This window comes from Arthrobacter sp. P1_B9 (genome assembly GCF_056406495.1).
The window spans coordinates 1-55434 of the sequence record NZ_JBFUAA010000017.1; the positions used below are offsets into that span (position 1 = coordinate 1).

Below are 55434 nucleotides of genomic sequence, written 5' to 3' on the forward strand. Positions count from 1 at the left end.
ATACGGGATCACGTTGTAGAGCCGGCCGGAGAAGTTGATCCGCATGCCGTGCGTCAGGTGCCCGCCGTGCGCCAGATTCAGGCCCATGATGGTGTCGCCCGGCCGGATCAGGGCGTGCATCACCGAGGCGTTGGCCTGCGCACCGGAATGCGGCTGCACGTTCGCGAACCCCGCGCCGAACAGGGCCTTGACCCGGTCGATCGCGAGCTGTTCGATCACATCAACGTGCTCGCAGCCACCGTAATAGCGCTTGCCCGGGTAGCCCTCGGCATACTTGTTAGTCAACACCGAACCCTGCGCCTGCATCACAGCCCAGGCGGTGTGGTTCTCCGAGGCGATCATCTCCAAACCGTCACGCTGCCGGGACAGCTCGGCGTCGATCTTCGCGGCGATCTCCGGATCCAGCACGGACAGGTCCGCGTCCAGGCTCGGCGAAACGACCTGCTCGAACGCCAACGTCTGGGTGCCCGCGGCCGCCGTTGCGCCGCTCACAGTTCGCCACCGTTCTTGGACGCGTACTCCTGGGCCGAGAGCAGCGGGCCGTCCGATTCGGCGGCCACCTTGAAGAGCCAGCCGGCCCCGTACGGATCGCTGTTGATCAGCGCCGGATCGGAAACGACGGCGTCATTGATCTCCACCACCTCGCCGGTGACCGGCGCGTAGAGGTCCGAGACCGACTTGGTCGACTCAACCTCACCACAGGTCTCCCCCGCAGTCACCGCGGAACCGACCTCGGGCAGGTCCACGTAGACGATGTCGCCCAGGGCATCCGTGGCGACGGCGGAGATGCCGATGGAAACAACGTTTCCGGCCTCGCGGGCAACCCACTCGTGCTCGTCGGAGTACTGCAGTTCAGGGGCAACTTTTGCCATGTGTTTTTCCTTTACGTTTGAAAAGTCGTGGGCCACAACAATTGTGGTGGGTTGGGTGGCGGATGAGGCAATTCCTCCGCGTGCTCGCTCGTCCCTCGCTTAGACGCACGCTTCCGGAATCCCCTCACCCGGCGCTATTCAGTTCAGTTTTTGGGGCCAGCCGTTTCCCCGGAAGAAACAGTGGCTTTTCGATATCTTCCAGAGCCGGGGTGCTCCGAGGCTTCAAGGGTGTCATCAAGCTCAACCCCCACTGATCGAGCCTGGGACAACCCAGAGCCGCGGTAGGCGCTACATCCCCCAGCACTTTTGGCTTTCGAAGGCGCCCCAAATGAGGCTTGGAACTCGAGGTGAGTTGAACCCGAGGTGAGCTGCAGGGCCCCTTCGGGCCCGACATCCGGGAGCATGCGTCTAAGGGAGCGTTACGTCCGCTCAGCGGGCGTCTTCGCGACCGAGCATGCAGAGGATGCCGGGTCCGACGGGCTGACGCAACCACAATCACGCAGCCCCCGGGACAGCTTCGGCTACTTTTGGCGCTTGTAGAAAGGCAGTGCGACCACTTCGAAGGGTTCGGCCTTGCCGCGGAGGTCGATGTCCAGTGCGGTGCCGGGCTCGGTGAATTCGACGTCGACGTAGGCCATCGCGACCGGGTAGCCCAGGCTCGGGCTGGGCTGACCGGAGGTGACTTCGCCGACGACGTTGCCGTCCTTGAGGACCGGGTAGTGGCCGCGGCCGGCCCGGCGCCCGAGGCCCTTGAGCCCGACGAGCTTGCGGCCCGTCGTGGCGCCGGCGCCGGTTTCCTTCTTGGCGGCCAAGGCGGCCTTGCCGATGAAGTCGCCTTCCTTGGACAGGGCGACGACGGGGCCCAGGCCGGCGGCGAACGGATCGCCCTCCAGGGAGAGCTCGTTGCCGTAAAGCGGCATGCCGGCCTCGAGACGGAGCGAATCGCGGGACGCGAGCCCGGCGGGGGTCAGCTCGCCGTCCTCTGCGATGGCGACGAGCGCCTGCCAGAGGGCGGCGGCGTCGTCGTTCGCGACGAAGATCTCGAAGCCGTCTTCACCGGTGTAGCCGGTGCGGGCCAGCAGGAGGTCCTGGCTGGCTCCAGCGAACATGAACGGGACGTCCACTGCGGCGTAGTACTTCAGGCCGGTGACGAGCTCGTGCTGCGCGGCGGGGACCAGGCGCAGCAGGATCTCCTGGGCCTTGGGTCCCTGCACGGCGATCAGCGAGATCTCGGCGGACGCGTCACGGACGGTGACGTCGAATCCGCCGTCCTTTCCGGAACCGGCGCGCTCGGCCAGGGCCGCGGCGACGACCTTCGCGTTGCCGGCGTTGGGGACCACAAGGAATTTCTGGTCGCCGCGGCGGTAGGTGATGAGGTCATCGATGATGCCGCCGTCCTCGTTGCAGATCAGCGAGTACTTGGCCTTGCCGATGGCCATCGCCGAGATCTTGCCGACCAGGGCGTAGTCCAGGAAGGCTGCGGCGTCGGGGCCGGTGACCCAGACTTCGCCCATGTGGGAGAGGTCGAACAGGCCCGCGGACTTGCGGACGGCGTGGTGCTCGGCTAGTTCCGAGCTGTACTTCAGCGGCATCTGCCAACCGCCGAAGTCCGTGAAGGAGGCGCCGAGCTTCTTGTGCTCTTCGTAAAGTGCCGTGTAATTCTCATTCATCGGTGGCTGTCCCTAGCTGTCAGAGTCGGAGTTGGCGGAGTCGTCGGAGTGGATTGCTGTGTCTTCTTCGAAGGCCTCGAGGGGAGGGCACGAGCAGATCAGGTTGCGGTCCCCGGCTGCGCCGTCGATGCGGCCGACGGGCGGGAAGTACTTGTCCTGCTTGAGCGTGTGGACCGGGAAGACGGCCTGCTCACGCGGGTACTCGCGGGTCCAGTCGGTGCTGATCACGGCAGCGGCGGTGTGCGGGGCGTTGCGCAGCGGGCTGTGCCCCACGGTGAAATCGCCGTTGGCCACCTGGTCGATCTCGGCGCGGATGGCGACCATGGCCGTGATGAAGCGGTCGATCTCGCCCAGGTCCTCGGATTCGGTGGGCTCCACCATCAGGGTGCCGGCCACCGGGAACGCCAGGGTGGGGGCGTGGAAGCCGTAGTCGATCAGGCGCTTGGCCACGTCCTCGGCGGTCACGCCGGTCTTGGCCGTGAGTTCGCGCAGGTCCAGGATGCACTCGTGGGCCACCAGGCCGCCTTCGCCGGTGTAGAGCACCGGGAAGGAGTCGTTGAGGCGGGCCGCGATGTAGTTCGCCGCGAGCAGCGCGGACTTGGTCGCCTCGGTGAGGCCGCGGCCGCCCATCAGCTTCACGTAGGCCCAGGAGATCGGCAGCACGCCGGCCGAGCCGTAGCGGGAGGCGGAGATCGGGGTTCCGTCGGCGCCGTTGGCGGGATCAGCAGCGTTGCCCGGCATGAACGGGGCCAGGTGCGCCTTGGCCGCGACCGGGCCGACGCCCGGTCCGCCGCCGCCGTGCGGGATGCAGAAAGTCTTGTGCAGGTTCAGGTGCGAGACGTCGCCGCCGAACATGCCGGGCTGGGCCAGCCCGACCAGGGCGTTGAGGTTGGCGCCGTCGATGTAGACCTGGCCGCCGGCGGCGTGGACCGCGTCGCATACCTCGCGGACATCGGCGTCGTACACCCCGTGCGTGGACGGGTAGGTGATCATGATGCAGGACAGCGCGTCCTTGTGCAGCTCGATCTTGGCGGTCAGGTCCGCGTGGTCGATCGTGCCGTCCGAAGCCGTGGCCACGACCACGACCTTCATGCCGGCCAACACGGCCGAGGCCGCGTTCGTGCCGTGCGCGGAGGCCGGGATCAGGCAGATATTGCGCTGGGCATCGCCGCGGGAGAGGTGGTAGCCGCGGATCGCCAGCAGCCCGGCGAGCTCGCCCTGGGAACCGGCGTTGGGCTGGATCGAGACCTGGTCGTAGCCGGTGATCTCGGTCAGCTGGCCTTCGAGGTCCTCGATCAGTTCACGCCAGCCGGCGGTCTGGGATTCCGGGGCGAACGGGTGGATGGAGGCGAATTCCGGCCAGGAGATGGCCTCCATCTCGGCGGTGGCGTTCAGCTTCATGGTGCAGGAGCCCAGCGGGATCATGGTCCGGTCCAGGGCAAGGTCGCGGTCCGAGAGGCGACGGATGTAGCGCAGCAACTGGGTCTCGGAACGGTGCGTGTTGAACACCGGGTGCTGCAGGTAGTCGGAGGTGCGCTCGACGGCGGGGTCCAGGCCGAACGCAGTGTCCGTGCCTGCAGCCGCGGCAGTCACGGACGCGCCGAACGCGGCTATGACGTCGGCGACGACGGCAACCGTCGTGGCCTCGTCGGCGGAGATGCCGACGGTGTCGGCGTCGATGGCGCGCAGGTTGACGCCCTTGGCGTCGGCTGCCGCGATGATCTCAGCTGCCCGGCCCGGCACGGAGACGGTGATGGTGTCGAAGAAGGAGGTGTGCAGCACATCCAGGCCGGCGGCCTTCAGGGAGGCGGCGATGGTCTTCGCGTGGACGTGGACCGACTGGGCGATTGCCTTCAGCCCGTCCGGGCCGTGGTAGACGGCGTAGAAGGAAGCCACGATGGCCAGCAGGGCCTGGGCGGTGCAGATGTTGGAGGTGGCTTTCTCGCGGCGGATATGCTGCTCGCGGGTCTGCAGGGCCAGGCGGTAGGCGGGAACGCCGGCGTTGTCCTTGGAGACACCCACGAGGCGGCCGGGCATGGAGCGCTCGAGCCCCTTCTGGACGGCCATGTAGGCAGCGTGCGGTCCGCCGAAGAACAGCGGCACGCCGAAGCGCTGGGCGGATCCGACGGCGATGTCAGCGCCCTGCTCGCCCGGGGACGTGATCAGGGTCAGGGAGAGGAGATCTGCCGCGACGGTGACGAGGGCGCCGCGTTCCTTGGCGTCGGCGATCACGGCGGTGTGGTCGAACACGCGGCCGGAGACGCCCGGCTGCTGCAGGACGACGCCGTTGATGACGCCGTCGGGCAGGCCCTTGGAGAGGTCGGCGACCTCGACCTCGAAGCCGAGGGCCTCGGCGCGGCCCTTGACGATCGCGATGGTCTGGGGCAGGCAGTCGGCGTCGAGGACGGTCTTGCCGTCGTGCGCCGTCTTGTTCTTATTCGCGCGGCGCATCATCAGCACGGCCTCGGCCACGGCGGTGGCTTCATCCAGCAGGGAGGCGTTGGCGATCGGCAGGCCGACCAGGTCCTGGACCATGGTCTGGAAGTTCAGCAGCGCCTCCAGCCGGCCCTGGGAGATCTCCGGCTGGTAGGGCGTGTACGCGGTGTACCAGGCCGGGGCTTCGAGGATGTTGCGGCGGATCACCGGCGGGGTGAGCGTGTCGTAGTAGCCCTGCCCGATCATCTGCACGGCGGTCTTGTTCTTCGACGCCAGCTTGCGCAGCTCGGCGAGGACTTCGACCTCGCTCAGGGCCGCGGCGAGCGCGAGGTCGGCGTCCTGGCGGATGTCCTTCGGAACGGCGGTGTCCACCAGGGCGTCGACGGTGTCGTAGCCGACAGCCTTCAGCATGGCGTCGACGTCGGCCTGGCGGCGCGCGCCGATATGCCGGTCAACGAAGGACGTGGAGGCTGGGGTAACAGTCACAAGGAACTCCATAACTCAGGCGGCGCAGGGTACGCCACATTGATTCGGGTTCCTCCCCGCTCTGTATTGGACCTGAGAGTTTCCGCGCAGCCCGCGTTTCAGGGCTCCGCTTGCACCGTCGGTGAGCACAGCATGTCCGGGACACGCCTGCTACTTTCCAGAGATGCCTTGCCGCGGCGGTACATGGGCCTGAGAGATTCCTGGGGAGGGTTTGCTCCTACGGCGCCTGCTTGTACCTACTTGCAGGACTCTCCCGCCGCAGATCAAAGGCGTATTTAATTGGGTGTTCAATCGGGGGTGACAACAGTCACAGCTCTCATTGTCCTATGCCGGGCGCGCGTCCGCAAACTCCCTCCCGGCGGCGGACCCAGGTTACGGGCCACGAGCCACCCGGCGGCGAATCCGGCGGCGCGAATTCGCCGGAAACGCCCGGAGTCGCCGTAACTTTCCGGCGTACTCGAACGCTTCCGGCGAATTCGGCGGGGAGTAAGGGGGGTCGGCGGGGAGTAGGGGGTCGGCGGGGAGTAGGGGTGGGTGTGGGTGTGGGCTTCAGCCGCGCAGGCGCTCGACGGCGGCCAGGAGGCTCTGGACGTCCGCCTCGACTTCCGGCGGCGGCCCGCCGGGACCCCGCGCCAGCATGGCGTTGAAGTACAGCCCGTCCCCCATGCACAAGACGGCCTTCGCCATGGCGGGCCCGACGTCGGCCGCCAGCAGTTCCAGCCAGCTCGCCTGGCCGGCGGCGAAGCGGCGGAGGGTTTCCCCGTGCGCCACCTCGGCGAGCCGCGTGGCCGCCACGAAGACCCGGTCCATGGGCGTGTCCGCCCACACCGAGGACTTGATGAAGTACGCCGCCGCCCCTTCCGGGGCTGCCGCCATGGCCGCAACATCGGCAGCCAGGAGCCGGTCCAGCCGTTCCAGCAGGACCGCGATCATGGCCTCTTTGGTCGGAAAATGGTAGAGCAGGCCGCCCTTGGAGACGCCGGCCCGGCGCGCGACGGCGTCCAGCGTCGCGGCGCGTTCACCGACTTCGATGAGCAGGGATTCGAAGGCATCGAGGACGGCCTCGCGGGCGACGGGTTTCCTGGGCATGCCTCCCATCATGCCTGTCCGCGCGCGCATTTCTTAACTGTACCGTCCAGACGGTACAGTTATCCTTATGAGCATTTCATCGATCACCGTAGCCACCAGCACTCCTGCGGCCACCGGACCCCGGGCACCGTGGCGTGACTGGGTGGCGCTGGCCCTGCTGATGTTCCCCGTCCTGCTCGTGGCCGTGGACAACACCGCGCTCACGTTCGCCCTGCCGGCCATCGCCAGCAGCCTGACCGCCTCCGGCGTCGAACTGCTCTGGATCGTCGATGCCTATCCCCTGGTCCTGGCCGGACTCCTGGTCGCGATGGGTTCCCTGGGCGACAGGATCGGCCGGCGCCGGCTGCTGTTCGTGGGCAGCGCGGGCTTTGCCGCGGTGTCGGCCGTGACGGCGTTCGCGCCGAGTGCGGAATGGCTGATCGCCGGCCGCGCCGGGCTTGGCCTTTTCGGCGCCATGCTGATGCCGTCCACGCTGTCGCTGATCCGGAACATCTTTCCGCAGCCCAACCGGCGCAGGCTGGCGGTGGCGATCTGGGCCGCCGGCTTCTCCRGCGGCGCCGCCCTCGGCCCGATTGTCGGCGGCTGGCTGGTGGAACACTTCTGGTGGGGCGCCGTCCTGCTGGTCGCGGTGCCGATCATCCTGCCGCTGCTGCTGCTCGGGCCGGCCCTGATCCCGGAATCCCGCGATCCGAAGCCGGGCCGGGTGGACGTGCCCAGCATTGCCCTGTCCCTGCTGGTCATGGTGCCGGTGGTCTACGGGATCAAAGCCCTTGCCACCCACGGGCCGGCTCCCGAGGCCTTCGCGAGCATCGGAACCGGCCTGCTCATGGGCTATGTGTTCATCCGGCGGCAACGCGCGCTTGCCCGTATCCACAGGACAGACCACAGCACCGCGCCGATGCTCGACGTCAGCCTGTTTGGCAACCGGATCTTCAGTACGGCCATTGTGGCCAACGTCCTGGCACTGTTCTCCTTCAACGGCTTCATCCTCTTCCTGGCCCAGCACCTGCAGCTGCTGGAGGGCCAGTCCCCCTCGGCCTCCGGCGTCGCCATGGTCCCGGCCCTCATCGCCACGGTTGTAGCGGGGCTGCTCGTGGTCCCGCTGGTGCGCAAGGTGCGGCCCGGCTTTGTGGTGGCCGGCGGCCTGCTGCTGAGCGCGGCGGGCTATTTCGTGGTGGCATTCGGCGACCACAGCCAGGGCCCGTCGCTGCTCCTTGCCGCCCTGCTGGTGCTCTGCCTGGGGGTGGGCGCCGCGGAGACGATCTCCAATGACCTGATCCTGGGTGCGGCGCCCGCCGACAAGGCAGGGGCAGCCGCCGCTATCTCCGAGACGGGCTACGAAGTGGGGTCCCTGCTGGGTACGGCGATTCTCGGCTCAATCCTGACGGCCTCCTACCAGGGCAACCTCCGGCTTCCCGCGGGCGTGTCCGAACTCGCCCCGGCGGCGGCCACCAGCCAGGCCGGTGAAACCCTGGCCGGCGCTGTGGATCTGGCCCGGATGCTTCCGGCGCCCCTGGCCGAGGCGGTGACGGCGGCCGCGCGCACCGCCTTCGACTCGGGCGTGCACGTCACAGCGTCCATTGCACTGGTTCTGATGTCCGGGGCCTGCGTCCTGGCCGCCGTCGTCCTGCGGTCGGTGCCGAAGGCCCAATAGGGCTCAGCGGCCGCCGTCAGCGTCACGCCGTCGTCAGCGTCACGCCGTCGTCAGCACCAAGGGGTTCCAGCCCTTAAACAGCAGCGTCCGGCGCCGGGTATCCTCCCGGCGCCGGACGCTGCTGTTTTTTGGGGGGCTGGTGGGAGCCGGTCCCTACTTGCTGTCCGGGGTGGTCACGCTGGCGGTGGCCCGCATGGTCTCGGCATTCACCATCCAGGCGTACTGCTCAAACTTGGCGATGAACTCGTGCAGCAGATCCGCGGTGGTGGGATCTTCCTCGTCCACTTCGTCATGGACCTTGCGCATGGTGCCGACGGCCGCCTCAAGCGCGGCGACAATCCGCTCGATGGCGTCCTTCGTGTTGATCAGGCCCTTCGGGAACTCGGCCAGTGCGGTGGACTTGGAAACCGTGGAGCTTCGGCCGTCCGGGAGGGCGTGGAGGGCACGCATGCGCTCGGCAAGGTCATCCGCGAATCCCCGGGCGGCGTCGATGATTTCATCCAGCTGGAGGTGAAGGTCCCTGAAGTTGGTCCCGACGATGTTCCAGTGTGCCTGCTTGCCCTGAACGTGGAGTTCGATCAGGTCCACCAGTACTGCCTGCAGGTTGGTCGTCAATGTTGGTGATGCTTTCATGAATCCTCCTCGATAGAACCGGTGCCGTGCGGGCCGCGCATGCCATTGCTGGCACCCCGGCCGATGCTTCCGACGCTACCGCAGCGCGGCGCCGGGCCGCGATGCTTCTGGGAGGAATTTCTCGGTCAGCTTACTAAGTCGGCTTACTAACCGTTTTGGGGGCGGTTTAGACGGCCTCGTTGAGGATGGGCCCACGCGGGAACACGGCCCGTGTGATGCCGCCGGAGGTGGATTCGGACAGCTGGGTGAGGTAGTCGTTGCGCCGCCTCGGGGTAATCCTGGACTGGGGCTGGAACGGCTGCTCGGGGTCGTCGGCGTAGTGGGCGCTCAGGCCGTCGCGCATGAGCCGGATGGCTTCCGAACGCTGCTGGGACACCGCTGCGTGCGTGGATCCGAGTTCCGCGGCCAGGTCTTTGACCGTGCGGTCTCCGAAATAGATCTCCTCCACCACGTAGCGCATCCGTTCCGGAAGGGATTTCACGGCGGCCCGAAGGTACTGGAGCCGTTCGTCCGCGAGCACGGAGTGTTCCGGGGTGAGGGTTTCGGCGGCCAGGGTGTCCACCACGGCCTCGTCGAGGGGCGTCAATGTGCGCGAGGCATCCGCGAGCGCGGCCTCCACAACGCTCTGCTGGACGCCCAGGGCAGAGGCGATCTCGTCCACTGTGGGGGTGCGGCCCAGGGCGGACGCCAGGGTTTCCTGCACGGACATGGTTTCCTTGATCCGGCGGCGGGCGGATCGGGTGGCCCAGTCGCTGGCCCGCATCTCGTCTGCGAAGGCGCCAAGGATACGCCGGCGCGCGAAAGCGCCGAACGGCACCCCGAGGCCTGGATCGAACGAATCGGCCGAGGTAATCAAGGCAATAGCGCCGGCTGACGCCAAGTCATCGCGAGAAAGGTGTGACGCCTTCGAGCACAAATCTGAGACGAGATACCCCACCAGCGGAAGGTGCTGCGTGACCATCTCGTTGCGTTCCACGCGATTCAATACTGTGTCCCCCCATGAGACCGGATCCGAAGGGTCCTCGACCCTTAAAACGCCGAGAGCCGCACCCAAAACCGACCGGTGCTCCCCCCATTGGAGTCAGCGTTCGCAAGTAGGGCGCAGCACCCATGGAGGAAACCTATCACCTGTTCCAAGATCTGCGTGTACCCTCAGGGAAAAGCTGTGCGAAAAATGCGGTGACCGCCCCGAAGCTGTGATTCACGGGGCGGAAAGAGAATGGGGCACATGAGCGCAAGTGATCTCTCCGCGGCACTGTGGCAGGAGCGGCGGCAGCTGGAGCTACTCCTCTTCAGGCTGGAAACGCAGCGCCTGCACGTCGTGGCCGGGAATCTGGAATGGCTGAGCTTCATGGCCTCCGAGATTGAAACCGTGCTGGACCGCCTGCGCTTCGAAGCCCTGGCCCGGAGCGTCGAGTCTGCTGCCGTGGCGGCCCAATGGGGCCTGCCGGCACAGACCACGCTCGTCGAACTGATTGCGGCCGCGCCCGCCGGGCCATGGCCCGAGATCCTGCGCGAGCATCTGGACGCCCTGCACGCACTCCTGGCCCGGCTGGGCGAGGCTTCCAGCGTGAATGAGGACGCGCTGCGGAGCCTCCCGATGCCGGGACGCGCCGGCCCGGCGGGCACGGCCGGGCTTCTGGACCAGCTGACCATGGGAGGAAACCTGGAGCGGTCCCTCGCCGTGCTCCGGCGTTCAGCCCAGCCGCTCCTGGCCCAGTATCTCGGCGGGGACCATGTCTGATCCGCTGCGGGTCCTCAGCCGTCGGCGGGAGTGGCGCGCGGCGGCATGAGGCCGCGCAGCGCTTCCTCGGCGTCCGGGCCCGCTTCCGCCGCCGCGAGGTTCGCGGCCGCGATGGCTTCGATGACTTCCCGGCGCTGGATCGGCACACCGCGGGGCGCCTCAATGCCTATCCGAACACCGTCGCCGCGGCCTTCCAGAACAGTGATGACGATGCCGTCGCCGATCATGATCTGTTCGCCCGGCTTGCGTGTAAGTACCAGCATCCTCTCAATCTACCCTTCAGTCCGGGGAGCATCGTACGATTCCCGCCGGTTCTGCCATGTCGGTTCGGGCCCGGCGGGGCGCCCCTCGATCCAGCCCACGGGCAGTCCCAGGCCATTGACGCTTTCAGGCGACCCGGTCTCCGAGGCGCCGACCACCGCCACCGCGGTCACGTTGAGCTGGGCGGACAGCACGCCGACCCAGCGCGCCGTGTCCTCGTGCTTGCGTCCGGCATCGACCACAACCCAGACCTGGTCGGCGGAGAGCGCCGCCACGGACGGCACCCGGGCCAGGGCGTTGCGGGCTTTGCCCAGTCCGAACGCCACCAGGACGGTGCGCTCCGTCACCACGGCATGGGCGCGCGCGGCCGTGGCACTTTGGCGTCCGTCGACGTGCAGGTGGCCATAGGCGGAGAGCTCACCGGCGGTGCGCACATCGGCACCTCCGGAGGCCATGGACATGGCCAGGGCGGTATCCATCGCGTCCTCCCCCAGCCCGATCAGGAGCACGAGATCGCCGACGCCGGTCAGCGGAGCCGGAGCCGGGGCACCCGCAGCGTTGCCCGGCGCGGCGGCGGCGGGCGGGTGCGCGGGGCTCCCGACGGCGGCGGCGGGCGCTGCGGCGGGCGGATCTGTGGGGGTCCGGAGCCCGGTACCGAGCTGTTCCAGCAGCTCAGCGAAGTCCCGCGATTCGGTGGACACACCGGCAGGAGCGGGCCGGTGCAGGCTCAGCTCGGCGGCGTCCGCTTCCTCCAGGAGTGCGGCGATGGCGGCGCCCTGCAGGTGATGGGTCGGGGCGGCGGGCCGTGCCGGCCCTCCGGCCGGGCCCGCCTGCGCTGCGGTCCGGGCCGCCGGCGGGGCCGGTGCTGCCGCCGCGGCTCCGGCGTCGTACTTCCCGGCGGGGGTCCCGGCGCCCGGAACGGTGCCCGGAACAGTGCCCGCGGAAGCCGCCCCGGCGGCGGTCTCCCCGGCGGGACCACCAGTCGCCGGGCCGGAATCGGCCCCGGCCAGGATGTCGGCGTCAGGCACCACCTCGCCGGTGACGACCTCGTGTTTGGACTGGAGCTCGATCATGGCCTCGTAGCGGTCCTGGGCGAAGAGGCCGGCGATTCCGGGGCTGCTGACGCGTTCGGCGGAAACGATCCGGGCCGCCGGACCGTACAGCTGTTCTGCCTTGCGGCGGATTTCCTCGAGCGAGGCTCCCTTAAGCCGATAGCGGTTCGGCATGGCGCACCACTCCTACTGTTTCGATCCGGACGTTGGCGGAGGTCACCTCGCGGTAGGACAACACGGGCACGGATCCCGGCTGCGCCCCGACGAGGCGGTAGATGGCGGGCCGGAGCGCGGGTGCACAGACAAGCACGGCCTGGCGGTTGGCGGCGGCCGCGGCGTCGACGGCGGACCGCACCGAGCGCAGCACGGCGTCGAGGCGTTCCTGCCCCATGACGATCTGACTGCCGCCCTCCGCGGGCCGCATGTCCTCGAGCATGTGTTGTTCCAGGACGGGGTCGATCATGATGACGTTGAGCACCTCGCCGTCCATGAACTTGGCCGTGAGGGCGGGGCCCAAGGCCTGCCGGGCGGCTTCCACTAGCGATTCGGGATCCGTGGAAATCTTGGCGCGGAGCGTGAGGGCCTCATAGATCCGGGCGAGGTCGTTGATGGGCACCTGCTCATCCAGCAGGCCCTGGAGGACGCGCTGCAGCTCGGCGAGGGAGAGCAGGGCCGGGGTCAGTTCGTCGACGGCGGAGGGGCTCTGCTTGCGCACGCCCTCGGTCAGCACGCGCACGTCCTCGCGGGACAGCAGCCGGGCAGCGTTCGCCGCGACGATCGAGGACAGGTGGGTGACCAGAACGGAGACCCGGTCGATCACTGTGGCACCTGTCATTTCGGCGTTGTGGCGCATCTCCCCCGGAATCCATTTCCCGGCGAGCCCAAACACGGGTTCGATCATCGCCGGGCCCGGGAGCGAGTCCAGGTTCTCGCCCAGGGCGAGCATCTGGCCGCTGGGGGCCGTGCCGCGGCCGGCTTCCACGCCGGCAATCCGGATGGCGTAGGTCGCCGGCGGCAGGTCCACACTGTCCCGGGTGCGCACCGGCGGGATGACCAGGCCCAGTTCCATGGCGATCTTGTGCCGCAGGGACCGGACCCGGGCCAGGAGGTCATCGGAGGCGCCGGAGACCATATCCACGAGGTCAGGTGCGAGCAGGATCTCCACGGGGTGGATGCGCATGTCTTCCAGCAGCTTCTCGTTCGGATCCTGTTCCGGGAAGTTCAGCGCGGTCGACTCGGCCTCCCGGGCCGTTTCCGCCAGCTGTTGGCTTGCCGCGGTCCGGCGGGAGGCGATGAACAGGCCGGCGCCTACGACGACGAACGGAATCGGGGGCATGCCGGGGATCAGTGCCATGGCGACGGCGGCGACGCCGGCGATCATGAGGGCGTTCGGTGACTGCAGCAGCTGGGTGGAGGCCGTCCGCCCCATGTCGGACTCGGCGTTGGACCGGGTCACGATCATGCCGGTGGAGACGGCCATGAGCAGTGCCGGGATCTGGGTGACGAGCCCGTCGCCCATGGTCAGCAGGCCGTAGGTGTTCAGGGCGTCGCCGATTTCCAGGCCGCGCTGGACCATGCCGATGGCGATGCCGCCGACGAAGTTGATGATGATAATGATGATGCCCGCGATGGCGTCGCCCTTGACGAACTTCGAGGCGCCGTCCATGGCACCGTAGAAGTCGGCCTCGGCAGAGACTTCGGCCCGCCGCTCCCGGGCCTGGGTGTCGGTGAGGAGGCCGGCGTTGAGGTCGGCGTCGATCGCCATCTGCTTGCCGGGCATGGCGTCGAGGGTGAAGCGCGCGCCCACCTCGGCCACGCGCTCGGCGCCCTTGGTGACCACGACGAACTGGATCACCACGAGGATGAGGAACACGACGGCGCCGATGATCATGGAGCCGCCGACCGTCACCTTGCCGAAGGCTTCAATGACCTGCCCGGCGTATCCGTTGCCCAGGACCAGGCGGGTTGAGGCGACGTTGAGGCCGAGCCGGAACAGCGTGGCCACCAGCAGCAGGGACGGGAAGACCGAGAAATCCAGCGGTTTTTTGACGAACATGCTGGTCAGCAGGACCAGCAGTGCCAGCAGGATGTTGCAGACGATGAGGAAGTCGAGCAGCGGCGCGGGAACGGGAACCACCAGCAGGAGCACGATCCCCACGATGCCGATGGGCACCACCAGCCGGTTCAGCCTGTTGTTCATGGTGCTGTCCTTTCACAGACGCTGATTCCCGAAGATTTCGTGCCGTGTTGCACGCTGTGGAGCCTGCCGTGTTTCATACGGTGGCCACCGTGGTGGTCATGCGGTGCATCCCGGCGGCGGCGCCCCGGGCCTTGAGTGCCATGACGAACGCGAGGACGCCGGCCACCGCCCGGTAGAAGTCCACCGGGATCTCGTCCCCCAGCTCACAGGCCCCGTGGAGAGCCCTGGCCAGCGGGATGTCCTGGACCATGGGCACGTTCTTTTCCTCGGCTTCTTCCCTGATCCTCGCAGCCACGTGGCCGGCGCCCTTGGCAACGACGCGGGGTGCGGATTTTCCGGGCTCGTATTTCAGGGCCACCGCCACGTGCGTGGGGTTGACCAGGACGACGTCGGCGTCCCCGATCGCCGCGATCATGCGGTTGCGGCTCATGGCCATCTGGCGCGCCCGGCGTTGGGACCGGATCAGCGGATCGCCCTCGCTGTTCTTGTTTTCGTCCTGGATTTCCTTCTTGGACATCCGCGTCTTCTTGCGGTTGCGCCGCATCACGACGAAGAAGTCGGCCGCGGCCAGAACGATGCCGGCGGCCACCGCGAACTGGACCAGGGCGGCTATCCCGCCGGCGGCGGCCTGCACTACCCCGGCGACGGGCAGTCCGCCGGCGGTCAGCAGCACCGGAACCAGTCCCTGCACGACGGTGTAGAGCACCAGCCCCACGACGCTTGCCTTGAGCAGCGCCTTGAGGCCGCCCCACACGGCCTGCGCGCCGAACAGCCGCTTGATCCCGGCGAGCAGGTTGAAGTGTTCGAATTCGAGCCTGAATTTCTTCAGGTGGACACCGCCCTGGAGGGCCGAGCCGGCGAGGACGGCCAGGAACACGACGACCAGCAGGGGGCCGACGATCCCGGCGATGGACGCGAAGCCGGCTTCCAGCGCCCGGACGGCTTTGCCGGGGTCCGGGGCGGACACGATCCCGCGGATGCTGAAGAGCTGGTCCGTGGCGGCGTTGGCGGCCCGGTCCACCGTGCTGGGCAGCATCAGCGCGGCGGCGCCGACGCCGAGCCAGGCGGTGAGGTCCTGGGAACGGGACAGCTGGCCCTTGGAGCGGACCTCCCGCATGCGTTTCTCGGTGGCTTGCTCGGTCTTTTCCTGTGAATCCGCCATCAGCCCACCCCCAGTACGGCTTTGGCCGCCTGCCCGGCGAGGCTGGAAACGAGTCGGGGCAGGGCCAGGAACATGAATCCGGCCAGCGTCAGGGTGAGCAGGATTTTCAGCGGGAAGCCGAGGGAGAAGGCATTCAGCGCCGGGGCCACGCGGGTCAGCAGGCCGAGCCCGACGTCGGCAAGGAACAGGACCACCAGGAGGGGGCCGGCGATCTGCACGGCGGCAAGGAACATGCCGGACACCGCCGCGATCATGGCCTGCACCGGCTGGGCCAGGTCGATCCCCCCGGCCAGCGGCAGGGCGGCAAAGCTGCCGGTGAGGCCGGTGATGACGAGCTGGTAGCCGTCGGAGGCGAAGAGCAGGGCCAGCGCCGCCATTTGCAGGAGACGGGTGAACTGTGCGCCGTTGACCATCATTTGGGGGTCGTAGGCCTGGGCCATCTGGAACCCGCTGAAAAGGTCGATCAGGCTGCCGGCGGACTGGATGGCGGAAAAGATGACGAGGACCAGGAAGCCCAGGACCAGCCCGGTGACGAGCTCCAGGACCACACCGGTGACGAACCCGGCGGTGTCCCGGGGCATGTAGCCGCCGGCCAGGCGCTGCGTCACCGCCAGGCCCAGGCCCAGCCCCAGCATGGCTTTGACGCGCCCCGGAATGGCGTGGTGCGAGAAGGGCGGTGCCACGACCAGGAAGGCGGTCATCCGGACCGTGGCCAGCAGCAGGACTTCAAGCCAGGCCGGGTCGATGGGGATGCCCACCTCACAGGCCTCCGAGCAGGGACGGAATCTTCGCGAAGAGGTCGTTGGTGAAGCCCACCATCTCCGAGATCATCCAGTGTCCGCAGACAATCAGGGCCACGGCCACCGCGGCAGCCTTCGGCACGAAGGACAGGGTGGCTTCCTGCAGTTGCGTGATGGACTGCAGCAGGGAGATGGCCAGGCCCACCACCAGCGCCGTGACCAGCACGGGCGCGGAGAGCTTGGCGGCCACGATCATGGCCTGGAGGCAGATGTCCAGGACCGCGTTGGCGTTCATCCTGAACCCGCATAGCTCTGGACGAGCGCGGTGATGATCAGGCCCCAGCCGTCCACGAGCACGAAGAGCAGGATCTTGAAGGGCAGCGAGATCATGACGGGCGGGAGCATCATCATGCCCATGGACATCAGGGCCGCGGACACCACGAGGTCGATCACGAGGAACGGGATGAAGATGACGAAGCCGATGATGAACGCGGCACGGAGTTCGGAGATCATGAACGCCGGGATGAGGGTCTGCAGCGGCACAGCCTCAGGCGTGGCCGGGTTCTCGGCTCCGGCGGCACGGGACATCAGGGCGATGTCCTCCTCGCGCGTGTGGGCGAGCATGAAGTGCTGCAGCGGACCCGACGCGGCGCTGACGGCACCGTTGAAGTCCAGTGTGCCGTTGAGGTAGGGCTGGACGCCGAGGGTGTTCATCTCGTTGATGACGGGCCACATCACAAAGATCGAGAGGAACAGAGCCAGCCCGGCCAGGACCTGGTTCGGCGGGATGGAGGGCAGGGACAGCGCGTTGCGGGTCATTGCCAGGACCACAAAGATCTTGGTGAAGGACGTCATCATCAGCAACAGCGAGGGCGCAACGGCCAGGAGGGTGATGCTGATCAGGGTCAGGACAGCGGAGGAAGGTTTCCCGTCCATCCCGTTGATCTGGATGTTGATGTTCCCGCCGTCGGGATTGGCAGGGTCGGCCGGGGGCACCGGCGCAACAGGGTCGATCGGTGCGGCGTGGCCTGCCGAGGCATTGAGCCACAGCAGGAGGACGGCAAAGAGCGCGGCGGCGAGCCCCAGGGCCAGGAGCCTGAGGGGTCTTGCGCCAGCTGGTCGCGGGCGGGTGGTGCTGGTGGGGAGCGGGAAGATCAATTGCGGCGTCCGCTCCTGAGCGCGGCGGCAGCCTGCTTCCAGGTGGAGCCGGCCAGGATGGAGCCGTGCAGCGGCGGATGGGCCGACCCGCCGGCGCTGCCGCGGCCGGCGTGGCCGCGGGCCGCGGAGCCCCGGTGAAGGGAGCTGCGGCGGGACGGCGGCAACTCCCGGACACCGTTCTGACCGTCGGCGAAATCGTCGGCGTCGACACCGTCCGCAAAATCGTCGCCGTCAGCGGCGGCATCACCTGCCGGCATGGCCGGCTGGCTGCTGAAGTGGTTGCCGGCGAGCGGGCTGGCGTCAGCGAGCATCCGGGCGAAATCGCCCAGGCCGCGGCTGGTGCCGGGGACCGCGACTTCTTCGGGTTCGGGCGGGATGTCCCCGGTGTGCAGGACGTTGACGGCGTGCTCGGTCACGCCCAGGAGGAAGCGCTGCCCGGCGGCGTCGACCACCACCACGGAGGCTTTTTGTCCGAGGCTCTGCCGGCTGACGATGGTCAAGGCGCGGTCAGCCCGGCGCCGTCCGGTGCCCTTGCCCAGCCGGTGCTGCAGGAACCACATGAGGCCAAGCACCGCGCCCAGGGCCACGACTACCCGCAGCCCGAGGATCAGTGCGTCCATTCAGCTGAGCCCCTCGGCCACGTCGAGGATCCGGGTGATCCGCACCGCGTAGTCCTGGTCGAGGACCACGACTTCGCCGTGCGCGATCAGGCGGCCGTTGAGCAGGACGTCGGCCGGGGCGCCGGCGGAGCGGTCCAGTTCGATGATCTTGCCCGGTTCCAGCGACAGCACGTCCCGGACCGACATCCGGGTGCGTCCGATCTCCACGGTCAGGGCCATTTCAATGTTGTTGATCCGGCCGAGCCGGCCGGCCACGGTGTCCCCGCCGGCGAACAGGTCCCCGCCGCGTTCCTGGCTGTTGCTGTGTTCGCGGAGCCGGACGGCGAACCAGGCCGCAGCGTTGCTGCCGTCGGAGAGTTCAAAGACGGCCGTGTCGGGATCCGAGAGGAGCCCTGAGACGTCAGATTCACGCAGGTCGGACAGGACACCGGCCCCGAAGACTGAGCTGGCGCTTTCCATCGCGGGGCGCAGCACGTCGGTCACGGAGACGTGGCCCAGCTGGGACCCCGCGCCGGCGGCCTCGTCAAGGAAGGTGCGGTCGCTGAGCATGAGGGCGAGGTCGGCGGTCACCGCGCCGACGAAGGTCGCCGTGACCGCCTGCCGGGCGTAGGCCGCCGCGGACCGGGCAGGCACCAGCGCGACAACCTTCAGGGCCACCGGGCTCGGGAGCTCCTCGACGAGCCGTTCCGCCGACATTTCGTGCTTGGTCAGGGTGATGCTCATCGTTGGTTCTCCTCGATTGTGACAATTACTGCGGCCGCGCGGGAGCCGTTGCGGGCCGGGGCGGCAGTGGCCAGCCGGGTTCCGTCCAGGGTGAGGTCAAAGGGCCGGTTCTCCAGGTGCGGCAGTGTCAGGACGTCACCGACGGCGAGACCCAGGACCTGGCTCGGGGTAACGAACGACGTCGAGAGCCGTACGGACAGTTCCACCGGGACCTGCTCCAGTTGGGCGCTGACGCGGGCGGCCGCGTCTTCGCGGGAGTCGGTCGGGTTGACCTTCTTGAGCCGTCCCAGCAGGATTCCGGCCGGAACGGCCAGGGTGGCGGGCGCGTTGACGTCGCCGACGCTCATGGTGAAGGAGGCAACGATCATCAGTTCGCTGGGTGCGGCGGCCTGGGCGAACTGGGAGTTGTATTGGATGGTGTCCACCCGGACGGCCTCGCTGAGCAGCGGGCCCAGGGAATAGCCGAGGTCTTCGAGGGCCTCGTCCATCAGGCCCTTGATCAGCGCCTGCTCGATCTGGGTGAACTTGCGGTCCGGCATGGGCGAATCGTTGGTGGCGCCGAGCATGCGGTTGACCCAGCCGAGGGCGGCCGGGCCGGGGAACTGCACCACGAGCTTGGAATCGTGGGCCTCCACGGTGCACAGGACCATGGCGGTGACGGCGGGCAGCGAGGCGGCGTACTCGTCGTAGCTGAGCATGCTGACGTCTTCCAGGCGCACCACGGACTTGACGCGGACCTTGGCGGTGAGCTGGGTGCCCCACTGGCGGGCGAAGGTTTCGAAGGCGAGCTCCAGCACCCGGCTGTGTTCGCGCGCGAGCGTCGCAGGACGGCGGAAGTCATAGACGCTGACGGTCCGCTCCCGTGCCACTTCCCGCTCATCCAGAACACTCACGGTTGCCACTATCGGCAAGGGAACTCGTGGCGTAAGCAGAACGCCTTAGGCAAAACACAGAGGCAAAAATGCAGGCAAAACACAGCCAAGGAAAACAGGAACGGAACGCGGACAGTCCGCCGTAGCCCCGAACGGCTACTTCTCGCTGAGTTTCAAGGCCTCCGGAATCAGTGCCCGGACGACGTCGGGCTTGTCGGAAATGACCACGATGTCCACCCGGCGGTTTCGCTCCATGAGCGCCGGCGTGGAGTCGTCGTTGACCTGGCGGGCAGAACCGAACGCGACGGCACCGATCGTGCCGGGGGCTATGCCGCCTCGGTCCACCATGTACCGCAGGACATTGACGGCGCGCGCCGAGGACAGTTCCCACGTCGAGGGGTAGGCCGTGATGCCGTTCGCGGCGTGGCCCTCGACCATGATTTCCATGCCGGCCGGTTTGAGGACCGGTGAGATGACCTGCAGCACCCGGGAGGCCCGGGAGGTGAGCTCGGGCCGGTCAGGTTCGAAGAAAGCCTGCGATCCGACGAGTTTGACCGTCAGGCCGCGCTGGTCGATCTGGAACTCGACGTTCTCGCTCAGCCCGGCTGCCGCCAGGCCGGCCTGCATTTTCTGCTGCAGCGCCTTGAGTTTGTCCACTTCCTTGATCGCTTCAGCCATATTCTCGGGGGATGCGGTGGCCGCGCCCTTGACGGCGGCGAACGCCTCGAGGTCCTCTTTCACGAGTTCCGGCGGCACCACTGTGCCCGACGCCGTATCCACCGTTTCCGTCGCGACTGCGCCGAATCCCGTGGCTAGGGAGTTGCGGAGCTTTTCAAACTTGTTGGCGTCCACCGTGGACATCGCGAAGAGGACGATGAACATGCACATCAGCACGGTGACCATGTCCATGTAGGACGCCATCCAGCGTTCGTCGACGTGGTGTTCTTCCGGCTTCTTCCGCCCGCGCCGCCTGGGGCTCACGCTGCCTCGTCCATCCTGTCGGACTTGTCAGCGCCGGCCTTCTTGCCGGAGCTCTTGAGCTGGTGCTCGGGGACCATGGCGCGGAGCCGTTCGGCCAGCAGAAGCGGCTGGGCACCGGACTGGACCGACAGCATGCCTTCCATGAGCAGCGTCATCCGTTCAATGTCCAGTTCCGAGAGCCGGGCCATCCGGGCGCTGAAGGGAAGCCAGATGAAGTTGGCGGACAGCAGGCCCCACAGGGTGGCGACGAAGGCTGCCGCGATCATCGGGCCGAGGTGGTCCGGGGTGGAGAGGTTTTCCAGGACGTGGGTCAGGGATACCACGGTGCCGATGATGCCCACGGTGGGGGCATAGCCGCCGAGACTCGCGAAGAATTTGGAGTTGGCGTGATCGCTCCGGGACTTGGAGTCGATCTCGTCCTCCATGAGCATCCGGAGGTCCTCGGCGTCGGTGCCGTCGGCGATGTTCTGCAGTGCACGGGCCAGGAAGGGGTCCTTGACGCTGGCCGCTTCCTCTTCCAGGGACAGCAGGCCCTCGCTGCGCGCCTTTTCGGCGAAGCGGACCATCTGGTCAATGCTTTCCTGCGGCTTGGCGGTTTTGCCGAGGAACATCTTGGGGAGGGCTTTGAAGGCCTGGACGACGTCTTTGAGGGTGTTTCCGGCGATCCCGACGGCGAGCGTGGCGCCGAAGACCAGGATCATGGGGGCCGGGAGGAGCAACGCCGACAGGCTGGCGCCCTCGAGCGACACCATGGCGATAACGGAGCCAAAGGCGAGGAGCAGTCCGATGACTGTTGCGGGATCCATCGTTACTTTCTGGGTTGCGCGGGCGCCGTGGGACCGGCGCCGTCGTCGTAGGGGTCGTCGTCCGGGTCTTCAGTCCGGACCAGGCTGAGGGGATAGCCGGTGATGGCCGGAAAGTCCCGGGCTTTGCTCAGGATGTAAGCCCGGTACTCTGCGATGAGCTCGACCACCTCGGCGAGGCTTTCGAGCACCACGTAGGCGGCGCCGTCGAGTGTCACCAAGTGCGTATCCGGGCTCTCGTGGATGCGTTCAATGAGGTCCGGATTGACCGCGAAGCGCGTTCCGTTGAGGCGTGTGACGACGATCATGGGCCGATTCTGCTCTGTGAGGGGAAGGGTGTTCTCCTCCGTACTGTCGGCAGCCGGGGCCCCTTCGTTAGGCGCCGTCGTCAGGCGCGTTGTCAACGTGCCGGTGCCCGGGGGCGGCCGGCGCAGCAACATTCCTCGTGCCAAGGCCGCCGCGCGGTATTAGGGTGGGATCTGACGGGGCCACCCGGCCCGCCCCGTTGGACGTCTGCTCCACCGCAGTTCGTCCCGTGCAGTTGGCCCAGTGCCAGGAAACGACGGCCGCCCGCCTCATCAGGAAGGCCAGCCATGGCGTCATTTCCGGATTTTGAGCAGCCGTTGAACCCGTTTCCCCGCTACGCAGCCATGCGGGACAGTGAACCCGTTTTCCAGGACCCGGACACGGGCGTCTGGCACGTGTTCCGCTACGACGACGTGCAGCGGGTCCTGTCCGAGCACGCCACATTTTCTTCCCGGATGGGCGGGGACAACCCCTCCGAAACGGGCCAGCTCTTCGCCGCCAGCCTGGTCAACACGGACCCGCCGCGGCACCGCCAGTTGCGTTCGCTCGTGACGCAGGCGTTCACACCGCGGGCAGTCGAAGCGCTCGCCCCGCGCATCTCGGAACTGACCGGCGAGTTGCTGGAGCCGGTGGTGGCCGGCGGCGCCACGGACCTGATCGAACAGCTCGCCTATCCGCTTCCGGTGATCGTGATCGCCGAACTCATGGGCATTCCGGCCTCTGACCGGGACCGGTTCAAGCTGTGGTCCGACGTGATCGTGAGCCAGACCCGCCCGGGCGCCGACGATTCCGTCCACACGGCAGCCAACCGGGAAATGGCGGAGTACTTCATGGCCATGATCGAGGAGCGGCGGCACCGGCCGGGCAATGATTTGATCAGCGCGCTCCTCGCGGCCGAGATCGACGGGCAGAAGCTCAGTCCCATCGAGTTGCTGGGATTCTGCAGCCTGTTGCTCGTGGCGGGAAACGAGACCACCACCAACCTGATCGGCAATGCGGTGCTGTGCTTCACCGAATCGCCGGGCACGGCGGAACGCCTCGTCGCCGAGCCTGCCCTGCTCCCGCACGCCATCGAAGAGGTGCTGCGCTACCGCTCCCCCGTCCAGTCCATGTACCGGCTCTCAGCCGTCGACACGACCGTGCGCGGCCGCACCATCCCGGCAGGCTCGCCGATCATTGCCTGGATCGGCTCGGCGAACCGCGACGGGGAGCAGTTCCCGAGCCCGGACGAGTTCGACGTCGAACGCTCACCCAACCGTCACCTCGCCTTCGGGCAGGGCATCCATTTCTGTCTGGGGGCGCCCCTGGCGCGGCTGGAGGCCAGGATCGCGCTGGAGGCCGTGCTCTCACGGCTGCCGGGGCTTGCTGTGGACCCCGACGCGCAGTTGGAGCGGATGGAAAGCATGATCGTGTACGGGGCGAAACAGCTTCCCGTGACCTGGCAGGCTGCCTGACGGCGGCCACGGCGTCAGGGGCGGCGATCGTGACCGTCTCCGGTGCCCTCGGGGGCGGCCCCGAACCATGTCGGCAGGTGGTGGAGCAGGTCGTCCTGGTCGTCGCCGATCCATGCGACGTGGCCGTCCGGCCGGAGCAGGACCGCGGGCGCGTCCAGTTCCCCGCTGGCGTCCGCGACGTGGTCGATCCGGTCCGCCCATCCTGCCACGGAGAGTTCGCCGGTCTGGTCCAGCAGGAGCCCGCGGCCTTTGCGGGTGAGTTCGTAGAGACGGCCCCGCGACAGAGGAATGTCGCGCAGTCGCCTGCCGAGCAGCTCGGGTCCTTCGCCGAAGTCGTAGCGGACCCCGATCGCGGTAATCTTCTCGGCCAGGAAACGGCTGACGTCCTCGAAGTCCATCAGCTCGCTCAGCAGCCGCCGCACGGCCTGCGGGCCGGGCTCGGTGGACAGCAGCTCGCTCTGGGCGCGGGTGATGGTCAGCACGCCTTCGGCGACCGGGTGACGCTCGGCGTAATAACTGTCCAGCAGCCCGTCCGGCGCCCATCCTTTGACCTCGGCGGCGAGCTTCCAGCCGAGGTTGAAGGCGTCCTGGATGCCGAGGTTCAGTCCCTGCCCTCCCAGTGGCGGGTGGACGTGCGCCGCATCGCCGGCGAGTAGAATGCGGCCCACCCGGTATTGCTCGGCAAGCCGGGTGGCGTCGCTGAAACGGGACAGGGAGCGTGGTGAGTGGACGCCGAAGTCGGTGCCTGCGAACGCCCGCAGCTGCGTCCGGAACTCCTCCAGCGTCGGCGGGACCGAGCGGTCCTCGGCCACGGCCGCCGCGGGCACGACGGCGCGGTACAGGCCGTTTCCGGCGGGGCCGATGCCGAACCCCTTGTGGGTCTTGCGCACCTCCTCGGCCACCGCGGCCAGCTGGTCCGGCGCCGCGGTCACCTTCACCTCGCCCAGGAGCCACTCGGTCTTGGCCGGCTCGCCGGGGAAGCCGATGCCGAGCAGTCTGCGCACCAGGCTGCGTCCGCCGTCGCAGCCGACCAGCCAGCGCGAGCGCAGCCGTGTGCCGTCAGCGAGTTCGACGCTCACCGCGTCCTCGTCCTGCTCGACCCCTGCCACCTCGCAGCCGCGGCGGATCTGGGCGCCGAGCTCACCGGCGCGCTCGGCCAGCAGGCGATCGGTGACCGGCTGGGGGATGCCAAGGACGTAGCCGTGTGCGGTGTCCAGGTTCACCGGCCGGGGCTTGTCGATCCCGGCGAAGCGACCCACGCCGCCGGGATACTGCTGCCCGTGGGCGAGGAACCGGTCCAGCAGCCCGCGCTGGTCCATGATCTCGATGCTGCGCGGGTGCAGACCGAGCGAACGGACCGCCTGGCTCGGCTCCGCGTCCCTCTCCAGCACGAGCACGTCCACGTCGTGCAGCCGCAACTCGCTGGCCAGCATCATCCCCGTCGGGCCGCCGCCGCTAATGATCACGTCGAAAATATGGAACCCCAATCCCAGAAACTCACTTCCCGGATTGCCCGGCTGCGTCCCGCAACCTGAAATGCGGGGGTGAGCCCGATCAGTACTCGCCCTTGATCACGAAGTAGGAGCCGCGAATAACGCCCGCCAGCTTCGACTTTTGGCGGGCGAACTTGAAGCGCGGCGCCAATTCCTCCGGAACTTCCATGCCGTCGGCAAGTTTGAACCCCACCGCTCTCTTCCCGCCGTCCTCGATGCTGTACATGACGTTGACCGACAGCCCCGACTCGTAAAAAACATAGGCCATCCGCAAACCGTCGACTTCGAAGGCGGTCGCCTCCAGCGGGCGGGAGCCGATCACGATCTCGCGTTCATCCCGGAGGATGCGGCTCACCCGGTCAACCACGTCAGGAACTTCGCCCGCGGGGCTCACGGTGAAGGCGTGGCCGTACTTATTCCGGTAATAGCGGGCCTCGTTGGCGCGCAACCCGGCGAGGGCGTCGGAGACGGGCGATGATTCCAAGCCGACGGTAGAAACGGTCTCGAAGTCAACGATGTACGGCATGTGCCCTCCTGGACAGACGTGTTGGGACCAATGCTAACGCGACGACGTGCTGCCGGACGCCGGAACGCAAACGCCCCCTGAGGGTGTGATCCGTGGAGACAGCTCCGGGTCCGGCAATACCGGAAACCCGAAGCTGTCTCCCGAATCCTTAAGGGACAAGCGAAATTCCGCTCATTAGCGCTTGAGCTGGGTCAGTTCCTGGAGAACCTCATCCGAGGTGGTGATGATGCGGGCGTTGGCCTGGAAACCGCGCTGCGCAACGATCAGGTTGGTGAATTCCTGGGACAGGTCCACGTTCGACATTTCCAACGAGCCGCCGGTCAGGGTGCCAAGGCCGGGGTCGCCCGCAGCACCGAGCTGCACGCCGCCGGAGTTGCCGGTTGCGACGTAGGAGGAGCCGCCGGCCTTCTCCAGGCCGCCCGGGTTGGTGAACTTGGCGAGGGCGATCTTGGCGAGGACCTGCTTGACGCCGTTGCTGAACGACCCGACCAGGGACCCGTCGCTGCCCAGCGTGTAGGACTCGAGCTTGCCGACGGGGGCACCGTTCTGGCCGCTGACGGTCAGCGAGCTCATGGCGGCGTAGCCGGAAACCTTGGAGACATCGATGGTGATGCCGTTGACGGTGACGTTGCCGCCGGCGGTGGGCTTGCCGTTCGTGTAGGTCACCGACCCGGTGGCTGTGGTGCCGTTGTCGTCGGCCGCGATGTTCCAGGTGCTTCCGGCCTTGGTGAAGGTCATTGACACGCTGCGTTCAGTGCCGGCGGCGTCGTAAACCTTGACGAGACGGTCCAACTTGGTGCCGTCGACGGCGTCGCTGGGCAGGTTTCCGTCCAGCGTCACCGAGTCGGTCTTCTTGGCCACCATGGTGTTGGGGTTCAGCGTAATGTCGCCCACGGGGCCACCCGCGTTGATCACACCGTTGGTGGCGGTCCAGCCCTGGAGGATGCCGCCGTCGGGGCTTACCAGCTGGTTGGCTGCGTCCGGGCTGAACGCGCCGGCGCGGGTGAAGAGCTGGCTGCCGCCCTTGCTGGTGACGAAGAAGCCGTCACCGGAAATCATCAGGTCGGTGGCCCGGCCGGTGCTCTGCGATGAGCCCTGGGAGAAGTTGGTGGTGACGCCGGCAACCCGGACGCCCAGGCCGATCTGGGCGGGGTTGCTGCCGCCGGTCGCGGCCTGCGGGCCGGTGGCGCCCTGCTGCAGCTGGGACAGGGTGTCCTGGAACTGGGTGGAGGAGGCCTTGAAGCCTGCGGTGTTGACGTTGGCGATGTTGTTGCCAGTAACGTCCAGCATGGTCTGGTGGGCGCGGAGGCCCGAGATTCCGGAGTACAGCGAGCGGAGCATGGGAACTGCCTTTCTACGGGTGAAGAACTGGTTAGGATGCGGCCGGAGCGGTAAGCCCGGTGATGGAGTCGAGGGGAACGGAAAGGTCGCCGATCGTGACGGACGGAACCGATCCCGCATAGCTGACGGAACTGGCGACGCCGGTCCCGGTGGTGCCGTCCGCGAGGGTGTAGCCGACCGAGTGTCCGATCAGCTGGGCTGCCGCCGTCCGCATCTGGAGGGAGAAGCCCTCCTTGCTGTTGGTGGTCAGTTCGGTCATTTTTTCCATCATGGAGAGCTGAAGGGTCTGGCTCATCATCTGGTTGGTGTCCATGGGCGCGCTCGGGTTCTGGTTCTTGAGCTGCGTCACGAGCAGGGACATGAACACGTTGGCATCCATGGTCTGCGAGGGGGTCCGCACGGCAGAAGCCTGGGGGGCCTCCCCCGCCGCCGTTACCGGCTGGGATGCGATCGGCTGAATCGTCATAAGTCGCGTTCCTTCGTGTCAGACAAGAATGTCGAGGGTGGTCTGGGGGCCGTTCAACAGCCTGGCGGTGCGTATGGCTTGATCATCGGCCAGCGCATCCCAGCGGTTTCCGGGCCGCGGCCCGTTCCGGTCGCCCGGGCCGGAGCCGCTGCCGCCGGGGCCCGAGCCGGTGCCGCCGGGGTCCCGGCCGGTGCCGAACTGGCCGCCGGTCCCCGTCCGGTCCTGGCCCGTGCCGTGCTGGGCCCCGTGCTGCCCGAAACCGGGACCGTTGTGGTCTGAGAGGTCAAGGCTGGCCGCGAATCCGGCGCCGTGGAGTTCCCTGCGGAGTTCGGGCAGGATTCCGCGGACGGCTTCACGACCCGCATCGCCCGGGGCGAACAGCTCAATCCGGACGCCCGCGGCGTCGATCTGGGCCCGGACCGTGAGTGGACCGAGATCTTCCGGGCTGACCTTGAGGGTCATGATGTGCTGGCCCTGGGGTGCCCCCACAAGGGTGAAAAGCGGTTTGGCCACCTGGGACTGGAGGGGCGCGGCGTAATGGGGCGCCGGCGGGGACGCCGACTGGAACGCCGGCTGCGCAGCGGCCTGGGCAGCCGGCTGGGACACGGCCTGGACCACGGTTGCCGCCGCCACAGTCGGCTGGACGGGGAAGGCGGCCGCCGCGGGGGCGTCGCTTTCCGGATTGGACCGAGCCTGGGCGGCGTTGGGCACCGGTGCCGCGACTGGTTCCGTCAGGACGCCGGCGTGGAAAGGAGCGGGGGCGTGTGCGGGTCCGGTTCCGGGTCCGGTTCCGGTTCCGGTTCCGGTTCCGGGTCCGGGTCCGGTTCCGGTTCCGGTTCCGGTTCCGGTTCCGGTTCCGGTTCCGGTTCCGGTTCCGGTGGACATGCTGCCGGAGGATCCGGTGCCGGCTCCGGGGCTGCCGGATGGCGCCGGACCGGACGGGGTCGTGCCGGGTGAGGTGGTCGGCGACGTCGGCGCTTGTCCGGGCGCGGAGGGAGCGACGGCGGCGACGTCTGATCCGTTGACCGCCCGCGCGGACACGGCCGCGGTGGTGGCCGCCGGCGACGCACCATGACCAGACCCAAGTCCCTGGGCAGTCTGCGCCGCCGCTGCCGCGCCCGGTGCCGCGGCGGCGGCCGGAGGTGTGGCGCCGGCCTGAACCGGGACTGCCTGCGTTGGCCCGGCAGGTGCAGCAGCCTTGGGTGGGCCACTGAGCACCGGAACGGGACCGGTCGCAGGGGTGGTCCCCGCGGCGCCGGTGGCAGTCGAGGCCAGCGGCGCGGCCGCGACAGTAGCCAGCGGCGCGGCCGCGACAGTAGCCAGCGGCGCGGCCGCGACAGTAGCCGGTGCGGCGGCCACGGCGTCGACGGGCGCAGCCGTCGGGGCAGGATCGTTCCCATTGACCGGCCGGTTGACCGGTCCGCCGGCGGCGGCCTTGGGCCCGGCCAGCGGGACCGCGCCCGCCGTCTGCGAGGCCGCAGCGGCGTTCGGCTTACCGTCCGGCGTGGTCCCAGCGGGGACGGCGGCCACAGTCTGGCGCCGCGTTGCGGCCAATCCCGGGGTCTCGACGGCCGGGGAATGCGCGGCGGCGGCCGGCAACTCGTCGGGAAGGACCGCCGAGGCCGCGGACGCAGTGATGGCCGGGGCGGCAGTACGGGAACCATCGTTGCTGTCCGACGGCGGGGCAACCGCCTGCGCCGACTGTCCGGGCAGCGCAGCCTGACCAGCCTGACCACGTTGTGTATAGGAGACAAACTGGGCCGGCGGGAATTCGGCCGTGCCGTACTGGGCCGGCGGGAATTCGGCCGTGCCGTACTGGGCTGGAACGTACTGGGCCGGAACGTACGGGGCCGGCCCGGGGCTGGTGATACCGGACGAAGCAGCGTCGGTCCCCGGCGCGGCCCCGGAAGCAGCGTCGGCCCCCGTCACAGTGTTCGCAGCGGTGCCGCTCATCGAAGCGGGGTCCGTGCCGCCGTCGGGCTGCGGCAGTTCGGCCGCCGTGTCATCGGCCGCCGGTACAGCCTTAGCGGCGCCAGGCTCTGCCGCGGTGCCGTTGCCCGCTGCGCCCTGGACGTCGTTGAGGACTGCGTCGAAGGACGCGGCGGCTGTGTTTCCGTTTTCGCTGCCGGGCCGCGGGTCCGCGCCCTGCCGGGCCGCCCGGATGGTCGCCCCCAGCGCGCCCGCAAGCTCCGTCGATGCCGCCGCCTTCATGATGCAGCCCCTGCGGGAACGATGCGCCGGATGGAGGTCAGGTTGGACTGCTGCTCCCAGGCGTCGCGGATCTGGATGGTCTTGCCCGGCACGGGTGCGTCGATCGCCTTGCCGTTGCCCAGGTAGATGGAAATGTGGTTGCCGCCGAAGCTCACCAGGAGGTCTCCGGGTTTCGCTTCTGCGAGGGACGCCACCGGGGTGCCCTGGCGCATCTGGTCGCTCACCACACGGGGAAGCTCCACGCCGAGGTCCTTGAAGACCCGCTGGGTGAAGCCGGAGCAGTCCATGCCGGAGGCCGGATTGGTGCCGCCCCACACATACGGAACACCGATGTACTTCTTCGCCACGGCCACCACGTCATTGCCCGTCGCGGCCCCACCGGTATGTACGGTTCCGGCTGCCTGGGCGCCGGTGAGCGCGGCCGTCCCGGCCGCCGCAGCGCTACCTGGTCCGGATGTGCCGCCAATGCCCAGTGACGTGCCCAGTGAGGAGCCCAGGCCCAGGCTGTCCGTGAGGGAGGCGGCATCCGTTGCGCCACTGCCGCCCAGTGCCGCGGCAAGTGCCTGGGTGAACGTGGCGGAGTCGCCGGTGCCGGTTGCGGACGCGAGCGAGGTAGCCGCAGCCTTGGCAGCGGCTGCGCTGGTTTCCGTGGCCGCTGGCCGGCTCAATTCCGCGATCATCGACTGGATGCCCTGCATCCGGCCGATCGCTTCAGTCATGCTCATGGCTTCACCTGCTGCTCATCGCGGTGCCAGAGCGTCGAGGCGATCTCGTCGAGGGCCGACTGCTCGGCGCGCAGGTCCGCGGAGTTGACCTCGGCGTCGTGCCGGGCTTGCAGTTTTTCCAGCCCCACGGACCGCGTGCGGGCAGCGATGAACTCGGCCCGGGCGTTGGCTTCGTCGGCCTCGGCCAGGTGGGTGAGGTTTTGCAGGTCCGCGAGCATGCTGTGCGCGGATGACCGGGCGGCCGCCACGGCGCGCAGTGAGGCCGAGCTGGAGATGGGGTCATCCGTGGCGGCAAGTTCGCGGCGGGCGGCGGCTTCGCGGACCCGGACGGAGCTGGAACGTGAGCGGGCGCGCGCCAGCCCGGTTGCCGCCTGGTCCTGCTGGAGCTGGCGGAGGCGCAGGAGGCCGGCCAGTGAGAATTCGCGGTTCATGCTGCTGCTCCCAGGATCGAAGTGAGGTGGCCGAGCCGTTGCCAGGACTCGGGGTGGGCCGTGGATTCGTCCATCGGCTGCTGGAGGAAACCGCTGACGTCGTGCTCGTGGTTCAGCGCAGCGTCCACCAGCGGGTTGGTCCCGGCCTGGTAGGCGCCGACGTCGATCAGGTCCTGTGCCGCCTTGCGGGCCGCGAGGACCCGGCGGAGCGTGGCGGCGGCATCGAGGTGTGGCCGGGAATTGACCTTGCTGGCCACCCGGGACACGGATCCGAGCACGTCCACGGACGGGAAGTGCCCGGTGACGGCGAGTTTGCGGTCCAGCACCACGTGGCCGTCCAGGATGGAGCGGGCGGCGTCGGCGATGGGCTCGTTATGGTCATCGCCGTCCACGAGCACGGTGTAGATGCCGGTAACGGAGCCGGTCTCGGCCGTGCCGGCACGCTCCAACAGCCGGGCCAGGATGGAAAAGGTCGACGGCGGGTAGCCGCGGGTGGCAGGGGGCTCGCCGGCCGAGAGGCCAATCTCGCGCTGCGCCATGGCCACCCGGGTCAGGGAGTCCATCATGAGCACCACATCCTGGCCCTGGTCGCGGAAGGACTCGGCGATGCGGGTGGCGGTGAAGGCCGCGCGCATGCGCATCAAGGCGGGTTCGTCGGAAGTGGCGACCACCACCACGGAGCGCGCCAGGCCGGCGGCGCCGAGGTCGTCTTCGAGGAACTCGCGGACTTCGCGGCCGCGTTCGCCAACGAGGGCGATCACCGAGACTTCGGCGTCGGTTCCGCGGGCGATCATCGAGAGGAGGGAGGATTTGCCGACCCCGGAGCCGGCAAACAGGCCCATGCGCTGGCCCTTGCCGAGCGTGGTCATGGTGTCCAGGACGCGCACGCCGGTCTGCAGCGCGGTGTCGATGCGGGCGCGTTTCATGGCGTTCGGTGCCTCGTTGTCGATCGGCACGCGCGGCCCGCTGAGCAGCGGACCCTTGCCGTCGATCGGGCGTCCCAGGCCGTCAATGACCCGGCCGAACAGGCCCCGCCCCGTGGGAACCAATACCGCGCTGCCTTTGGCGCGCACCGGGTCACCGGCAGCCACGCCGGCCAGTCGGCCCAGCGGCATGCAGCGCACGGAGCCGTCCAGCGCCGCGACGACTTCGGCGTCAAGGCCCGGGTTCCCGCCCACGGTCACGAGGTCACCAAGGGCGCAGTCCAGACCCGACACTTCCAGGCCCAGCCCGATGACCGAGGTGACGACGCCGACCCGTTGCGGGGCGGCCGCGGCCAGCGCGGCGGCATAGTCGGCGCCCTTCGGCCGCCACTCGGCGATCATGCCTGGCCCCGGTAGGCGCCGGCACCGAATTCGGCCCGGCCGGATTCTCCCGGCACGGTGGCTCCCGGCACGGCGTCTGCCACCAGTGCGCCTCCCAGCGGGCCCTCTGCCGACGCTGCCTCTCCCAGCAGCGCCATGCGGGCACGTCCCAGGGCGGTGCGGAGGCTGGCGTCGAACCAGCCCTGCTGGTATTCGACCTTCGCGTCGCCGCGGCCCAGGGAGGGGTCCGCGATGAGCGGCAGCCCGGCTGGCAGTTCCTGGCCTTCCCGGCTGAGGACGTCGATGTCCGCCGGGTGCAGCCGGATTGCCAGTACCGTGGCGGAGTCATTCCCGGAGAGGGCGCGGGCCAGGGCGGCCCGGGCGGTCCGGGTGCCTTCGGCCAGTTCGTACCCGAGGATGGCCTCGGCCAGTTCCAGCGCCGTGCGGGCCAGGATTTCCTCGGCGTCCTGCAGCGCCTGCACGTTGCGGTGCGCAAAGTCTGTCCTGGCGACGGCGAGGGCGCGCACGGCACGGTCCAGGTCCTGCTGTCCGGCGGCCAGGGAGGCAGCCTGCTCGGCGGCCATCCGGTCCCGCCAGCGGCGCTGCTCTTTCGCTGCGGCGCGCACACCGGCGGCGTAGCCCGCGGCGTGGCCTTCGGTGTAGCCGGCCTGTTCGGCGGCCGGGCCGTTGGCCCGCAGTGACGGGAAGACGACGCGCGCCGGGGCGTTGGCCGCGCCGTTGTCAGTAGACATAGTCTTCTTCGTCCCCGCGCTGGATGGTGATCTGGCCTTCGGCCTCGAGCTCGCGGATGGACCGGACGACGGCGGCACGGGCCTCTTCGATCTGCGAGGCACGCAGGGGTCCCAGGGCGGCGATCTCGGATTCGAGGATTTCCAGGTTGCGCCCGGAGACGTTGGTGGTGATGGTTTCCAGGACCGGCTCGGAGGCACCCTTCATCGCCATCGCCAGGACGGCCGCGTCGAGTCCGCGCAGCACCAGCTGCACGTCGCGGCGTTCCAGCTTCACGATGTCGTCGAATGTCACCATCTGGGCCCGGATCTCCACCGCGAGGTCGGGATCGAGCAGGTCCAGGCCGTCCAGCACGGACCGTTCCGTGCCGGCGTCGGTCCGGTTGATGATCTCCAGCAGCGGCTGGATGCCGCCCACCACCTTCGAGGCCTGCTGGGACACGGCGGCGCCGCCGCGGAGTTTGAGGGTGTCGGCGACGATCCCGATCGCCTCGGGCGCGCCGGATCCCATGGTGGCGATGCTGAGCGCGACGTCGGCGCGCAGCGAGCCGGGCAGCCCGGACATCACGGCCGAGGCCTTGCGCGGGCTGAGGTGGGCGAGGACCAGGGCGATGGTCTGCGGCAGTTCGCCGTCGATCAGGGCCAGGATCTGCACGGGTTCGATGTCTTCGAGGAACTCGAAGGACTTGCCGGCCATATTGACGGTCAGGCGGTTCATGAGCCCGGCGGCCCGTTCCGAGCCGAAGGACGCCTCCAGCAGGCCCTCGGCGAGTTCCCGGCCGCCCCGGGCCTGGCGCGTGGTTGTCAGCGCGGCCTGGTGGAAGTCCTTCATGATCTGCTCGGTGACGTCAGAGTCCACCTTCCGGAGCTTGACGATCTCCCCGGCAATCTCCTCCGCCTCGGTGTCCGTGAGCTGGGCCATGACCTTGGCGGCGTTCTCGGGGCTCATCTGCATCAGGACGACGGCGGCGCGCTGGGTGCCGGTCAGGGGCGTATCGGCGGGTTTCATGCCGGTTGCCTGTCATCCATGAGGCTGCGCAGGTAATCGGCGGCCCGTTCCGGGTTGGCGGCGACCATGTTGTCGATTTCAAACCGGCGGCGCTCGGATTCCAGCTGTTCGGTGCTCGGGCCCGGAAGCGGGGGCAGGGCGGTGATCGGGATCGCCGACGTCGCCGGCGGAAGGGCCACCACAGGCGGGGCCACCGGCATGATCTCCAGGTCCAGGCGTTCGCCGAGGTCCACGGGCTCGCGCTTCTGGCGGCGCCGCAGGATGATCGTGACCACCAGGGCCAGGATCAGCAGGCCCAGCAGGATACTGCCTGCGGTGACGAGGGTTCCGAAGAACGCGGCCTGCTTCTCGGCTTCGGCGTTGGCCTGGGCCTCGGCGAGCGCCTTGGCGGCGTCGTCGGCGGCTGCGGTGCTGAACGGCACAACCTCGACCGTGACAATATCGCCGCGCGCGGTGTCGGCCCCGGCTGCGGAGGTGACGAGGTTCTTCAGCGACGCCAGGTTCAGGCCGCCGGCGGCGGCCTGGCTGACGGCGACGGAAATGGTCTGCCGCTTGATGGCACCGGCCGGGATGGTCCGGTCCTCGGTGACCTTGTTGACCGCGTTGTTCTTGGTTTCGGTGGAGGAATCGAAGTTGCCGTTGCCGCTCGTGCCGCCGGGAACAGCGATGTTGTCCGGGCCGAGGACGCCCGCGGCGCCTCCCCCGGTTCCGGTGTATTTCTCGGTCTTGGACGATTCACTCAGCGGCAGGGCGCCCTCGGCATTGGAGAAAGTCTCGCTCTTCTGCTGCGCCGATTCGCCCGTCACGTCGGCGGCGACGGCGACCGTGGAGTTGCCCGGGCCCACCACGCGGTCCATGACCGCGCGGACGGCGTCCGAGGTGCGCTGCTGGTAGTCGCTGGCCTGCTTGGTGGACGATCCTGCGGTCCCGCCGCCGACGGTGGAGAGCACGTTTCCCTGCGAATCGACCACGGAGACGTTGGAGGGCTTGAGGTTTTCGATGGCGGCGGAGGTCAGGTGGACGATCGCCTGCACCTTGTCACCGGTCAGGGCAGCGCCGGCGTCGGTCTCGATGAACACTGAGGCGGTGGTGTCCGGGGCCTTGGACACAAACACTGTTTTCTCGGGGATGGCGAGCCGGACGGCGGCGGTCTTCACGCCGTCCATGGCGGAGATGGTGCTGGCAAGTTCGCCCTCGAGGGCGCGCTTGTACGTGACGGACTGCTGGAATTCCGAGGACGTCACGCCCATCTTGTCCAGCAGGGAGTAGCCGGTGGCGGCGGCAGTCGGCAGGCCCGCGGCCGCTGCCTTGAGGCGCTCGTCGTAGACCTTGTCCTGCGGCACCAGGATGGTGGATCCGCCGTCGCTGAGTTCGTACTGAACGTTGTCCTTGCGGAGCTGTTCGACGATGCCGTTGGCGTCGGTGGTCTGGAGGCCGGAGAACAGCGGGGTGAGCACCGGGCGGGTAAGCCAGGCGGACAGGGCAACAATGCCCACCACCAGCAGGGCAGCGCCGATCACGGCGATGGTGCGCTGGCCGGCGGTGAAGCTCTTCAGGCCCGCGCCGAAGCGCTGGAAGAAAGCGTTAATCTGCGGAGGCATCAGGCCTGCATCCTCATGATCTCGTTGAACGCGTCAACGCCCTTGTTGCGCATGGTGGCCATGAGCTCCAGCGTCACCTGCGCCCGGGTCGCGGCAAGCGTGGCGTTGTGGATGTCATCCAGGTTGCCGGTCACGGCGGACACAGCCAGCTGGTTCGACGTCGACTGCAGCTGCTGGAGGTTATCCACCGCGCCGGTGAGGGAAGTGGCGAAGGCGGAGCCGTCCGTGCCGGCAACGGGTGCCGCTCCGGCGCCCGTCACATAGTTTGTCGGCAGGACGCCCTGGACGGGGGCGATGGGGGCGACAGTCATTAGGAGCGTCCAATCTCAAGGGCGGCCATGTAGGTTTCGCGGGCGCGATCCACCACCTGCGCGTTGGCCTGGTAGCCGCGCTGGGCGATGATGAGCGCACCCATCTGTTCGGCCATGTCAATGTCCGGGTACTTCACGTTGCCGTTGGCGTCCGCCAGCGGGTGATCCGGCTGGTAGACGATCCTGCCCTCGGCGTTGCCGAGCTGGGTGCTCTTGACGTACACGCCCGAGCCCTGCGAGCCCTCCGCGGCCTCGACATACCGGGCCTGGAAGGCGGGGCCGGACGTGGCGGAGGCGTTGTTCATGTTGGCGAGGTTGTCCGAGACGGCATCGAGCCACTTGCGGTGGACAGTGAGGGCGGAGCCGGCGATGCCGATCATGTCGAAGGTCATCAGCTGGTCCTCAGGGCGGAGCGCACGGCGGTGAACTCGGTGTTGACGGCGCGGGCGGCGAACTGGAAACGCAGCACGGTGTCGATGTTGGACAGGGTCTCGGTGTCCAGGTTGACGTTGTTGCCGTTTAGCTGCGTGGGCTCCAGGGACTCCGCCGTGGTTGCCTGGACGCGGCCGTTCCCGGACTGCACCGACGCCGCGAGGGCGTCCTCGAAGCTGACGCGCTTCGCGTGGTAATTCGGCGTGTTGACGTTCGCGATGTTGTTCGCGATGGTCCGCTGGCGCAGTGCCAGCCCGTCCATGGCGCTGGCCAAGGCGGCGGAAGTCACGGATTCGAGCACAGAGTCCTGCCTGGGAAAGGTGGGGGTGGCCGATCCGTGGCCGGTAATCGAGCGATCCGTGCTCTTACAGTGGTTATCGGCACTGGTCAGCGCCGCGTTAGGCGAAATCAAAAGACTATTTCAGATGTTTTGGAACCCGGGATTCCTAGCCGTTGACATCCAGGTACAGGGCTCCGGCGGACTCCCCCACGCCAGGCACCGACGATACCGCCTGCAGCTGCCGGGCGACTCCCAGCCGCGCCTCTTCCAGCCGGAGGGCAACGCGTTCCTGGGCGGCTGCCAGTGCGACGGCGCGACGCCGGGCGGTCGCCGGCAACGGCCCGTTCATCGACGGCGGAGACCAGCGCTTCTCCGGCCGGGGTTCCGCCACCGATCCCGCGGGAGCGGCGAGCGGGCCCAGCGGATCCTTCAGGGTCCGTTCGGCGGCCTGCACCGCCATTTCAAGCACATCCAGGACGGCCATCCAGGCAGCCAGGGTGGTGTCTTCAGGGATCTTGCCGGGAAGGGACGAATCGGCGTCGTTGGATCCGGTTCCCCCTGGGCCAATATCCAAGTAAGCCTGTTCAGCCAAAGCCGAGACTCCCGCCGCCTGTTCCGGGCCCGGTGTTCCAGGCCCCTGCTGCCGGGAAACCGGCTGGAGCTGCGGAGGGAAACGCCGCGGGGCTTGCGGGCGCTGGTACCGCGGCGGCGGCCTCGTGCCAGGTCTGCCGCAGGGGCTCCAAGAGTTCGATTGCTTCCCGGGTCAGCGCCGCGTCCCGCTGGATGTTCGCGTTGGTCAGTGCGGTGGAGACGTAGTTGTAGACCCCCAGCAGCCCGTTTGCGCCGTCCCACGCGTCGACCTTCAGCGAGGAGGACAGCTCGGACACGATGGCCTGGGCGTGCAGCAGGTTTTCCGATGCGGTGGTCCAGTCGGCAGCGTGCTGCGCCGTTTCCGCCCGGCCCAGGTCCAGCAGGAGGCGGTCGTAGAGCATGGTGAGGAGGCGTGCCGGCGGAGCCGACAGGACCGAGTCGGCCAGGTACTGGTTCCGCTGGCCGGCATTGCCGTAGCCGCCGCCGAAGGAGGTCAGAGTCATGATGAAGAGCTTCCTGAAGAGAGTCCTGCGAGTTGGGAGGACAGCCAGGACGACTGCGCTTTCATGCCGCTGAGAGCGACCTCCAGCGCGGAGTAGGTCCGCTGCAGCGTGGTCCGACGCATTTCCAGGCGGTCATCCCAGTCGGCGATCTGGTCGGTGTAGTCCTTCGCGGTGGACTGTTGTCCCTTGATCTTGGTGCTGAGGAGCCCCGTGGAGGGATCGGAGGCCTGCTTGGCGGCGTCCGCCACGCGGCCCGCGATAGTGGCCACGGCCGCCATTGTTCCGGCCGGGTCCTTCGCCAGGGCGTCGCCGAATTTGGTGGCGTCGAATTCCATCGTCCCGGTCTTGGTCACGCTGATGCCAAGCTCAGACGGCGATTTTCCGTTCAAGGGCTGGGACGCAGCGGCCAGGATCGCGGCATTGACGGTACGAACGGTGCTGTCTCCGGTGAACACGCCGCCTGAAGTGACCGGGTTGCCGGAGGCGTCGGTGCTGCTGACCACGGCGCTCTTGGTGGCGATCTGCGCCAGGACTCCGTTGACGGAGCTAACCAGGTCAGAGGCGGCCCTGCTGATCTGGGCGTCGTCACGGGCAACGGTGACGCGTGTGGGAGTGGCAGAGACCTCGGAGACGCTGATCGAGACTCCGCTCAGGACATCCGCGAAGGTGTTGGTGGCGGAGCTGAGCGTCGCCTCGGCAGCTGTTCCCGCCCACAGCTTGATCTGCGCGTCCTGCCCAGACTGAACTTTGGTCAGCCCGGCGGTGCCGTCCGGATCGGCGATGCTGAACCCGCCGGCGACGCCGGTCTTGGACGAGGCAAATTGCAGCCGGTACTCGCCGCCGCCCACTGAAACTTTCGATGCGACAATCCCGGCGCCGGAGAGGTTCACGGCGGAAACGACGTCGTCAAGAGATGAAGTGAGCGGGGTGACCGTGATGGCCTGGCCGCCTTCGCCGGTGACCGTCATGGTGGTGTAGGGCCACGCGGCGAGGTTCTTGCTGACGGAGACCTGGGTCTGGGCCAGCTGGGAGACGGTGAAATCAACCGCACCCGGTTTCGCTCCGGCACCGACCACGGTGGTGACCTTGGCGGAACTACTCGAGGCCGAATACAGTTCCAGGCTTTTGGGGTCGGAGAGCTTGCCGGCCTTGGTTGCGAGGTCCGCGACGGCGGTATTGAGTCCCTGCAGGGCCGAGATGCGGGTTTGGACCGTTGCGGCCTTGTTCTTCATCAGGCTTTGTGGGATTGCTTCCACGGCCATGAGGGAATTGATCAGGGCTGTGGTGTCCAAACCGCTGGAAAGTCCGTCGATAGAAAGTCCCATGCCTGCAACTCCTTAGAACAATGGCTGGCTGAATCAGTAATGGCTGGTGGTACTGCACAGCGCCCGGGGAGAAGAATTCTCTCCCCGGGCGCCACGTGCAATCTGAACTACCTAGCGGAAGTCACCGGAGTGATCGCTTCCCGCTGTGTTTTAGCGCAGGAGCTGCAGTACACCCTGGTTGGACTGGTTTGCCTGGGCCAGCATTGCGGTGCCGGCCTGGGACAGGATGTTGTTGCGGGTGAACTTGACCATTTCCTCAGCCATGTCCGTGTCGCGGATACGGGAGTTGGAAGCCGTCAGGTTTTCCTTGGAGACGTTGATGGTCTGCACTGCGGATTCAAGGCGGTTCTGGGTCGCACCGAGTTCGGCGCGGGCCGTCGAAACGTACTTGATCTGAGTATCAATGGCAGTGATGGAAGCCTGGGCTGCGCTGGTTGAGGAGAAGTCAAGACCCGTTCCACTGACCACGGTGGCGCCGCCGTTGAACACACCCGAGCCGGACGGATCGGTAAGGTCGATCGTGCCGCCGTCGTTGGACCGGATGATGATGCCGTCGCCGGTGCCGTTTGCGCTCTTCGAGACCGTTGCCGTGAAGCTGGAGTTGAAGTTCTTGTCCGCGTTGAGCTTGGAAACGAAGTCATCAGCCGTAGTGGCTGCGGCGGTGGTGGTAACGGCCACCGTCGTCGTAACGCCACCCTTGACCGACTCAAAGTTGTAGGTACCGGCGGCGAGTCCCTGGGGGGAGCCATCAGTAGCGCTGAACGCAGCAACCTTGAATGTGGTGGAACCTGACGCGGCCGAACCCAGAGCAGTGGCAACCGACCCAACGTTGGCAGAGGACAGGTTGACGTCGATGATGCTGTTGGCGTCCGAGTTGGCGCCGACCTGGAGCGACATCTTCGGCTTTGAGCCGTCCAGCAGCTGTGCACCGTTGAAGTTGGTGGAGCCGGCGATGCGGTCCAGTTCCTTCACGAGGCTGTCAGCTTCGGTCTTGATGGCGCCGCGGGATTCGGCGTTGTTGGTGTCGTTGGCTGCCTGGACGCCCAGGTCGCGCAGACGCTGCAGGATGGAGTGGGCCTGGTTCAGGCCGCCTTCAGCGGTCTGAACTGCGCCGATGCCGTCCTGTGCGTTGCGGGCGGCAACCGTGAGGCCACCGATCTGCGACTTCAGGCCCTCGGAGATAGCCAGGCCGGCCGCGTCGTCGCCGGCGCGGTTGATGCGCAGGCCGCTGGAAAGCTTCTCCAACGACTTGGACAGGTCGTTCTGGGTGTTGCTGAGGCTGCGGTAAGCGTTGTTCGCAGCCATGTTGGTGTTGATCTGCATTCCCATGATGTTTCCTCCATGATTGGGACGATGTGCGACGGCCCATCCGTGGGCCTTCAGAAGTAGTTATCGCCATTTGGCCAGCACACGTAAGGAAGATTCCAAAAAGAGTTTTCAGTTCAACGCCCCGTCTGTTATCAGCCTTATTGCCGCTAACGAATCCTGCGCCCCTGCCGATAGTTTCTACGAACCCTGCTGGAGGCCAAATCGTCCGCACGATGAAATCGACGCCCCGGCACCACCGCACCAGTCATTTGCACCATTCACACATGAGGGAGCCGTCCGGACCATGGCCATCCACGAACTTTCAGCCCTGCTGTGGCGGGAGCGTGAACTCCTGGACGTTCTCACCTTCAAGCTGGAGGAAGAGCAACTGCTGCTCACTGCCGGCAAATCCCGCTGGCTTCCCCACGGCACAAAGGAAGTCGAGCAGGTTCTGGAACACCTCTCCAAGGCGAGCCTCGCCCGCACCATCGAAGCCGCCGTCGTGGCCGAAACCTGGGGACTGCCCACTGACGCGTCCCTGGGTGAACTCGCCGCTGCCGCGCCGGAAGGCGCCTGGTCCGAAATTCTCACGGCCCATCTGACGGCCTTGACCCACCAGACGGCCCTGATCAAGGAACTGCGCGACTCGAACGAGCAGTACCTGCGCACCGCAGTCCGTTCCACCCAGGAATCCCTCGCGGATCTGCGGCCCACCGCTGCGGCCGGCACCTATGACGCCCAGGGCAAGACCGGGGAAACTGCAGCCTCGCGTATTTTCGACAAGCAATTCTAAGGAAGCGACCATGAGTACCTTCGGCGCGCTGAACACCGCCTACCGTGGCTTGACCGCCGCCCAGCAGGGCATGAACGTGGCCGGGCAGAACATTGCCAACGCCGCCACCGAGGGTTACACCCGGCAGCGCGTCCAGCAATCGTCAATCGTGGCTCCCGCGCAGGGCCTGTTCGGTTCGGGCCGTCCCGAAGCCGGGAATGGCGTCTCCGTGGACGGCATCTCACGCTTGGGCAGCAGCTTCCTTGATGGAAGCGTCCGCTCGACGGCGGCCCAGTCCGGCTACGCCAGCGCCCGGTCCTCGGCGCTCCAAGGGATCGAGGGCATCCTTCAGGAACCCGGCGAAAACGGCATCTCCACCGCGCTCCAGGGCTTCTGGTCGGCCTGGCAAGGCGCCGCCAACCACCCCAACGACTCCGCCGCCAAGGGGCTGGTCCTGCAGGCCGGCAACGACCTCGCCACCAAGGTCTCCTCTTCCTACCGCTCCCTTGAGGGCCAGTGGAGCAGCGTCCGCGGCCAGGCCCAGGGCGCCGTGGACGCCGTCAATGCCGCCGCCACGCAGGTGGCCGCCTTCAACACCAGCATTCGCTCAACCCTCGCCGCGGGAGGATCGGCCAACGAGTTGATCGACGCGCGGGCCAAGCTCACAGAGACCATCTCCCGGCTAACGGGCGGCACCGTCAGGGAACAGGCTGACGGCACCGTGGATGTCCACGTCGGCGGAAACGCCCTCGTGATGGGCAGCTCCGTCCGGGCACTCGCCCTCTCCGGAAGCCAGACTGCGGACAAGCTCGGCACAGCCGTGCAGCTTGAGTGGGCGGACCGGCCGGGTGCGGCAATCGCCGTCGCCGATGGGGAAATCGCCGGCGCGTTGTCCGTCCTGGCTCCTGCCGCGAACGGCGGCGCCATCGATTCGGCCGCACAGTCACTGAACAAGTTCGCCGGCGACCTGCGGGACGCGGTCAACGCCCTTCACTTCGGCGGACGGACCTCTGACGGCACTTCGTCCGGCAACTTCTTCGACCCGGCCGCCGCGGGCCCTGCCGCGCTCGCTCTCGCTGTTGTGCCCAAGGCCGCCGCAGAGATCGCGGTCGGCGTGGCGGGTGCGGGGAACCTGGACGGCAGCCTCGCCGACAAGATTTCACAGCTTGGCACCGGGCCGGGGTCTCCGGACAGCGCCTGGGCAAACATCGTCACCGGGATCGGAGTGCAGTCACGCGGCGCCCAGCAGCATGAAGCGTTGAGCTCGGCAGCGGAAATCTCCGCGCAGTCCAACCGCTCCTCCCAGGCGTCCGTCAGCCTGGACGAAGAAAACGTCAGCCTGCTCACCAACCAGCACGCTTACCAGGCCGCGGCCCGCGTCATGACGGCTGTGGACGAAGCCCTGGACGTCCTGATCAACCGCACCGGACTGGTAGGAAGGTAGACATGCTGAACCGGGTAACCAACCTGACCATGAGCGCAGCCGCCCAGCGGACCCTGCAGGCCCAGCAGTCCAAGCTGGCCCAGCTGCAGGAAAAGGCCACCACCCTGGACAAGATTTCGCGCCCGTCCGACGATCCTGCCGCCACGGCGCAGGCTCTCGATACGCGCGCGCGGCTCGCCGCCAACGCCCAGTACGGCAGGAACATCGACGACGGCGCCAGCTGGCTCAACGCGGCCGACTCCGCCCTCAGCCAGGCCACCAACGTCATGAACCGCATCCTCGACCTCACGGTCCAGGCCGGCAACGGCGCGCTCAACCAGGCGGGCAAGGACGCGATCGCCGTAGAGCTCGAAGGGCTGAACAAGGATCTGCTCTCAACCGCCAACAGCAAGCACCTTGGCCGGAACATTTTTGCTGGAAGTTCGGACGCGGCCACGGCCTTCAGCCCAGCCATCCCGGCCGACCCGAGCATCCCAGGAGACACCGGAACTCCCCCGGTCTTCAACGGCGTCGCCGGCGGCTCAGTGGAACGGCGCATCAGTGCCGACAGAACCGTCCGGGTCGACGCCGACGGCGCCGCGATCTTCGGCAGCGGCTCCGGCTCCGTCTTCGACGCCGTCACCAAGACCATCGAGTCACTGCGCAAAGGCGAGGATGCCACAGTGAACCTCACCAACCTGCAGGCGTCGTTCAAGAACATCGTCAGCGGGCGTGCTGAAATAGGAACACGGCAGGTGCAGCTGGAACGCGCCGGCAACGTCAACACCGAACTGGAGGCCACCTTGGATGCACAGAAGATGGGCATTGAAAAGGCAGATCTCGGCAGCGTCATCATGGACCTGAAACTTCAGGAAACCAACTACCAGGTGGCCCTCGCGGCGACGGCCCGGGTGCTTCAGCCCACCCTGATGGACTTCCTGCGGTGAGCACCCCGGTCATGGACACTCCGGTCGCCAGCCTGCCCCTCACATTCACCGCACCCATGCCTGGCTTCGAGGAGCTGCACGATTTCGCGCTGCGGAGCGTCGAGGGCGCGGCCGGACTGTACGCCCTGGAGGCCGGTTCCAGCCCGGTGCGGCTATTCCTGGCCGATGCGGCCGTGTTTGCACCGAGCTACTCTCCGCCGATCCCGGCAGCCTCGCTGGAGGCCCTCGAACTCGACGGGCGGGACGCCGCCCAGGTACTGGTCGTGGTGAACCACTCGCCCGGTTCCACGACCGTCAACCTCATGGCCCCGATCGTTCTGAACCGTGCCACCGGGCGCTGCACGCAGCTGGTGCTGGACGGCCGGGACTTCCCGCTCCGGGCCGAGCTCGGCTCGCTCTAGCCGACCCGCCCGGCAAGGCGCGCAGCCCTGCCTTGCGACCGGCTCCACCAGCTTCACCAGAAATGGGCCACGTCCACCACGAGCCGGGACCCGGTGCCCGGCCCGGGCAGGGCCAGGACCCGGAACGGCAGCCGGGCGCGGACCCCCAGGCCAATGGTCGAATAGCCTTCGAAGCTGCCCGCCCACGCCACCTGCCGGAAGGTCTGGTACCCAGCCACGTCAGCCAATTCATTCTTGTTCGGCGGGTTGTAGGTGGGATTGCCGGCGTCGTCATATGCGGGAGCATTGACCGTGAGCTGAATGAAGGCCTGGCCCCGCAACGGGACCGGCAGGCCGGACCCGTCCTGCACCACCGCGGGTACGTAGCGGACACTGTAGCCGGCCACGGGGCCGTTGAGGTCAATGACCAGCCGGTCGAAGCAGTAGTGCTGACCGGTGCGGACGTCGACCACCTTGGCCTGGCTCATGGCCGGATCCAGTTTGCTCAGCGACCCCCAGGCCAGTCCGCAGTACGGGTCCGCCGCGGCCGGCGCCGGCGCAAGAATCCCGAGCGCGGCGGCCATCAGAACAGCCGCGAGCAACGCGTTGACCTTTTTCAACTGGATCTTCTTCAACTGGGTCTTCTTCAAGGCCGCCACCCCCTGGTGCTGCCTGACCCTTGGGCTGGCGGAACAGTCAGCGCAGGTCAGACGCTTTCAGCGTAGGCGGGCCCGGCCCGGCGGGCGAGGTCCTCCACAGTTTCGGCGCCCAACCGTTAGCGTGGCCCGCTGCTGGTCACGGACGGATTGCACGGACCCTGTTCGTGAAGGTCGTTCACGAACAGATAACACCGCCAGCTGCAGGCCTGGCCGGGAACGGCGAAGCGCCGGCACCCTCGCGGGTCCGGCGCTTCGTACGGCCTGTCTGTTGCCGGAAGGTTTTAGCCTTCGCAGTCGCGGCAGTACTTCATGCCGTTCTTCTCAAGGGCCACCTGGGACCTGTGACGGACCAGGAAGCAGGAGGAGCAGGTGAATTCATCGGACTGCTCCGGAACAACAATGACCGTCAGCTCTTCGCCGGACAGATCCGCACCGGGAAGATCAATGCCTTCAGCGGTGTCGTTCTCATCGACGTCGATCACAGCGGTCTGCGCGCCGCCGCCGCGGGACGCCTGAAGGGCCTCCAGCGACTCAGCGGGAGATTCTTCTTCTGTCTTGCGTGGGGCGTCGTAATCGGTAGCCATATCGGGGTTCACTTTCGTTGCTGCGCAGCGCCATTTCAGGCACCTCAGTGAAGCAGTTTAGGACATTATGCATGGAGTAGAGCAATAGTGTGGCCTATCAGACAGAATGAGTCGGACGGGCCCTGGAAACCCGGGCAGCGGCCCCCGGCCGGGGCCCCTCCGCGCGGCGGCCGGGCAGTGCAGGTGCGGCATTTCAGTCGACCGGCCAGACCACGAGCGTCTGCCACTTCGCTGGATCGGGTTCGACGCCGGGATCGGTAAGGTAGTACTCCCACATTGCTGCTCCCGGGCTCGCGCCGTCCTGCCGCATCCGCGCCATGATCGCGCCGTAAGTACGCTGCAGTGATTCGTAGGGACCGATGTGCATCGCCTCGTAGGCCTGGCCTGCGGGGAGGGTGCCGGCGACAACCGCCGTGTCCGCGCCACTGGGGTTCGTGAAAGGCGCGGCGAGGGGGAACCCCGCTTCGACGTCGACGACGTCGGTCGGCATGCCGCGGTACAGCGCGAACGGGGGTCCGGCCAACTGGACATGCTGCTCCTGCACCGCACCCATGACGGCGGCGAAGGCACGGCCGAAAAAATCCCGCAACGCATTCATCGGGACTGTCTCATGCACCACCGCCGTGGGCTGTTCCTTGAGTTGGGCGGCCCTGATGTCCGGGGCCGGCCCCGGGTTCGTTTGAGTCATACCCCAGACTCTGCCGGGACTAATCCACGGTCTAGGGCCTTACGGCCCGCAGGGGAGGTCCGCGCCGTGGTCCAGTAGCGGTCCGGCTGCCGGCCCGGGGACGGCGCGGGGACGGCGCGGGTTCCACCCCGAATAAATAAATGAACTTTATTCATATTAGGTCTTGCCCCGTGCGGCCATCACCCTCAAACTAAATGAACAACGTTCATTAATGTGACGCCCGTCTCACTGGAGTAGCCATGATCGAAATCACGTCCCTCGACACCCCGCCCTCCCTCGCCCGCACGCTGCCCTCCAGCCGGCCGGCTCTGCGGATCGGCGTCGTGCAGCATCGCTGGCATCCTGACGCCGCGGCCCTGCACGCCGAACTGGACGAAGGCATCGGGCGCGCCGCCCGGCTGGGAGCAGCCGTCGTCTTCCTCCCCGAGCTCACGCTGTCCCGCTATCCCGCGGACACGCTTCCCGAAAATGACGCCGCCCGCGGCGGGACCACGCGCCCGCGGCCCTCGGACATTGCCGAGGATCTGTTCACCGGCCCCACGTTCCGGTTCGCGGCGGACGCGGCCCGGAGGCACGGCATCTGCGTCCACGCTTCGCTGTACCAGAAGGCGGAGAACCCGGACGGCACAGACGACGGCCTGGGCCTGAACACCGCCGTCCTGGTGTCCCCCGGGGGCGAACTCCTGGCCCGCACCCACAAGCTCCACATTCCCGTCACGGCAGGCTACTACGAGGACAAATTCTTCCGCCAGGGCCCGGACGGCGACGATGCCTACGAGGTCCACTCCCCCGCCGAACTCGGCGGCGCACGGTTGGGCATGCCCACCTGCTGGGACGAGTGGTTCCCGGAGCTGGCGCGGATCTACTCCCTCGGCGGCGCGGAACTCCTGGTCTACCCCACAGCCATCGGCTCCGAGCCCGACCACCCCGACTTCGACACCCAGCCGTTGTGGCAGCAGGTCATCGTCGGCAACGGCATCGCCAACGGGCTGTTCATGGTGGTCCCCAACCGCTGGGGCAGCGAAGGCACGCTGAACTTCTACGGTTCCTCCTTCATCTCCGATCCCTACGGCCGGATCCTTGCCCAGGCACCGCGGGACGAATCCGCGGTGCTCGTCGCGGACCTCGACCTCGACCAGCGCCGGGACTGGCTCACGCTTTTCCCCTTCCTGGCCACCCGACGCCCGGACACGTACGGGCGGCTGACCGAACCGGTTCGCCCCGACGCCCCGCTCGGCGCCGACACCAGCAAGGCCACCGCATGAGCGCGTGGCGGATGCCGTCCGAAACGGCGCCCCAGGACCGTGTCTGGATGGCGTTCCCCACCGGCGGCTACACCCTGGGCGAAACAGCGGCAGAAGCCCACGCCGCCCGCTCCGTCTGGGCCGCCGTAGCGAACGCCGTCGTGGAATTCGAACCGGTCACCATGCTGGTGGCGCCGGCGGATGTGCAGACCGCGGCGGACTACCTCCACCCGGATATCGAGGTGGTCCCCGCCGCGCTGAACGACGCCTGGATGCGGGACATCGGCCCCACGTTCGTCCTCGACGACGGCGGCCGGCTCGGCGCCGTCGACTGGGTCTTCAACGGCTGGGGCGGCCAGGACTGGGCCGCCTGGGACAAGGACGCGCTCGTGGCGTCGGCCGTCGCGGCCCGCTCGGGGGCCAGCCACCTTGTCTCGCCGCTGGTGAACGAGGGCGGCGGCATCCACGTCGACGGCGAAGGCACCGTCCTCGTCACCGAGACGGTCCAGCTCGATCCGGGCCGCAATCCCGGGCTCAGCAAGGCCGACGTCGAAGCCGAGCTGGGCCGGACCCTGGGCGTAAGCCACGTCGTCTGGCTTCCCCGCGGCCTGACCCGGGATTCGGAACGGTTCGGCACGCGCGGCCACGTCGACATCGTTGCGGCCATCCCGTCCCCGGGCACCGTGCTGGTCCATTCCCAACAGAACCCGGCACACCCCGACTTCGAAGTCTGCCGGGCCATCATCAGCCACCTCGCCACCACCCGGGACGCGGCCGGCCGCGAATGGAACATCATCGAGGTCCCCGCCCCGGAAACCCTGACGGATGAGGAGGGGTTCGTCGACTACAGCTACATCAACCACCTGGTGGTCAACGGCGGCGTCATCGCCTGCACCTTCGGCGACCCGATGGACGAAAAAGCCTTGCGCATCCTTGGCGACGCCTACCCCGGCCGCAGGGTAGTCGGCATCGACGCCCGCGAGCTCTTCGCCCGCGGCGGCGGCATCCACTGCATCACCCAACAGCAACCATCCGTCCCCCAGAAAAAAGGTCAGCAATGAGTCAGACTATCGGCCGCGAAGACGGCACCATCACGCACGACGTCGTCGATCCGGCCGGTTCCAAGCACGGCATCTCGGGCAAGGGGCTCAAGGGCGGCCAGCTGGGCCTGCTCGCCGTCGTCGTCCTCGGCATCTCCTCCGTGGCACCCGCCTACAGCCTGACCAGTTCGCTGGGACCCGCCGTCGGCGCCGTGGGCCTGCAGCTGCCGGCGATCTTCATTGTCGCGTTCATCCCGATGATCCTGGTGGCGTTCGCCTACCGTGAGCTCAACGCCGATTCACCGGACAGCGGCACCACCTTCACGTGGGCCACGAAGGCGTTCGGCCCGTTCGTCGGCTGGCTGGGCGGCTGGGGTCTGCTGGCCGCCAACATCATCGTCCTGTCCAACCTGGCCGGCGTCGCGGTGGACTTCTTCTACCTCTTCCTGGCCCAGGTGTTCAACAACCCGGACCTCGCGGACCTGACCTCCAACACGGCCGTAAACATCGTGACGTGCCTGGTGTTCGTGGCACTGGCCGTCTGGGTCAGCTACCGCGGCCTGCACGCCACCAAGCTGGTGCAGTACACCATGGTCGGATTCCAGGTCCTCGTCCTGGGCATCTTCGTCGTCATGGCACTCACCCACGCCGCCTCGGGCGACTCGGGCACCGCAATCGCCTTCAGCTGGGACTGGTTCAACCCGATGAAGATCGGCAGCTTCGAGCAGTTCGCCGCCGGCATGTCACTGGCCGTCTTCGTCTACTGGGGCTGGGACGTCTGCCTCACCGTCAACGAGGAAACCAAGGGCGGCAAGGGTACCGCCGGCCGGGCAGGAACCACGACGGCGGTCGCCGTCCTGGCCCTTTACCTCGTCGCGATCGTGGCCACCATGATGGTTGCCGGCACCGGAACCGACGGCATCGGCCTGAACAACCCGGACAACCAGTCGAATATCTTTGCGGCACTGGCTTCCCCCGTCATGGGCCCGCTGGCCATCCTGATGTCCCTGGCCGTACTCTCCGGCACCGCGTCGTCCCTGCAGTCCACCATGGCCTCCCCCGCCCGCAGCCTGCTGGCGATGGGCCACTACGGGGCACTGCCGCCGCGCTTCGCATCCGTCAGCAAGCGGTTCGGGTCCCCCGGTTTCGCAACGGTGATTGCCGGCGTGATCTCCGGCGGCTTCTACGCCGTCATGAAGGTCGTCAGCGAGAACGTCCTCAATGACACCATCATGGCCCTGGGCCTGATGATCTGCTTCTACTACGGCCTCACGGCCTTCGCCTGCACCTGGTACTTCCGGCACAGCCTGTTCTCCAGCGTCCGCAACTTCTTCATGCGGCTGCTGTTCCCGGTCCTGGGCGGCCTGGTCCTCACCGTGGTCTTCTTCCAGACCGCCGTGGACAGCTGGGCACCGGAATTCGGCAGCGGCTCGGAGGTCTTCGGCGTGGGCCTGGTGTTCATTCTGGGGATCGGCATCCTGGCCCTCGGCGTCGTGATCATGCTGGTCGCCGCGAAACTGCATCCGGGCTTCTTCCGGGGCGAGACCATCCGGAAGGACACCCCCGCCCTGGTGGTTCCGGAGTAGCCTCCCAGCAACGACCCGCCGGCCCGGGTGAGCCCGGAGCCGGCGGGTTTTTGCGTGCGTCCGTCGCCCGCATAGCTGCCAGACATGTTGAGGAACACCTCCCCGTGCTAGATTCACGCTGTCTGCATTTCCGCGGGCTCTAGCGCAGCCTGTTCCGGGCGCGGCAATTTGGGGGAAATTTTTATGCTGCTATTCGACCGCGTCCGGCCTCTATCAATTCCGTTGTTCCTGGGTGTGGTCATGATGCTTTCTCTGACACCGCTTGCCCCCGCATCCGCCGCGCCGGATACGACGACGGCGGTCAGTGCAGCGTCCGCCGCGCCGTTGACGACGGCCCCCGTGCCGACGGTCAAGGGCACAACAAAGGTCGGCTACACCCTGACCGCGGTCCCGGGCATCTGGGGTCCGGCACCCGTCACTCTGACGTATCAGTGGAAGGCGAACGGCGTCGTCATCATTGGCGCGACCGCCGCCACCTACAAACTGGCCGCGGCGCAGGCCGGCAAGGCCCTCACCGTCACCGTCACCGGAACCAAGACCGGCTACACCACCGCCGCGAGGACCTCGGCCGGCACAGCGGCAGTCACGCCCGCCGGACCCGGCGTCGACGTGTCCTGGCCGCAGTGCGGCAAACCCCTGCCCAAGGGCCAGAGCTTCGCGATCATTGGTGTGAACAACGGCCTGGCGAACAACACCAACGCGTGCCTGGCCACCCAGCTGTCCTGGGCCGCCACGTCCACCGGCGGGACCGGGCAGCCCCTCGTGGCCCTGTACGTAAATACCGGGAACCCCGGGACGGCCGGCTCCTGGTGGCCCACCAGCAACACCTATGCCGGGAAGACCGTGGCCAACCCGTACGGCACGTGCACCAAGGGCTCGGTCGGTTCGGCGTGCTCCTATATGTACGGTTACGCCAAGGCCTACGACGACGCCATCATCCGCGGGGTCAAGAACCCGGCCTCCTACACCTGGTGGTTGGACGTCGAGACCGAAAACTCCTGGTCAACGAACAAGGCCGCCAACAGAGCTGATCTGGAGGGCATGGCCGCCTACTTTGCCAGCATCGGCGCCAAAACCGGGCTCTACTCGACCGGCTACCAATGGGCACAGATCATCGGCACGGTGCCCTCGACAAGCAACCTTTACGCCCAGCGAAGCTGGCTCGCCGGCGGGAGCTCCTTCCAAAACGCCAGCAGCATGTGTTTGGCAGCGCCGCTGACAGGCGGCGGGAAAGTCACCATGGCCCAGTACATCTCGGGCGGCTTCGACTACAACAAGTCCTGCATCTGAGTTCCAGCCTCCGGCCAGCCGCGCCCCAACGTTTGTGCCGGGCAGCGCTCACGGCCCGACGTTCAGCAGTTCCGGGTCTGACGCTGTCGCCTGGTGTGTTCTGGGATCATCAATGTTCGCCGTGTCGCACGGCTGAGTAGCCCGGATTCAGTAGTCCGGATAGAGCTCCTCGGACGCTGTAACTGGATTGAGGGGCTCGGCAATCAATGCGGGGTCACCGAGTGCCGCTTCCGCGAGCGCTTCGCACGTCGTGAAGCGGACATCGCCTCGTTCCAGCGCAGTTTCGATCACGGTCCGCAGCGCCTCCAGCCGTCCTGCCCGCCCAGTGAGGAACGGGTGGCAAGTGAGCATGAAAAGAGCACCATGACGTCGCATTGCTTCGATCTCATGAATCCACATGTCCGCCACGACAAGTGGCGACTGGATGATTTCACCGATCTTGGGTTCCGGAAGGAAGGCATACTGCTCCCAGTCATCCAGACTCCAATGTGGGGGGAGCTCCGCAACTGTGCCTGCGGGGGTTTCGATGAGATAGGGGACGTCCGCGTCCATCAGGCTGGAATCGTATTTCAGCCCGTATTCAGCCACCAACGACGGTGTCTGCCACGAGGGCTCCCACAGTGCGGCGCGATGCCCCTTTGGAGAAATGCCGAAACGCCCGAGTGCAGCTAGCGCCAGATCGAAGTCGGCGCGTTCGTCGTCGAAACTCATGTTCACCGCGGTGCGGTGAGTGTGTGAGTGGTGCGCGATCTCATGACCCGATTCCAGGACCTGTTCCACCATGCGGGGATACCGCTCCGCGGTTACTCCTGGAATGAAGAATGTCGCCGGCTGCTGCACATCCTTCAACATCTGGAGAATCCGGGGAACACCCACCTTGGGTCCGAACGCCTGGTGGGTCATCGCCATCGCATTGTCGGCGTAGCGCCGGCCGGCGGCCAGGACGGGGGACTCGGCGTCGACGTCGAAGGTCAATGCGGCAACGCAGGCCGCCCCCTGCCTCCAGCCGCTTTTATCGAATGTCATGTTCGTCCCTCTTCGAAGAAATGGGTTGGAAGAAATGAGTCAGAAGAAAGGGGTCAGAAGTCATGGGTGGAGAGCCAGTCGGCATAGTCGCCGAGGGCCCGATGCAGCGGCCAGACCGATTCGTAGCCGAGATCCGCGGCTGCGGAAGCGATGCTGAAGTGGCCCTGCAGATCCAAGGTTGGATCCGTCCCGGGCCCGATCTCCACGGAGGCGTCCGGGAATGCGATTCGAACTTCTTTGACGACGTCGCTGAGTGTCCAGTACTCGCTGCCGGAGATGTTGTAGGCCAGGGGCCTGGCCCGGGCCGTTTCTGGTGCCTGGACTGCCGCCAGGACGGCAAGAGCGACGTCGCGGACGTAGACAAGGTTGTAGCGGTGGTCGGCCCCGTGGTCCTGTGAGAATGAACCGTCGCGGACTACGCCGCGCATAATGTCCCGCATGACTTCATCCATGCGGTTTCCGGGTCCGTAAACCTGGCCGATGCGCAGGGAGATGACGTCGATTCCATACCTGTCGCCGTAGACCCGTCCGAGCCATTCCCCGGTAACCTTCGTCACGGCGTAAGGCGTCGTCGGATTTACTGGCTCCGATTCGAGAACCACCGGTGCTGAGGTCTTTCCGTACACGCACTCGGAAGAGAAGTTGATGATCCGTTTGACGCCGTGGAGTCGTGCCGCCTCGAAAACCGCCACCGTTCCCTCGACGTTGGCAGCAAACGTAGCCAGGGGAAAGCTCAGGGAATAGGTCGGGTGGGATATGGCGGCGGTATGGACGATGGTGTCGACGTCGTGCTCCTTGAATACTTCGAGGAGACGGGGGATATCGAACAGTTCGCCCTGGACGGAAACGACGTCGGGGCGTGGCGCCTCGATGAAGTCCCGGTTGTAGCTGACTGTTTGATGGCCGGCGTCGGCGAGTTCGTTGACGATGTGGCGTCCGGTGAATCCGGCACCACCTGTGACCAGAACAGAGCTCATGTGATGTTGCCTTTCACTAGGTGCGTTGGATGTGGGATTCAATGTCCGAGTGGGAACGTCGTGGTCCGACCACCATCGACAACAAGGTTTGTTCCCGTGACATACGAGGATTCAGGACCCAACAGCCACAGCGCCGCGGCTGCAATCTCCTCCGGCAGGGCGAACCGGCCAAGCGGCACGGACACTTCGTCCCGGGCGCGTTCTTCTTCGTTCGCGAACTCGGCCGCAAGCATCGGGGTATCTGTCGTGCCCGGCGACAGTGCGTTGACCCGGACGCCGGCCGGTGCGAGTTCGGCGGCCAGTGACCGCATCATCGACAGCACGCCGCCCTTGGTCGCGGTGTATGCGGTGTAGCCTGCCTGGCCGACGAGTGACAGCTCGCTGGCAGTGCAGACCAGCGATCCACCGCCGTTGGCCGAGAGCGTCCGCGCCGCTGCCCGGGCGAAGTGGAAAGTGCCGGTCAAGTTCACCCGGATCAGTCTCTGCCACAGCTCGTCGGATGTTTCGGCGATGGGCGCAACACTGGAGATTCCTGCGGCGTTGAAGGCCCCGCTGAGGGGCCCGAGTTCTGCTTCCGCCCGGGCGAAGGCGCCATCGACCTGTTGGGACTCAGATACGTCGGCTTCGATGAAGATCACAGCGCCCGAGACTTGGCTTTTTGCGTCTTCAAGCAGACGGTCCGGGAGACCGACCGCTGCAACCTTTGCCCCTTGCGCCAGAAGGGCCCGGGTGGTCGCGAGACCGATGCCGGAGCTGGCTCCGGTGACAAGGTAGGCCTTGTCCTGAAAATGGCTCATGTCTCCTCTTCCCCGTTGGATGTGGAAAGGCGGGCAGCATGCCCCCGGTCACGATTCGGGGGCATACGCCGGATTTGCCGGTTTAACCCAGATGGCTGATTTAGCCAACGAGCGCACGAGTGTGGTCGTTAAGGAACATGCCGCGGGGGTCGAACTCCCGGCGTATCTGGATGAAGGTGTCAAGCTCCGGGTAGAGACGCTCCAACCGGCTCCTCGTCATGAAATGGATCTTTCCCCAGTGCGCGCGGGGCTCGAATTCCTGCAGCACCGCATCCGCATCCCGGAAGAAGGGCCAGTAGTCGGTCCCGGGTTCGGTGGTCAGGGTGATAACGGTGGTGTCGCGTCCTTGGAACTGGGACATGTAGCCTTCGTCGGCTTTCACCCAGCGGACCTCAACGGGGTACTTCTGGTCGGAATGCTTGGTGCGGATCAGCTCCTGGACAGCCTGGACGGCCGCCAGGCCGTGTTCGCTGGGAACGAAGTACTCCAGTTCATGGAACGGTGTGGTGAATCCGCCCGGGTAGATGCGGTACGACCGGTCCAGCCGGGCACCGTCCGTGCGGGAAATTTCACGCTCGTCCTGGACCTGGGCGACGTTGTACCGCTTGGTGTAGCTGCGGTTTGCCATGCTCTGGCCCGGCGAACCGGGCAGGTCCAGGAGCTCACAGGAATCGTTGTCCGGGCACCAGAGGAACGAGTAGTGCCGGTTCCCGTCGATGTCGGCCTGCCAGGTTGCCGCGGTCTCCGCCCACGCGGGATAGGTAATCTCCTCCTGCAGGTAATAGCGGTCCTCGACCGCCAGTTCGACCTCCAGGAAGATTCCGAGCGTCCCCAAGGCGACCTGGGCGGCCCTGAGTTCGCGGAGTTGCCCTTCGCCGATTTCGACGATTTCGCCGTAACCGTTGATCAGCCGGACCCAGCGCAGTGCCGATGAGAAGCTGCCCAGGTTCTTTCCGGAGCCGTGGGTGCTGGTCGCGAGTGCCCCGGCGATCTGCTGCTTGTCGATGTCGCCCTGGTTGCCCAGTGCCAGCCCCTGCTCCCACAGCGGATCGCCAAAGGCGTTGATGGTGGTGCCGGCCAGGGCCCTCGCACGGCGCCCCATGAGGTCGGTTCCGGTGATGGCCGAGAGTGCGGACATGTCCATCAGGACTCCGCCCGTCTGGACAAGCGGTGAGGACGAATGCCCTGAGCCGACTGCACGTACGGGGAGGCCTTCGCGGATGGCGAACCGGACGGCGTCGAGCGCCTCCTGTTCGTTCCGCGGCCGGACGGTGAAGGCCGGCGTGGCGCTCTGGTTGCCGCCCCAGTTGGTCCAGGTTACGTCTGTCCCGAACGGAGCGGACGGGGTTGCGGCGCGCGCCGACGACGCGGAGTGGGGATGATTCGTGGTGGTCATTGCTGGGCTCCGATGCTGGTCTAAACGCTCATGCGCCGTGGTTGATCATGACGTGCTTGGTCCGGGAGTAATCGTCCAAGGCATACAGCGAGAGGTCGCGGCCGTAGCCGGATCCCTTGAATCCGCCCCACGGAACCTCGCAGGCCAACACCAGGTGTGAATTGACCCAGACGGTGCCGAAATCGAGCTGCTTCGGAATGCGGAGCGAGAGGCTCGAATCCCGGGTCCATACCGAGGCGGAAAGCCCGTAGGGACTCTCGTTGGCCCGGGTGATGGCCTCTTCAGTGGAGCTGAAGGACTCGACGGTGACCACTGGGCCAAAGATTTCGTGGGTAGCAATATGCGCCCCGGCCGGGACGTTGCTGATTACGGTGGGTTCAATGAAGTAGCCGGGGCCTTCCAACTCCGAGCCGCCGATGGCCACCTGAAGGCCCGCAGCCTTTGCCTCGGCAAGCGCTTCCTTCACGCGTTCGAAGTGCGGGCGCGAAATCATGGGACCGATTTCCACGTCTTCCCCTGCGCCCGGAGCGCCGACGACGAGCGTGCTGACTTCGCGTACCAGGTGTTCGGTGAACTCCTCGGCCACGGACTCGTGCACGAGCACACGGCAGGCGGCGCCGCAGTCCTGGCCGGCATTCCAGAAGCCGGCGTTTCGCACGCCGGCGGCGGCCGCGCGGAGGTCGGCGTCGGGGAAGACAACAACCGGGGCCTTGCCGCCGAGTTCCAGATGGACGCGCTTGACGGACCTGGCCGCGGTCTCCGCCACTGCCTGTCCGCTGACGACGCTTCCCGTCAACGCAACGAGGGCGACATCAGGGTGTTCGGAGAGTCGCTGCCCAACGGTTCGGCCCTTTCCCGTCACGACGTTGAGGATGCCGTCGGGGATGCGTCCGGCGACAAGTTCTGCCAGCTTCAGCGTCGAGAGCGGCGTCTGTTCCGAGGGTTTGAGGACGATGCTGTTTCCGGCGGCGAGGATGGGCGCGATCTTCCAGGCAGCCATCAGCAGCGGGTAGTTCCAAGGGGTGATGACGCCGACGACGCCGACGGGTTCCCTGAGGATGACCGAGGTGTGTCCGGTGGCGTAGTCGCCGCCTGCCATGGAG

The 55434-nt window shown here is 67.3% G+C and carries 56 protein-coding genes, 1 pseudogene and 2 riboswitches (1 of these 59 only partly in view); of the genes and pseudogenes, 11 read left to right on the forward strand and 46 right to left on the reverse strand.

Translation table 11 applies throughout. The annotated features are described in order from the left end of the window. The 5 genes and pseudogenes from AC1D1A_RS18625 to AC1D1A_RS18645 form a co-directional block, all read right to left on the reverse strand. Positions 1-492 (reverse strand): annotated as a pseudogene (locus AC1D1A_RS18625) (serine hydroxymethyltransferase); the annotation flags it as partial. Continuing rightward, entirely contained in the window at positions 489-872 is a 384-nt protein-coding gene (gcvH, locus tag AC1D1A_RS18630; RefSeq protein ID WP_476948419.1) for a glycine cleavage system protein GcvH, read from the reverse strand. The pseudogene AC1D1A_RS18625 and the gene gcvH, both read right to left, overlap by 4 nt. Before the next feature lie 521 nt (positions 873-1393). Beyond that, positions 1394-2542, reverse strand: coding sequence for a glycine cleavage system aminomethyltransferase GcvT (gene gcvT / locus AC1D1A_RS18635; RefSeq protein ID WP_476948420.1), 1149 nt, complete (start codon positions 2540-2542; stop codon positions 1394-1396). Positions 2543-2554: 12 nt separating this feature from the next. Beyond that, positions 2555-5476 carry an aminomethyl-transferring glycine dehydrogenase gene (gcvP, locus tag AC1D1A_RS18640; protein ID WP_476948421.1) on the reverse strand — a complete coding sequence of 974 codons (2922 nt, stop codon included), beginning with the start codon at positions 5474-5476 and terminating at the stop codon, positions 2555-2557. A gap of 39 nt (positions 5477-5515) precedes the next feature. Further along, a riboswitch (glycine riboswitch) is annotated at positions 5516-5630 on the reverse strand. Between the two features lies 1 nt (position 5631). Next, positions 5632-5730: riboswitch (glycine riboswitch) on the reverse strand. Positions 5731-6013: 283 nt separating this feature from the next. Then, positions 6014-6553, reverse strand: coding sequence for a TetR/AcrR family transcriptional regulator (locus AC1D1A_RS18645; RefSeq protein WP_079555622.1), 540 nt, complete (start codon positions 6551-6553; stop codon positions 6014-6016). A 67-nt stretch (positions 6554-6620) separates the two neighbouring features. On the opposite strand from AC1D1A_RS18645, the gene AC1D1A_RS18650 reads away from it, so the two are divergent. After that, positions 6621-8207 carry an MFS transporter gene (locus tag AC1D1A_RS18650; RefSeq protein ID WP_476948422.1) on the forward strand — a complete coding sequence of 529 codons (1587 nt, stop codon included), beginning with the start codon at positions 6621-6623 and terminating at the stop codon, positions 8205-8207. Between the two features lie 153 nt (positions 8208-8360). Here AC1D1A_RS18650 and AC1D1A_RS18655 read toward each other — a convergent pair whose 3' ends face one another. Next, on the reverse strand, positions 8361-8840 hold the full coding sequence (locus AC1D1A_RS18655; RefSeq protein WP_028275324.1) for a Dps family protein: 480 nt from the start codon (positions 8838-8840) through the stop codon (positions 8361-8363). A gap of 166 nt (positions 8841-9006) precedes the next feature. Further along, a complete protein-coding gene (locus tag AC1D1A_RS18660; protein WP_026538956.1) occupies positions 9007-9825 on the reverse strand; it encodes a sigma-70 family RNA polymerase sigma factor in 819 nt (272 codons plus the stop codon). A gap of 243 nt (positions 9826-10068) precedes the next feature. On the opposite strand from AC1D1A_RS18660, the gene flgN reads away from it, so the two are divergent. Then, positions 10069-10584: a flagellar export chaperone FlgN gene (gene flgN / locus AC1D1A_RS18665; RefSeq protein ID WP_476857540.1), complete on the forward strand. Its 516-nt coding sequence runs from the start codon at positions 10069-10071 to the stop codon at positions 10582-10584. Between the two features lie 14 nt (positions 10585-10598). On the opposite strand, the gene AC1D1A_RS18670 is transcribed toward flgN, so the two are convergent. The 13 genes from AC1D1A_RS18670 to AC1D1A_RS18730 form a co-directional block, all read right to left on the reverse strand. Continuing rightward, on the reverse strand, positions 10599-10847 hold the full coding sequence (locus AC1D1A_RS18670) for a carbon storage regulator (RefSeq protein WP_026538957.1): 249 nt from the start codon (positions 10845-10847) through the stop codon (positions 10599-10601). A 9-nt stretch (positions 10848-10856) separates the two neighbouring features. Continuing rightward, positions 10857-12071 carry a hypothetical protein gene (locus AC1D1A_RS18675; protein WP_476948423.1) on the reverse strand — a complete coding sequence of 405 codons (1215 nt, stop codon included), beginning with the start codon at positions 12069-12071 and terminating at the stop codon, positions 10857-10859. Then, positions 12049-14097: a flagellar biosynthesis protein FlhA gene (locus AC1D1A_RS18680; protein WP_476851538.1), complete on the reverse strand. Its 2049-nt coding sequence runs from the start codon at positions 14095-14097 to the stop codon at positions 12049-12051. The genes AC1D1A_RS18675 and AC1D1A_RS18680 overlap by 23 nt, the downstream gene beginning before the upstream one ends. Before the next feature lie 73 nt (positions 14098-14170). Further along, positions 14171-15259 (reverse strand): EscU/YscU/HrcU family type III secretion system export apparatus switch protein, encoded by a 1089-nt coding sequence (locus AC1D1A_RS18685; protein ID WP_476872223.1) that lies wholly within the window; start codon positions 15257-15259, stop codon positions 14171-14173. Then, positions 15259-16017 carry a flagellar biosynthetic protein FliR gene (locus AC1D1A_RS18690; protein WP_476872222.1) on the reverse strand — a complete coding sequence of 253 codons (759 nt, stop codon included), beginning with the start codon at positions 16015-16017 and terminating at the stop codon, positions 15259-15261. Before AC1D1A_RS18690 ends, AC1D1A_RS18685 begins: the two co-directional genes overlap by 1 nt. A 1-nt stretch (position 16018) precedes the next feature. Next, positions 16019-16294: a flagellar biosynthesis protein FliQ gene (fliQ, locus tag AC1D1A_RS18695; protein WP_079555610.1), complete on the reverse strand. Its 276-nt coding sequence runs from the start codon at positions 16292-16294 to the stop codon at positions 16019-16021. Next, positions 16291-17157: a flagellar type III secretion system pore protein FliP gene (gene fliP, locus AC1D1A_RS18700; protein WP_476948424.1), complete on the reverse strand. Its 867-nt coding sequence runs from the start codon at positions 17155-17157 to the stop codon at positions 16291-16293. Before fliP ends, fliQ begins: the two co-directional genes overlap by 4 nt. Continuing rightward, positions 17154-17777 (reverse strand): flagellar biosynthetic protein FliO, encoded by a 624-nt coding sequence (fliO, locus tag AC1D1A_RS18705; protein WP_476860128.1) that lies wholly within the window; start codon positions 17775-17777, stop codon positions 17154-17156. Before fliO ends, fliP begins: the two co-directional genes overlap by 4 nt. Further along, positions 17778-18500: a flagellar motor switch protein FliN gene (gene fliN / locus AC1D1A_RS18710; RefSeq protein WP_028277087.1), complete on the reverse strand. Its 723-nt coding sequence runs from the start codon at positions 18498-18500 to the stop codon at positions 17778-17780. Continuing rightward, a complete protein-coding gene (locus AC1D1A_RS18715) occupies positions 18497-19393 on the reverse strand; it encodes a flagellar motor switch protein FliM (protein WP_223914317.1) in 897 nt (298 codons plus the stop codon). Before AC1D1A_RS18715 ends, fliN begins: the two co-directional genes overlap by 4 nt. A gap of 135 nt (positions 19394-19528) precedes the next feature. After that, complete coding sequence (locus tag AC1D1A_RS18720) at positions 19529-20353, reverse strand: OmpA/MotB family protein (RefSeq protein WP_079555607.1); 825 nt, start codon at positions 20351-20353, stop codon at positions 19529-19531. Continuing rightward, on the reverse strand, positions 20350-21159 hold the full coding sequence (locus tag AC1D1A_RS18725; RefSeq protein ID WP_028277084.1) for a motility protein A: 810 nt from the start codon (positions 21157-21159) through the stop codon (positions 20350-20352). The genes AC1D1A_RS18720 and AC1D1A_RS18725 overlap by 4 nt, the downstream gene beginning before the upstream one ends. Before the next feature lie 2 nt (positions 21160-21161). After that, entirely contained in the window at positions 21162-21464 is a 303-nt protein-coding gene (locus tag AC1D1A_RS18730) for a flagellar FlbD family protein (protein ID WP_018775806.1), read from the reverse strand. A gap of 285 nt (positions 21465-21749) precedes the next feature. Here AC1D1A_RS18730 and AC1D1A_RS18735 point away from each other — a divergent pair, with 285 nt between their 5' ends. Next, positions 21750-22916, forward strand: a complete 1167-nt coding sequence (locus tag AC1D1A_RS18735) for a cytochrome P450 (protein WP_476857546.1) — start codon at positions 21750-21752, stop codon at positions 22914-22916. A 14-nt stretch (positions 22917-22930) separates the two neighbouring features. Here AC1D1A_RS18735 and rox read toward each other — a convergent pair whose 3' ends face one another. From rox to AC1D1A_RS18825, 18 genes are all read right to left on the reverse strand, one after another. Beyond that, positions 22931-24391 carry a rifampin monooxygenase gene (rox, locus tag AC1D1A_RS18740; RefSeq protein WP_476948444.1) on the reverse strand — a complete coding sequence of 487 codons (1461 nt, stop codon included), beginning with the start codon at positions 24389-24391 and terminating at the stop codon, positions 22931-22933. A gap of 79 nt (positions 24392-24470) precedes the next feature. Then, complete coding sequence (locus AC1D1A_RS18745) at positions 24471-24935, reverse strand: phage tail protein (protein WP_476948425.1); 465 nt, start codon at positions 24933-24935, stop codon at positions 24471-24473. Between the two features lie 174 nt (positions 24936-25109). Then, the gene (locus tag AC1D1A_RS18750; protein ID WP_476932520.1) at positions 25110-26276 is read right to left on the reverse strand and encodes a flagellar hook protein FlgE; all 1167 of its coding nucleotides are present in this window, start codon (positions 26274-26276) and stop codon (positions 25110-25112) included. A gap of 31 nt (positions 26277-26307) precedes the next feature. Further along, positions 26308-26742, reverse strand: coding sequence for a flagellar hook assembly protein FlgD (locus AC1D1A_RS18755; protein WP_476932521.1), 435 nt, complete (start codon positions 26740-26742; stop codon positions 26308-26310). A gap of 18 nt (positions 26743-26760) precedes the next feature. Continuing rightward, complete coding sequence (locus tag AC1D1A_RS18760; protein WP_476948426.1) at positions 26761-28953, reverse strand: flagellar hook-length control protein FliK; 2193 nt, start codon at positions 28951-28953, stop codon at positions 26761-26763. After that, positions 28950-29678 carry a C40 family peptidase gene (locus AC1D1A_RS18765; protein ID WP_476948427.1) on the reverse strand — a complete coding sequence of 243 codons (729 nt, stop codon included), beginning with the start codon at positions 29676-29678 and terminating at the stop codon, positions 28950-28952. Before AC1D1A_RS18765 ends, AC1D1A_RS18760 begins: the two co-directional genes overlap by 4 nt. Then, positions 29675-30109: a flagellar FliJ family protein gene (locus tag AC1D1A_RS18770; protein WP_026538968.1), complete on the reverse strand. Its 435-nt coding sequence runs from the start codon at positions 30107-30109 to the stop codon at positions 29675-29677. Before AC1D1A_RS18770 ends, AC1D1A_RS18765 begins: the two co-directional genes overlap by 4 nt. Further along, positions 30106-31434 (reverse strand): FliI/YscN family ATPase, encoded by a 1329-nt coding sequence (locus AC1D1A_RS18775; RefSeq protein ID WP_476948428.1) that lies wholly within the window; start codon positions 31432-31434, stop codon positions 30106-30108. Before AC1D1A_RS18775 ends, AC1D1A_RS18770 begins: the two co-directional genes overlap by 4 nt. After that, the gene (locus AC1D1A_RS18780; RefSeq protein ID WP_476948429.1) at positions 31431-32165 is read right to left on the reverse strand and encodes a FliH/SctL family protein; all 735 of its coding nucleotides are present in this window, start codon (positions 32163-32165) and stop codon (positions 31431-31433) included. The genes AC1D1A_RS18775 and AC1D1A_RS18780 overlap by 4 nt, the downstream gene beginning before the upstream one ends. Then, complete coding sequence (gene fliG, locus AC1D1A_RS18785; RefSeq protein WP_476948430.1) at positions 32155-33171, reverse strand: flagellar motor switch protein FliG; 1017 nt, start codon at positions 33169-33171, stop codon at positions 32155-32157. The genes AC1D1A_RS18780 and fliG overlap by 11 nt, the downstream gene beginning before the upstream one ends. Further along, complete coding sequence (fliF, locus tag AC1D1A_RS18790) at positions 33168-34772, reverse strand: flagellar basal-body MS-ring/collar protein FliF (protein WP_028277074.1); 1605 nt, start codon at positions 34770-34772, stop codon at positions 33168-33170. Before fliF ends, fliG begins: the two co-directional genes overlap by 4 nt. Next, positions 34772-35083: a flagellar hook-basal body complex protein FliE gene (gene fliE, locus AC1D1A_RS18795; RefSeq protein WP_028277073.1), complete on the reverse strand. Its 312-nt coding sequence runs from the start codon at positions 35081-35083 to the stop codon at positions 34772-34774. Before fliE ends, fliF begins: the two co-directional genes overlap by 1 nt. Continuing rightward, positions 35083-35475 (reverse strand): flagellar basal body rod protein FlgC, encoded by a 393-nt coding sequence (locus AC1D1A_RS18800; protein ID WP_079555549.1) that lies wholly within the window; start codon positions 35473-35475, stop codon positions 35083-35085. The genes fliE and AC1D1A_RS18800 overlap by 1 nt, the downstream gene beginning before the upstream one ends. Then, positions 35475-35816, reverse strand: coding sequence for a flagellar basal body rod protein FlgB (gene flgB, locus AC1D1A_RS18805; RefSeq protein WP_028277071.1), 342 nt, complete (start codon positions 35814-35816; stop codon positions 35475-35477). The genes AC1D1A_RS18800 and flgB overlap by 1 nt, the downstream gene beginning before the upstream one ends. 145 nt (positions 35817-35961) lie before the next feature. Beyond that, a complete protein-coding gene (locus tag AC1D1A_RS18810) occupies positions 35962-36387 on the reverse strand; it encodes a hypothetical protein (RefSeq protein WP_476860122.1) in 426 nt (141 codons plus the stop codon). Next, positions 36380-36889 carry a flagellar export chaperone FliS gene (locus AC1D1A_RS18815; protein WP_223914328.1) on the reverse strand — a complete coding sequence of 170 codons (510 nt, stop codon included), beginning with the start codon at positions 36887-36889 and terminating at the stop codon, positions 36380-36382. Before AC1D1A_RS18815 ends, AC1D1A_RS18810 begins: the two co-directional genes overlap by 8 nt. Further along, complete coding sequence (gene fliD / locus AC1D1A_RS18820) at positions 36886-38214, reverse strand: flagellar filament capping protein FliD (protein WP_476860121.1); 1329 nt, start codon at positions 38212-38214, stop codon at positions 36886-36888. Before fliD ends, AC1D1A_RS18815 begins: the two co-directional genes overlap by 4 nt. A 150-nt stretch (positions 38215-38364) precedes the next feature. After that, positions 38365-39543, reverse strand: a complete 1179-nt coding sequence (locus AC1D1A_RS18825) for a flagellin N-terminal helical domain-containing protein (protein WP_223914330.1) — start codon at positions 39541-39543, stop codon at positions 38365-38367. A 283-nt stretch (positions 39544-39826) separates the two neighbouring features. Between AC1D1A_RS18825 and AC1D1A_RS18830 the strand changes: the two genes are divergently transcribed. Genes AC1D1A_RS18830 through AC1D1A_RS18845 form a run of 4 tightly spaced genes read left to right on the forward strand, consistent with a single transcriptional unit; the run spans position 39827 to position 43065 of the window. Continuing rightward, positions 39827-40315, forward strand: a complete 489-nt coding sequence (locus AC1D1A_RS18830) for a flagellar protein FlgN (RefSeq protein WP_476857557.1) — start codon at positions 39827-39829, stop codon at positions 40313-40315. A 10-nt stretch (positions 40316-40325) separates the two neighbouring features. Then, entirely contained in the window at positions 40326-41738 is a 1413-nt protein-coding gene (gene flgK / locus AC1D1A_RS18835) for a flagellar hook-associated protein FlgK (RefSeq protein WP_476948431.1), read from the forward strand. 2 nt (positions 41739-41740) lie between these two features. Continuing rightward, complete coding sequence (gene flgL, locus AC1D1A_RS18840) at positions 41741-42664, forward strand: flagellar hook-associated protein FlgL (RefSeq protein WP_459383898.1); 924 nt, start codon at positions 41741-41743, stop codon at positions 42662-42664. Further along, complete coding sequence (locus AC1D1A_RS18845; protein WP_223914333.1) at positions 42661-43065, forward strand: flagellar assembly protein FliW; 405 nt, start codon at positions 42661-42663, stop codon at positions 43063-43065. The genes flgL and AC1D1A_RS18845 overlap by 4 nt, the downstream gene beginning before the upstream one ends. 53 nt (positions 43066-43118) lie before the next feature. On the opposite strand, the gene AC1D1A_RS18850 is transcribed toward AC1D1A_RS18845, so the two are convergent. From AC1D1A_RS18850 to AC1D1A_RS18860, 3 genes are all read right to left on the reverse strand, one after another. Then, positions 43119-43664, reverse strand: a complete 546-nt coding sequence (locus AC1D1A_RS18850; protein ID WP_476948445.1) for an AMIN-like domain-containing (lipo)protein — start codon at positions 43662-43664, stop codon at positions 43119-43121. A gap of 320 nt (positions 43665-43984) precedes the next feature. Next, positions 43985-44287 (reverse strand): DUF4193 domain-containing protein, encoded by a 303-nt coding sequence (locus tag AC1D1A_RS18855; protein ID WP_018775830.1) that lies wholly within the window; start codon positions 44285-44287, stop codon positions 43985-43987. Positions 44288-44480: 193 nt separating this feature from the next. Further along, entirely contained in the window at positions 44481-44975 is a 495-nt protein-coding gene (locus AC1D1A_RS18860; protein WP_290370286.1) for a GyrI-like domain-containing protein, read from the reverse strand. A gap of 239 nt (positions 44976-45214) precedes the next feature. On the opposite strand from AC1D1A_RS18860, the gene AC1D1A_RS18865 reads away from it, so the two are divergent. The 4 genes from AC1D1A_RS18865 (at position 45215) to AC1D1A_RS18880 (ending at position 50135) form a co-directional block, all read left to right on the forward strand. Beyond that, on the forward strand, positions 45215-46240 hold the full coding sequence (locus tag AC1D1A_RS18865) for a nitrilase-related carbon-nitrogen hydrolase (RefSeq protein WP_476948432.1): 1026 nt from the start codon (positions 45215-45217) through the stop codon (positions 46238-46240). Then, positions 46237-47280 (forward strand): agmatine deiminase family protein, encoded by a 1044-nt coding sequence (locus AC1D1A_RS18870; RefSeq protein ID WP_476860117.1) that lies wholly within the window; start codon positions 46237-46239, stop codon positions 47278-47280. Before AC1D1A_RS18865 ends, AC1D1A_RS18870 begins: the two co-directional genes overlap by 4 nt. Next, positions 47277-48845 (forward strand): APC family permease, encoded by a 1569-nt coding sequence (locus AC1D1A_RS18875; RefSeq protein WP_243182223.1) that lies wholly within the window; start codon positions 47277-47279, stop codon positions 48843-48845. Before AC1D1A_RS18870 ends, AC1D1A_RS18875 begins: the two co-directional genes overlap by 4 nt. 240 nt (positions 48846-49085) lie before the next feature. Beyond that, a complete protein-coding gene (locus tag AC1D1A_RS18880) occupies positions 49086-50135 on the forward strand; it encodes a glycoside hydrolase family 25 domain-containing protein (RefSeq protein WP_476948433.1) in 1050 nt (349 codons plus the stop codon). A 147-nt stretch (positions 50136-50282) separates the two neighbouring features. Here the strand turns inward: AC1D1A_RS18880 and AC1D1A_RS18885 are convergent, their stop codons facing one another. The 5 genes from AC1D1A_RS18885 to AC1D1A_RS18905 all read right to left on the reverse strand — a co-directional run. Then, the gene (locus AC1D1A_RS18885) at positions 50283-51161 is read right to left on the reverse strand and encodes a polysaccharide deacetylase family protein (RefSeq protein ID WP_476948434.1); all 879 of its coding nucleotides are present in this window, start codon (positions 51159-51161) and stop codon (positions 50283-50285) included. A 53-nt stretch (positions 51162-51214) separates the two neighbouring features. Next, entirely contained in the window at positions 51215-52138 is a 924-nt protein-coding gene (locus AC1D1A_RS18890; RefSeq protein ID WP_476851558.1) for an NAD-dependent epimerase/dehydratase family protein, read from the reverse strand. A gap of 38 nt (positions 52139-52176) precedes the next feature. After that, complete coding sequence (locus AC1D1A_RS18895; RefSeq protein ID WP_476851559.1) at positions 52177-52935, reverse strand: SDR family NAD(P)-dependent oxidoreductase; 759 nt, start codon at positions 52933-52935, stop codon at positions 52177-52179. 100 nt (positions 52936-53035) lie between these two features. Further along, entirely contained in the window at positions 53036-54331 is a 1296-nt protein-coding gene (locus AC1D1A_RS18900; RefSeq protein ID WP_476948435.1) for a D-arabinono-1,4-lactone oxidase, read from the reverse strand. Between the two features lie 28 nt (positions 54332-54359). Continuing rightward, positions 54360-55434, reverse strand: the 3' portion of a protein-coding gene (locus AC1D1A_RS18905) for an aminobutyraldehyde dehydrogenase (RefSeq protein WP_476948436.1). 428 nt of this gene lie beyond the right edge of the window; the window shows 1075 of its 1503 coding nt (coding positions 429-1503); the start codon falls outside the window, past its right edge; it ends in the stop codon at positions 54360-54362.

Bases quoted from the DNA above. Each gene is read 5' to 3' on its own strand.
- gcvH (WP_476948419.1), bottom strand. From the start codon at position 872: ATGGCAAAAGTTGCCCCTGAACTGCAGTACTCCGACGAGCACGAGTGG.
- gcvT (WP_476948420.1), bottom strand. From the start codon at position 2,542: ATGAATGAGAATTACACGGCACTTTACGAAGAGCACAAGAAGCTCGGC.
- gcvP (WP_476948421.1), bottom strand. From the start codon at position 5,476: ATGGAGTTCCTTGTGACTGTTACCCCAGCCTCCACGTCCTTCGTTGAC.
- AC1D1A_RS18645 (WP_079555622.1), bottom strand. From the start codon at position 6,553: ATGCCCAGGAAACCCGTCGCCCGCGAGGCCGTCCTCGATGCCTTCGAA.
- AC1D1A_RS18655 (WP_028275324.1), bottom strand. From the start codon at position 8,840: ATGAAAGCATCACCAACATTGACGACCAACCTGCAGGCAGTACTGGTG.
- flgN (WP_476857540.1), top strand. From the start codon at position 10,069: ATGAGCGCAAGTGATCTCTCCGCGGCACTGTGGCAGGAGCGGCGGCAG.
- AC1D1A_RS18670 (WP_026538957.1), bottom strand. From the start codon at position 10,847: ATGCTGGTACTTACACGCAAGCCGGGCGAACAGATCATGATCGGCGAC.
- AC1D1A_RS18675 (WP_476948423.1), bottom strand. From the start codon at position 12,071: ATGCCGAACCGCTATCGGCTTAAGGGAGCCTCGCTCGAGGAAATCCGC.
- AC1D1A_RS18680 (WP_476851538.1), bottom strand. From the start codon at position 14,097: ATGAACAACAGGCTGAACCGGCTGGTGGTGCCCATCGGCATCGTGGGG.
- AC1D1A_RS18685 (WP_476872223.1), bottom strand. From the start codon at position 15,259: ATGGCGGATTCACAGGAAAAGACCGAGCAAGCCACCGAGAAACGCATG.
- fliQ (WP_079555610.1), bottom strand. From the start codon at position 16,294: ATGAACGCCAACGCGGTCCTGGACATCTGCCTCCAGGCCATGATCGTG.
- fliO (WP_476860128.1), bottom strand. From the start codon at position 17,777: ATGGACGCACTGATCCTCGGGCTGCGGGTAGTCGTGGCCCTGGGCGCG.
- fliN (WP_028277087.1), bottom strand. From the start codon at position 18,500: ATGAGCATCACCCTGACCAAGCACGAAATGTCGGCGGAACGGCTCGTC.
- AC1D1A_RS18725 (WP_028277084.1), bottom strand. From the start codon at position 21,159: ATGGATCCCGCAACAGTCATCGGACTGCTCCTCGCCTTTGGCTCCGTT.
- AC1D1A_RS18730 (WP_018775806.1), bottom strand. From the start codon at position 21,464: ATGATCGTCGTCACACGCCTCAACGGAACGCGCTTCGCGGTCAATCCG.
- AC1D1A_RS18735 (WP_476857546.1), top strand. From the start codon at position 21,750: ATGGCGTCATTTCCGGATTTTGAGCAGCCGTTGAACCCGTTTCCCCGC.
- AC1D1A_RS18745 (WP_476948425.1), bottom strand. From the start codon at position 24,935: ATGCCGTACATCGTTGACTTCGAGACCGTTTCTACCGTCGGCTTGGAA.
- AC1D1A_RS18750 (WP_476932520.1), bottom strand. From the start codon at position 26,276: ATGCTCCGCTCGCTGTACTCCGGAATCTCGGGCCTCCGCGCCCACCAG.
- AC1D1A_RS18755 (WP_476932521.1), bottom strand. From the start codon at position 26,742: ATGACGATTCAGCCGATCGCATCCCAGCCGGTAACGGCGGCGGGGGAG.
- AC1D1A_RS18760 (WP_476948426.1), bottom strand. From the start codon at position 28,953: ATGAAGGCGGCGGCATCGACGGAGCTTGCGGGCGCGCTGGGGGCGACC.
- AC1D1A_RS18765 (WP_476948427.1), bottom strand. From the start codon at position 29,678: ATGAGCATGACTGAAGCGATCGGCCGGATGCAGGGCATCCAGTCGATG.
- AC1D1A_RS18770 (WP_026538968.1), bottom strand. From the start codon at position 30,109: ATGAACCGCGAATTCTCACTGGCCGGCCTCCTGCGCCTCCGCCAGCTC.
- AC1D1A_RS18775 (WP_476948428.1), bottom strand. From the start codon at position 31,434: ATGATCGCCGAGTGGCGGCCGAAGGGCGCCGACTATGCCGCCGCGCTG.
- AC1D1A_RS18780 (WP_476948429.1), bottom strand. From the start codon at position 32,165: ATGTCTACTGACAACGGCGCGGCCAACGCCCCGGCGCGCGTCGTCTTC.
- fliG (WP_476948430.1), bottom strand. From the start codon at position 33,171: ATGAAACCCGCCGATACGCCCCTGACCGGCACCCAGCGCGCCGCCGTC.
- fliF (WP_028277074.1), bottom strand. From the start codon at position 34,772: ATGCCTCCGCAGATTAACGCTTTCTTCCAGCGCTTCGGCGCGGGCCTG.
- fliE (WP_028277073.1), bottom strand. From the start codon at position 35,083: ATGACTGTCGCCCCCATCGCCCCCGTCCAGGGCGTCCTGCCGACAAAC.
- AC1D1A_RS18800 (WP_079555549.1), bottom strand. From the start codon at position 35,475: ATGACCTTCGACATGATCGGCATCGCCGGCTCCGCCCTCACTGTCCAC.
- AC1D1A_RS18815 (WP_223914328.1), bottom strand. From the start codon at position 36,889: ATGACTCTGACCTCCTTCGGCGGCGGCTACGGCAATGCCGGCCAGCGG.
- fliD (WP_476860121.1), bottom strand. From the start codon at position 38,214: ATGGGACTTTCTATCGACGGACTTTCCAGCGGTTTGGACACCACAGCC.
- AC1D1A_RS18825 (WP_223914330.1), bottom strand. From the start codon at position 39,543: ATGGGAATGCAGATCAACACCAACATGGCTGCGAACAACGCTTACCGC.
- AC1D1A_RS18830 (WP_476857557.1), top strand. From the start codon at position 39,827: ATGGCCATCCACGAACTTTCAGCCCTGCTGTGGCGGGAGCGTGAACTC.
- flgK (WP_476948431.1), top strand. From the start codon at position 40,326: ATGAGTACCTTCGGCGCGCTGAACACCGCCTACCGTGGCTTGACCGCC.
- flgL (WP_459383898.1), top strand. From the start codon at position 41,741: ATGCTGAACCGGGTAACCAACCTGACCATGAGCGCAGCCGCCCAGCGG.
- AC1D1A_RS18855 (WP_018775830.1), bottom strand. From the start codon at position 44,287: ATGGCTACCGATTACGACGCCCCACGCAAGACAGAAGAAGAATCTCCC.
- AC1D1A_RS18860 (WP_290370286.1), bottom strand. From the start codon at position 44,975: ATGACTCAAACGAACCCGGGGCCGGCCCCGGACATCAGGGCCGCCCAA.
- AC1D1A_RS18865 (WP_476948432.1), top strand. From the start codon at position 45,215: ATGATCGAAATCACGTCCCTCGACACCCCGCCCTCCCTCGCCCGCACG.
- AC1D1A_RS18870 (WP_476860117.1), top strand. From the start codon at position 46,237: ATGAGCGCGTGGCGGATGCCGTCCGAAACGGCGCCCCAGGACCGTGTC.
- AC1D1A_RS18875 (WP_243182223.1), top strand. From the start codon at position 47,277: ATGAGTCAGACTATCGGCCGCGAAGACGGCACCATCACGCACGACGTC.
- AC1D1A_RS18880 (WP_476948433.1), top strand. From the start codon at position 49,086: ATGATGCTTTCTCTGACACCGCTTGCCCCCGCATCCGCCGCGCCGGAT.
- AC1D1A_RS18885 (WP_476948434.1), bottom strand. From the start codon at position 51,161: ATGACATTCGATAAAAGCGGCTGGAGGCAGGGGGCGGCCTGCGTTGCC.
- AC1D1A_RS18890 (WP_476851558.1), bottom strand. From the start codon at position 52,138: ATGAGCTCTGTTCTGGTCACAGGTGGTGCCGGATTCACCGGACGCCAC.
- AC1D1A_RS18895 (WP_476851559.1), bottom strand. From the start codon at position 52,935: ATGAGCCATTTTCAGGACAAGGCCTACCTTGTCACCGGAGCCAGCTCC.
- AC1D1A_RS18900 (WP_476948435.1), bottom strand. From the start codon at position 54,331: ATGACCACCACGAATCATCCCCACTCCGCGTCGTCGGCGCGCGCCGCA.